At 71.2% G+C, this 52408-nt stretch carries 43 protein-coding genes and 1 pseudogene; 31 read left to right on the top strand and 13 right to left on the bottom strand.

What is annotated here, in order from left to right:
• A partial coding sequence (locus ABT084_RS27965; RefSeq protein WP_351049451.1) for a non-ribosomal peptide synthetase occupies positions 1-3460 on the top strand: 3460 nt, incomplete at its 5' end.
• A gap of 141 nt (positions 3461-3601) precedes the next feature.
• Here the strand turns inward: ABT084_RS27965 and ABT084_RS27960 are convergent.
• The 3 genes from ABT084_RS27960 to ABT084_RS27950 form a co-directional block, all read right to left on the bottom strand.
• A complete protein-coding gene (locus ABT084_RS27960; RefSeq protein WP_351049449.1) occupies positions 3602-4615 on the bottom strand; it encodes a threonine ammonia-lyase in 1014 nt (337 codons plus the stop codon).
• 140 nt (positions 4616-4755) lie between these two features.
• Complete coding sequence (locus ABT084_RS27955; RefSeq protein WP_351049447.1) at positions 4756-5415, bottom strand: response regulator; 660 nt, start codon at positions 5413-5415, stop codon at positions 4756-4758.
• Complete coding sequence (locus ABT084_RS27950) at positions 5412-6611, bottom strand: sensor histidine kinase (protein ID WP_351049444.1); 1200 nt, start codon at positions 6609-6611, stop codon at positions 5412-5414. The genes ABT084_RS27955 and ABT084_RS27950 overlap by 4 nt, the downstream gene beginning before the upstream one ends.
• A 132-nt stretch (positions 6612-6743) precedes the next feature.
• Between ABT084_RS27950 and ABT084_RS27945 the strand changes: the two genes are divergently transcribed.
• From ABT084_RS27945 to dpgD, 12 genes are all read left to right on the top strand, one after another.
• Positions 6744-7652: an ATP-binding cassette domain-containing protein gene (locus ABT084_RS27945; RefSeq protein WP_351049441.1), complete on the top strand. Its 909-nt coding sequence runs from the start codon at positions 6744-6746 to the stop codon at positions 7650-7652.
• Positions 7649-8503 carry an ABC transporter permease gene (locus ABT084_RS27940; protein WP_351049438.1) on the top strand — a complete coding sequence of 285 codons (855 nt, stop codon included), beginning with the start codon at positions 7649-7651 and terminating at the stop codon, positions 8501-8503. The genes ABT084_RS27945 and ABT084_RS27940 overlap by 4 nt, the downstream gene beginning before the upstream one ends.
• Before the next feature lie 407 nt (positions 8504-8910).
• Positions 8911-9399: a YbaK/EbsC family protein gene (locus ABT084_RS27935; RefSeq protein WP_351049436.1), complete on the top strand. Its 489-nt coding sequence runs from the start codon at positions 8911-8913 to the stop codon at positions 9397-9399.
• 324 nt (positions 9400-9723) lie between these two features.
• Positions 9724-11307, top strand: a complete 1584-nt coding sequence (locus tag ABT084_RS27930) for an MBL fold metallo-hydrolase (RefSeq protein WP_351049434.1) — start codon at positions 9724-9726, stop codon at positions 11305-11307.
• A 140-nt stretch (positions 11308-11447) separates the two neighbouring features.
• Positions 11448-12473, top strand: a complete 1026-nt coding sequence (gene hppD, locus ABT084_RS27925; protein WP_351049431.1) for a 4-hydroxyphenylpyruvate dioxygenase — start codon at positions 11448-11450, stop codon at positions 12471-12473.
• A 77-nt stretch (positions 12474-12550) separates the two neighbouring features.
• Positions 12551-14950: an aminotransferase class I/II-fold pyridoxal phosphate-dependent enzyme gene (locus tag ABT084_RS27920; protein ID WP_351049429.1), complete on the top strand. Its 2400-nt coding sequence runs from the start codon at positions 12551-12553 to the stop codon at positions 14948-14950.
• The gene (locus tag ABT084_RS27915) at positions 14947-15159 is read left to right on the top strand and encodes an MbtH family protein (protein ID WP_351049426.1); all 213 of its coding nucleotides are present in this window, start codon (positions 14947-14949) and stop codon (positions 15157-15159) included. Before ABT084_RS27920 ends, ABT084_RS27915 begins: the two co-directional genes overlap by 4 nt.
• Before the next feature lie 116 nt (positions 15160-15275).
• Positions 15276-16115, top strand: a complete 840-nt coding sequence (gene ddaH / locus ABT084_RS27910) for a dimethylargininase (RefSeq protein ID WP_351049424.1) — start codon at positions 15276-15278, stop codon at positions 16113-16115.
• A 110-nt stretch (positions 16116-16225) separates the two neighbouring features.
• Positions 16226-17380 carry a 3,5-dihydroxyphenylacetyl-CoA synthase DpgA gene (dpgA, locus tag ABT084_RS27905; RefSeq protein WP_351049421.1) on the top strand — a complete coding sequence of 385 codons (1155 nt, stop codon included), beginning with the start codon at positions 16226-16228 and terminating at the stop codon, positions 17378-17380.
• A gap of 11 nt (positions 17381-17391) precedes the next feature.
• Positions 17392-18099, top strand: coding sequence for an enoyl-CoA-hydratase DpgB (gene dpgB / locus ABT084_RS27900; RefSeq protein WP_351049418.1), 708 nt, complete (start codon positions 17392-17394; stop codon positions 18097-18099).
• 98 nt (positions 18100-18197) lie between these two features.
• Positions 18198-19430, top strand: a complete 1233-nt coding sequence (gene dpgC / locus ABT084_RS27895) for a (3,5-dihydroxyphenyl)acetyl-CoA 1,2-dioxygenase DpgC (RefSeq protein ID WP_351049458.1) — start codon at positions 18198-18200, stop codon at positions 19428-19430.
• Entirely contained in the window at positions 19427-20236 is an 810-nt protein-coding gene (dpgD, locus tag ABT084_RS27890; protein WP_351049416.1) for an enoyl-CoA-hydratase DpgD, read from the top strand. The genes dpgC and dpgD overlap by 4 nt, the downstream gene beginning before the upstream one ends.
• A 185-nt stretch (positions 20237-20421) precedes the next feature.
• Here dpgD and ABT084_RS27885 read toward each other — a convergent pair whose 3' ends face one another.
• The gene (locus tag ABT084_RS27885; protein ID WP_351049414.1) at positions 20422-22305 is read right to left on the bottom strand and encodes an ABC transporter ATP-binding protein; all 1884 of its coding nucleotides are present in this window, start codon (positions 22303-22305) and stop codon (positions 20422-20424) included.
• A 75-nt stretch (positions 22306-22380) separates the two neighbouring features.
• A complete protein-coding gene (locus tag ABT084_RS27880; protein WP_351049411.1) occupies positions 22381-23181 on the bottom strand; it encodes an alpha/beta fold hydrolase in 801 nt (266 codons plus the stop codon).
• A gap of 294 nt (positions 23182-23475) precedes the next feature.
• On the opposite strand from ABT084_RS27880, the gene ABT084_RS27875 reads away from it, so the two are divergent.
• The 7 genes from ABT084_RS27875 to ABT084_RS27845 all read left to right on the top strand — a co-directional run bounded on the left by ABT084_RS27875 (position 23476) and on the right by ABT084_RS27845 (position 28702).
• Complete coding sequence (locus ABT084_RS27875) at positions 23476-23685, top strand: MbtH family protein (RefSeq protein WP_351049409.1); 210 nt, start codon at positions 23476-23478, stop codon at positions 23683-23685.
• Between the two features lie 488 nt (positions 23686-24173).
• On the top strand, positions 24174-24713 hold the full coding sequence (locus ABT084_RS27870) for a class I SAM-dependent methyltransferase (RefSeq protein ID WP_351049406.1): 540 nt from the start codon (positions 24174-24176) through the stop codon (positions 24711-24713).
• Positions 24714-25407: 694 nt separating this feature from the next.
• Complete coding sequence (locus tag ABT084_RS27865; protein ID WP_351049456.1) at positions 25408-26289, top strand: ParB and winged helix-turn-helix domain-containing protein; 882 nt, start codon at positions 25408-25410, stop codon at positions 26287-26289.
• Between the two features lie 573 nt (positions 26290-26862).
• Positions 26863-27282: an aspartate 1-decarboxylase gene (panD, locus tag ABT084_RS27860; protein ID WP_351049403.1), complete on the top strand. Its 420-nt coding sequence runs from the start codon at positions 26863-26865 to the stop codon at positions 27280-27282.
• Positions 27283-27340: 58 nt separating this feature from the next.
• Positions 27341-27688, top strand: a complete 348-nt coding sequence (locus ABT084_RS27855) for a GNAT family N-acetyltransferase (RefSeq protein ID WP_351049402.1) — start codon at positions 27341-27343, stop codon at positions 27686-27688.
• Complete coding sequence (locus ABT084_RS27850; protein WP_351049400.1) at positions 27685-28365, top strand: arylsulfatase; 681 nt, start codon at positions 27685-27687, stop codon at positions 28363-28365. Before ABT084_RS27855 ends, ABT084_RS27850 begins: the two co-directional genes overlap by 4 nt.
• Before the next feature lie 28 nt (positions 28366-28393).
• Positions 28394-28702 carry a hypothetical protein gene (locus ABT084_RS27845; RefSeq protein WP_351049397.1) on the top strand — a complete coding sequence of 103 codons (309 nt, stop codon included), beginning with the start codon at positions 28394-28396 and terminating at the stop codon, positions 28700-28702.
• Between the two features lie 113 nt (positions 28703-28815).
• Here the strand turns inward: ABT084_RS27845 and gnd are convergent, their stop codons facing one another.
• Entirely contained in the window at positions 28816-30261 is a 1446-nt protein-coding gene (gnd, locus tag ABT084_RS27840; protein WP_351049395.1) for an NADP-dependent phosphogluconate dehydrogenase, read from the bottom strand.
• A 214-nt stretch (positions 30262-30475) separates the two neighbouring features.
• On the opposite strand from gnd, the gene ABT084_RS27835 reads away from it, so the two are divergent.
• On the top strand, positions 30476-31765 hold the full coding sequence (locus tag ABT084_RS27835) for a transglycosylase family protein (RefSeq protein ID WP_351049393.1): 1290 nt from the start codon (positions 30476-30478) through the stop codon (positions 31763-31765).
• A gap of 78 nt (positions 31766-31843) precedes the next feature.
• On the opposite strand, the pseudogene ABT084_RS27830 reads toward ABT084_RS27835, so the two are convergent.
• Positions 31844-32629: pseudogene (locus tag ABT084_RS27830) on the bottom strand (DMT family transporter); the annotation flags it as partial.
• Positions 32630-32932: 303 nt separating this feature from the next.
• Here ABT084_RS27830 and ABT084_RS27825 point away from each other — a divergent pair.
• The 3 genes from ABT084_RS27825 (at position 32933) to ABT084_RS27815 (ending at position 36105) form a co-directional block, all read left to right on the top strand.
• Positions 32933-34396: an SDR family NAD(P)-dependent oxidoreductase gene (locus tag ABT084_RS27825; protein ID WP_351049391.1), complete on the top strand. Its 1464-nt coding sequence runs from the start codon at positions 32933-32935 to the stop codon at positions 34394-34396.
• A 364-nt stretch (positions 34397-34760) separates the two neighbouring features.
• Positions 34761-34937, top strand: coding sequence for a hypothetical protein (locus ABT084_RS27820; protein ID WP_351049388.1), 177 nt, complete (start codon positions 34761-34763; stop codon positions 34935-34937).
• Positions 34938-35121: 184 nt separating this feature from the next.
• Positions 35122-36105 carry an NAD-dependent epimerase/dehydratase family protein gene (locus ABT084_RS27815; RefSeq protein WP_351049386.1) on the top strand — a complete coding sequence of 328 codons (984 nt, stop codon included), beginning with the start codon at positions 35122-35124 and terminating at the stop codon, positions 36103-36105.
• Here the strand turns inward: ABT084_RS27815 and ABT084_RS27810 are convergent.
• The 3 genes from ABT084_RS27810 to ABT084_RS27800 are packed head-to-tail and all read right to left on the bottom strand — an operon-like array spanning position 36094 to position 38980.
• Positions 36094-37572 (bottom strand): lipase maturation factor family protein, encoded by a 1479-nt coding sequence (locus tag ABT084_RS27810; protein ID WP_351049383.1) that lies wholly within the window; start codon positions 37570-37572, stop codon positions 36094-36096. The genes ABT084_RS27815 and ABT084_RS27810 overlap by 12 nt on opposite strands.
• A 26-nt stretch (positions 37573-37598) precedes the next feature.
• On the bottom strand, positions 37599-38162 hold the full coding sequence (locus ABT084_RS27805; RefSeq protein WP_351049380.1) for a DUF1990 domain-containing protein: 564 nt from the start codon (positions 38160-38162) through the stop codon (positions 37599-37601).
• Complete coding sequence (locus ABT084_RS27800; protein WP_351049378.1) at positions 38159-38980, bottom strand: YndJ family protein; 822 nt, start codon at positions 38978-38980, stop codon at positions 38159-38161. The genes ABT084_RS27805 and ABT084_RS27800 overlap by 4 nt, the downstream gene beginning before the upstream one ends.
• A 212-nt stretch (positions 38981-39192) precedes the next feature.
• Between ABT084_RS27800 and ABT084_RS27795 the strand changes: the two genes are divergently transcribed.
• The 5 genes from ABT084_RS27795 to ABT084_RS27775 all read left to right on the top strand — a co-directional run bounded on the left by ABT084_RS27795 (position 39193) and on the right by ABT084_RS27775 (position 45415).
• Positions 39193-40542, top strand: a complete 1350-nt coding sequence (locus tag ABT084_RS27795; RefSeq protein WP_351049375.1) for a DUF6777 domain-containing protein — start codon at positions 39193-39195, stop codon at positions 40540-40542.
• A gap of 94 nt (positions 40543-40636) precedes the next feature.
• The gene (locus tag ABT084_RS27790) at positions 40637-42610 is read left to right on the top strand and encodes a SpoIIE family protein phosphatase (protein ID WP_351049454.1); all 1974 of its coding nucleotides are present in this window, start codon (positions 40637-40639) and stop codon (positions 42608-42610) included.
• A gap of 206 nt (positions 42611-42816) precedes the next feature.
• A complete protein-coding gene (locus tag ABT084_RS27785) occupies positions 42817-44067 on the top strand; it encodes a tetratricopeptide repeat protein (RefSeq protein ID WP_351049372.1) in 1251 nt (416 codons plus the stop codon).
• A gap of 20 nt (positions 44068-44087) precedes the next feature.
• Positions 44088-44951: an Fpg/Nei family DNA glycosylase gene (locus ABT084_RS27780; RefSeq protein WP_351049369.1), complete on the top strand. Its 864-nt coding sequence runs from the start codon at positions 44088-44090 to the stop codon at positions 44949-44951.
• 41 nt (positions 44952-44992) lie between these two features.
• Positions 44993-45415 carry a hypothetical protein gene (locus ABT084_RS27775; protein ID WP_351049366.1) on the top strand — a complete coding sequence of 141 codons (423 nt, stop codon included), beginning with the start codon at positions 44993-44995 and terminating at the stop codon, positions 45413-45415.
• Between the two features lie 68 nt (positions 45416-45483).
• On the opposite strand, the gene ABT084_RS27770 is transcribed toward ABT084_RS27775, so the two are convergent.
• Positions 45484-45984 (bottom strand): hypothetical protein, encoded by a 501-nt coding sequence (locus ABT084_RS27770; protein WP_351049363.1) that lies wholly within the window; start codon positions 45982-45984, stop codon positions 45484-45486.
• 185 nt (positions 45985-46169) lie between these two features.
• A complete protein-coding gene (locus ABT084_RS27765; RefSeq protein WP_351049360.1) occupies positions 46170-46709 on the bottom strand; it encodes a sigma-70 family RNA polymerase sigma factor in 540 nt (179 codons plus the stop codon).
• A gap of 292 nt (positions 46710-47001) precedes the next feature.
• Here ABT084_RS27765 and ABT084_RS27760 point away from each other — a divergent pair, with 292 nt between their 5' ends.
• Entirely contained in the window at positions 47002-48237 is a 1236-nt protein-coding gene (locus tag ABT084_RS27760; protein ID WP_351049357.1) for a CapA family protein, read from the top strand.
• Between the two features lie 89 nt (positions 48238-48326).
• Here ABT084_RS27760 and ABT084_RS27755 read toward each other — a convergent pair whose 3' ends face one another.
• Complete coding sequence (locus ABT084_RS27755; RefSeq protein WP_351049354.1) at positions 48327-48788, bottom strand: universal stress protein; 462 nt, start codon at positions 48786-48788, stop codon at positions 48327-48329.
• Positions 48789-48848: 60 nt separating this feature from the next.
• Here ABT084_RS27755 and lysX point away from each other — a divergent pair, with 60 nt between their 5' ends.
• Complete coding sequence (gene lysX / locus ABT084_RS27750) at positions 48849-52148, top strand: bifunctional lysylphosphatidylglycerol synthetase/lysine--tRNA ligase LysX (RefSeq protein ID WP_351049351.1); 3300 nt, start codon at positions 48849-48851, stop codon at positions 52146-52148.
• Positions 52149-52408 lie beyond the last annotated feature (260 nt).

Raw genomic sequence — 52408 nt, 5'->3', positions numbered from 1 at the left:
CAGCGAGGATCCCGACAGCCTGGCCGCCCGACAGGTCGCCTACTGGCGCGAGACGCTGGCCGGTCTCCCGGAGGAGCTGGAACTGCCCTTCGACCGGACCCGCCCGGCCATAGCCAGCCACCGGGGTCACCGGGTGCCGCTGGTGATCCCCACTGACGTGCACGCGCGGCTCCGAGAGGTCGCCCGTGCCGAGGGCGTGACCATGTTCATGGTCCTCCAGGCCGGGCTGGCCGTACTTCTGTCCCGGCTCGGTGCGGGCACCGATATCCCCATCGGCGCCGCGAACGCGGGCCGTACGGATGAGGCGCTGGACGACCTCGTCGGCTATTTCGTCAACACCTTCGTGCTGCGCACCGACCTGTCCGGCGACCCCACCTTCCAGGACGTGCTCGCGCGGGTCCGGGAGGCCGGTCTGGGTGCGTTCGCCCACCCCGACGTTCCCTTCGAGAAGCTGGTCGAGGAGCTCTCCCCGGCCCGCTCGATGGCCCGCCACCCGCTCTTCCAGGTGATGCTGCTGCTCGAGAACACCGCCCAGGCGGTGCTCGACATGCCGGGTCTCAGCGTCGGCCGGGGCCCGGGAACAGCGCCGACCGGCGACCCGGAGGGCACCTCGATCGTGAAGTTCGACCTGGATGTGAACATGGTCGAGCTCCTCGACGGCGACGGCGCGCCCGCCGGGATGCACGGCGCGGTGACCGCCGCGGCGGACCTTTTCGACCCGGCCTCGGTCACCCGGATGGCCGAGCGCCTCGTACGGGTACTCGCCACGGTCTCCGCGGAGCCGGGAGTCCGGGTCAGCGCGGTGGACGTCCTGGACGAGGACGAGCGCCGGCGGATGCTCACCGAGTGGAACGACACCCCCCTCGAGGTGCCGCACACGACGGTGGTCGAGCTGTTCGAGGCCCAGGTCGCCCGTACGCCTGACGAGGTCGCGCTCGTCTTCGGCGACGTGCAGCTGACGTACGCCGAGTTGGACGCGAGGGCGAACCGCCTGGCGCGGTACCTGATCGGGCGGGGCGTCGGGCCGGAGTCGATCGTCGCGGTCGTCTTCGAGCGCACCGTCGACCTCGTCGTGGGGCTGCTCGGCGTGATCAAGGCCGGGGCCGGATACCTGCCGATCGACCCCAACTACCCGGCGGACCGGATCGCCTATGTGATCGCGGACTCGGGCGCGGTCTGTCTGCTGTCCTGCGAGGGCATGCGCGACCGGCTGAGCGAGTTCGAGGTGGGGAACGAGGAGCAGACTTCCGTACCGGTGGTACTCCTCGACGACCCGGTGGTGGCCGATGAGCTGGCCGGTTTCCCGGGCGGCGTCGTGGCCCAGAGCGAGCGGACGCGGGCCCTGCTGCCCGAGCACCCGATGTGGGTGATCTACACATCCGGTTCCACCGGCCGGCCCAAGGGCGTCCTCGTGGAGCACCGGGCGATCGTCAACTTCCTGGAGTCGATGCAGGACCGGTTCCCCCTGAGCGCGGACGACCGGCTGCTCGCCGTCAGCACGCACGGCTGCGACATGGCCGGCTTCGAGTTCTACCTGCCGCTGGTCAACGGTGCGCGACTGCTGCTCGCCGCGCAGGAGCAGGTGCTCGACCCGTGGGCGCTGCGGGAGCTGATCCGCTCCGCCGGGGTGACCATGGTGCACGCCACCCCGAGCCTGTGGCGTGGGCTGGCAGCCGACACCGGCGACGAGGTGGACTGGACGAAGGTGCGGGCCCTGATCGGTGCGGAGGCCCTCCCCAGCGACCTGGCCCGCATCCTGCTCGCCAAGACGCCGACCCTGACGAACCTCTACGGCCCGACCGAGACCACGGTCTGGTCGACCGCAAAGGAGCTCAGCGGGGACTCGGCCGACGCGTCGTCGATCGGCGTCCCGATCGGCAACACCCAGGTGTACGTGCTGGACGAGCGGCTGGCCCCGGTGCCGACGGGCGTCGCCGGCGAGCTGTACATCGCAGGTCAGGGCATGGCACGCGGGTACCTCGGACGGCCCGCTCTGACGGCGGGCCGGTTCGTCGCCTCACCGTTCGCCCCGGGCGAGCGGGTCTACCGCACCGGGGACGTGGTGCGCTGGACCGCGGACGGCGACCTGCAGTACGTGGGCCGCTCCGACGACCAGGTGAAGGTGCGCGGGTTCCGCGTCGAGCTGGGCGAGATCGAGGCGGTCGTGTCCGCGCACGCCTCGGTGGCCCAGGCCGTGGTGCTGGTACGGGAGGACACCCCCGGTGACAAGCGGCTGATCGCCTACGTGGTGCCGGAGAGGGACGCAGCGACCGAGCAGCTCGACGGGCTCGGCCAGACGGTGCGGGCGCTGGTGCAGGACCGCCTGCCGGCGTACATGGTGCCCTCGGCGGTCGTCGTGATCGAGAAACTGCCCCTGATGCCGAACAGCAAGCTGGACCGCAAGGCGCTGCCCGCTCCCGACAGCACGGCGGGGGAGGAGCCGCGCAGCCGAGCGGTCACCTCCTTCGAGGAAGGACTGTGCGAGGCGTTCGCCGAGGTACTCGGCGTGGAGACGGTCGGCGTGGACGACGACTTCTTCGCGCTGGGCGGGCACTCCCTGCTCGCCGTCCGGCTCGTGGACCGGCTGCGGGAGCGGGGCGTGTCCGTTGCGGTCCGCGACCTGTTCGCTGCCCCGACGGTGACCGAGCTGATGAAACGCATGAGCCTGTCGTCGGTCCGCGACGCACTCGACGTGCTGCTGCCGATCCGGGCCGAGGGCGCCAGGCCGCCGTTCTTCGCGATCCACCCGGCGGGCGGCCTGAGCTGGTGCTACATGCCGCTGGCCCGGTTCGCGCCGGCCGACTTCCCGCTGTACGGGATCCAGGACCGCGGTCTGGACGGCACGACCGAACTCGTCGGCTCCGTCCGGGAGATGGCGGCGGACTACGTCCAGCAGATCCGCTCCGTGCAGCCGCACGGTCCCTACCACCTGCTCGGCTGGTCCTTCGGCGGCGTTGCGGCGCACGAGATGGCCGTCCAGCTCCAGGACGCCGGTGAGGAGGTCGCGGCGCTGGTGATCCTCGACCAGTACCCGTGGGAGCCGGACCCGGAGCCTTCGGCCGAGGCGGACGGCGAGTCCGCCTCCCGGGACGAGGCCGCCGAGCCCGAGCCGGACGAGGAGACCCGCCTGGAGCGACTCACTGAATTCGTACGGCAGCAGGCGGGTGACACGCTCGGGGCGACGACCGACGAGGAGTTCCGGACCATCGCGCGGATCGTCCTCAACCACCGGGTGATCCAGCGGGAGCACGAGCACGGACGGTTCGAGGGGAACGCACTGCTGATCGTGGCGCAGGACGGCAAGTCGGAGGACTTCGCCGCGGCGGCGTCCTGGAAGCCGTACGTGACGGGCGAAATCGTGGAAAGCGGCATGAAGTGCGCTCACCACGAGCTGGCCAAGCCCGAGAGCCTGGCCGGAGTGTGGGAAGCGGTCTCGGAGTGGCTCGGCCTGGAAGGCTGATCCGCCGACCGCGGGGGCGGTCCGACGGCTTCGTGCCGTTGGGCCGCCCCTGCCGCGTTCATGCCGGATGCGGCAGGGCAACAGGCACGCGAAAAGGGTGGCCACCCCTCGGGGCGACCACCCTGTGCGTGCGCGGAAGGCTCAGACCTGATCCAGAAGGGCCGATACGAGGCTCGGTTCGACATTGCCGCCGCTCAGCAGTACCCCGACATCAGTGCCACGGCCGGCTGGGTACTGCAGCGCGGCGGCCAGAGCGGTGGCCGCCGCGGGTTCGATCACCAGCCGGGCGTGCAGGAGGGCGACGCGCAGCGCATCGGCTATGGCGGACTCCTCGACCGCGATCACGGTGGATACTCTCCGATGCGCCAGGTGGAAGGGCAGACTGCCAATCCGGTCGGGCCGCAGTCCGTCGGCGATGGTTTCGAGCGCGGACACTGTCACCGGCTGCCCCGCGCGAAGCGCGGCGCCGAACGCCGGTACCGACGCAGGCTCCGCCCCAACCACCGTCAGGCCCTGCCCGGCGGCCGCCAGGCAGGCGCCCGCGATCGCGCTTCCGCCACCGATCGGCACCACCACGGAATCCAGGGTCACGCCTTCCGCAGCCACCTGCTTGATCAGCTCCGCAGTGGCAGTGCCCTGACCGGCAACCACATCGGGGTCCTGGTAGGGGTCTACTACGTCCAGGCCGTGCAGCTCGCGCAGCTCCTCGACCACCGCCTCACGTTCGGCGAGGACCGTACCTGCGAGCACCACCACGGCTCCGCTGTCGCGAATGCGCCGGATCTTGAGCGGTGCCGCGTCGGAGGGCAGGACCAGCACGGCCGGGAGCCGGTGCTCGCGGGCGGCCAGTGCCACGGCGATGGCGTGGTTCCCCGTGCTCTGAGCGATGACTCCGCGGCTGCCCTTTGAGGCCAGTCGCCCGACCGCGAGGAGCGCGCCGCGTATCTTGAACGATCCCCCGCGCTGGAGGTTCTCGGTCTTGAGCCACAAACGGGCGCCCGATAGAGCGTCCAAATGGTCGGAGCGAACTACAGGGGTCCGCCATATCCGACCCGCCAGGCGGTCCGCGGCACGATCGACGTCAATGCTGGTGGGTTGCGGAATCTCGGTGCCCGGCGAAATGGCCAATTTTTCCCGCGTCCATGCGTGACCCACTGAGGGCTCCTTATGAGGGCGAATCGGCGAATGCCGCAGACATGCCCGTCATCCTGGCACGGCGGTTCTCCCAGCGGAATGTTCGCACCGACGCCCGAGCTGGAAGTGATAATTCCTTCCAGGGCAAAGGAGTTGGCCGCTCAGCTCGGGAGCTCCACCAGGCCGCTCTCGTAGGCGATGATGACCAGCTGGACCCGGTCGCGGGCCTCCAGTTTCGACAGCAGCCGGGTCACGTACGTCTTGGCCGTCGCAATGCTGATGAACAGACGGGCGGCGATCTCGCTGTTGGACAAGCCGGTGCCGACGAGGCTGAGCACCTCGCGTTCCCGGTCGGTGATGGCGGTCAGTTCGCGCCGCTTCCTGGGCGCCGCCGTGGTGCCCACGGAGAAGCGCTTGATCAGGCGGCGAGTGATGCTCGGAGCAATCAGCGCGTCCCCCGCGGCGACGACCCGGATCGCCGAGAGGATGTCGTCCACCGCCATGTCCTTGACGAGGAATCCCGATGCGCCGGCACGTAGTGCCCCGTAGACGTCGTCGTCGTCGTCGAACGTGGTCAGCACGATGACTTGCGCCCTGCTGGGCCCCGCGATGACCTGCCGTGTGGCCTCGATGCCGTCCATACCGGGCATGCGGATGTCCATCATCACGACGTCGGGGTCGGCGCTCACGGCGAGTTCGACCGCCTCGATACCGGTGCCGGCCTCCGCGACTACCTCGATGTCGGGGGAGTCGGTGATGACCATCTGCAGGGCGGCCCGGATGAGCGGCTGGTCGTCGGCGAGCAGAACACGGATGGTCATGAGATTCCTGACGGTACGGGGAGGCGGGCGGCGACCCGGAAGCCGCCTTCTGGGCGTGGTTCTGCACGGAAGTCCCCATGCAGCAGGCCGACTCGCTCGCGCATGCCGATGAGTCCGTAACCGGAGCCCGAGCTGTTGCTGCGGCCGGGCCCGCTGTCCAGGACCTCGATCGAGAGCTCGTTGTCCTGACAGTCGATGGACACCTGGCAGGAGCCCGCCGCGGCGTGACGCACCACGTTGGTGACCGCCTCCTGGATGATCCGGTAGGCGGACATGTCGATTTCGGGGGGCAGTTGCCGCCGCTGGCCGCGCCAGCGGACATCGACCCGTACCCCGGCTTTCGTCGTCCGTTCGGCCAGCCGGTCGATGTCCGCGAGGCCGGGCGCGGGATCGAGCGGCACAGTCTCCGCCTGCTGCCCCGGCTGCGCCTGGCGCAGGGCGCCGAGCATCCGGCGCAGGCCCGACAGGGTCTCCCGGCCGGCGGCCTCGATCGCCTGCAATGCGGCACGGGCCGTGGTCGGCTGGGTATCGATGACCCGGCTCGCCGCACCGGCTTGTAGGGCGATGATGCCGATGCTGTGCGCGACCATGTCGTGCAGCTCGCGGGCGATGCGCAGTCGTTCCTCGGTGACCGCCTGGGCGGTCAGCTGGGTGCGCAGTGCCTGGGCATGCTGGCGGTCCTCGCGTACCGAGCGCCCGATCAGCCAGGCGACGACGGAGGCCAGCACCATGACGAGTACGGCAGAGGCGCCGAGGCTCGCCCCGAGCAGCAGCCGGGTGAGCAAGTAGCAGGACATCATGCCGAGGGCCCATCCGGCGGCGGTGCGACCCGTGCGGCGCGGCTGGGTCGCGGTGATACAGCCGAGCGCGACGTCGAAGGCCACGAACTGGGCCAGCGGGATGTCCAGCACGCTCACCGTCGTCGAGGCGGCGACCGAACCACCCAGCAGGAGCGCCAGGGCCGACAGGGGCCGGTGGCGCATCAGTGCGCAGGCGAGCAGCGCCATGGCGGTGGCCGCGGCGATGACGAGCGTGTAGCGCAGGGGGCCGGAGCCGGGGCTCATCGGGTCTTGCCCCCCACCCGGGAGCCTGACGTGCACGAGGATCGAGTACGCCGTGGCCGCGCACCAGGTCAGAGCCGTCCAGGCTTCCGGTGACAGGCGTTTCAGCAGCGGAAGAGGTGGCGTGGCGGACATGGACACGATGGTATCCGCCGACCTCTGCGGGGACGTCGAACCACGGGTGTACACCCGCGGTCGACAGCGCCGGGGGACAAGGTCAGCCGCCCGTCCGATGCGCTCGGGGGCGGATTGCGGAACCATCGAAGCATGATCGAAGTGAACGGACTAACGAAGCGTTACGGCGGTACCACCGCCGTCAACGGGCTGACCTTCACCGTGCGGCCCGGCCACGTCACCGGCTTCCTCGGCCCCAACGGCGCGGGCAAGAGCACCACGCTGCGGATGATCCTGGGACTGAACGAGCCGACCAGCGGCAGCGTCACCATCAACGGCCGGTCGTTCCGCGATCTCCCGCGCGGGATGCGCCACGTCGGCGCCCTCCTTGACGCGGGGGACGTCCACGGCGGGCGGAGCGCGCGATCCCATCTGACCGCGCTGGCCGTGAGCAACCGCATTCCACGCGGCCGGGTGGACGAGGTTCTGGGAGAGGTCGGACTGACCGCCGCCGCGGGCCGCCGGATCGGCGGTTACTCGCTCGGTATGCGCCAGCGCCTCGGTATCGCCACCGCCTTGCTCGGCGACCCGCCGGTCCTGCTCTTCGACGAGCCGCTCAACGGCTTGGACCCGGAGGGCGTGATGTGGGTCCGCGGCCTGTTCCGCAGGCTTGCCGCCGAAGGCCGAACCGTGTTCGTCTCCAGCCACCTGATGAGCGAGATGGAGGCCACGGCCGACCACCTCATCGTCATCGGCCGGGGCGCGCTGATCGCCGACGAGACCCTCATGGAGTTCGCCGCCCGCGGTACCCGGCTGAGCGTGGTGGTGGATACCCCCGACCCGGCCGCGCTCACCGCTGTGTTGAGTGCCCAGGGCGCGACCGTGCAGGCGGATGGCACGCTGCTCACGGTGACCGGCCTCACGGCCGCCCAGGTCGGCGAGCTGGCCTTCAACCACCGCGTGCTGCTGCATGAACTGACCACCCGGAACGCCACGCTGGAAGACGCCTTCATGGAACTGACAGCTGACAGCGTCGAATACCTCGCAGGAGAGCACCGATGAGCACCACAACGTTGGACGCGCCGGTCAACGTCTCGATCGACGAGCCCCGGGCCCGGTTCCGCGACCTCGTCTCCGCCGAGTGGATCAAGCTGTGGTCGCTGCGTTCGACGGTATGGGCCTTCGTGGCCGCCGCGGTGGTCATCGTCCTGTTCAACGTGAACGCGGCGTACGCCGACTACAGCAACTGGCCGGGCTACAGCGAGGAGACGAGGGCCGAGTTCATCCCCAGCTGGGCTCTGCGCGACGCCTTCACCAATTTCGCCGGCAACGGGGTGGTCCTGGCCATCAGTGCCATCGGCGCGCTCACCGTGACCAGCGAGTACAGCACGGGGTTGATCCGTACGACCTTTGCGGCCGTACCCGTCCGCCGCTCTGTCATGGTGGCGAAAGTACTCGTGGTCACGGTGGTGACCACGGGATACGGCGCGCTGTCCGCAGGAGCGTCCTTCTTCCTGACCCAGGCGATCCTGGCGGGGCGGCATGCCGGAATGTCGATCACCGACCCCGGTGCGCTGCGGGCCATGGCCGGTGCCGCGCTCCTCGCACCGGTGTCGGCACTGGTCGGGATGGGCCTGGGCGCGATCATCAGGCACAGCGCGACCACCATCGTCACCACCGTCGCCATCCTGCTGATGCTGCCGATCAGCCTCAGTGGCGACCACTACTGGACGGCCCTCATCGGTCACGCCACGCCCCATTACGCGTGGACGCACCTGATGGAGGGTGACAACATCACGTGGGCCCACTACGCCTACCCGACGACCGTCGCCGGAGCATGGATCGTCTACGCCGTATGGGCGCTGATCGGTGCCGTGCTCACCGTGCTGGTCCCCTCCCGCCGCGACGTGTGAGGGCACGGCCCCGGTGGGCCAAGCAGACACGACAGGGTGTCATCGACTTCCAGAGGTCACCACCAGTACCCCCTTGCGGCCGGCGCCGAGCGCCGGCCGCAAGGGGGTACTGGCGTTGACGGGTTCCGGCACCAACAGCGCAGGCGTCGGGAGCACCGGGGGACGGGGTGTTGAGCGGGCTGTTCACGTGACGGCGAGCTGACCGCGCGGTCACTATGGGGGCACCTCAAGATCTCCGCGTACCCCATGAGTCGTACGCGTACGGGCGCGAGCAGGCGGACCGATCCCGCGCCGTGCCTCCTGGGGCCGCCCCGGCTCCAGGTATCCCTCCTCCTGATTGCGAGGCGCCATGGCCTGCCGACCGCTCCACTCCCGGTCCGCCGTCCCCCCTCTCCCGGAATCAGCGGATGCCTGACGGCCGCGACGTCCTGGGGAAGCTGATCCACCTGCTGGAGGCGGGCTCCGCGTCCTACCGGATGATTCCGCACGAACCCGAGGGCCGTACCGCCGCGGCGAGCCTCCTGCGCAGGCACCCGCTGGAACAGGCCGCCAAATGCATGGTGGTCCGGGTCGCCCTCGGCAAGCGTGCCCGGCGCTACGTGCTCGCGGTGGTCCCCGGTAACCGTCAGGTGGACCTGGACGCGCTGGCCGACCGCTACGGCGGTCGCGAGGCCGCGTTCGCGGCCCGAGAGGTCGCCGAACGGCTGGCCGGCAGCGTCAGCGGCTCCATCACCCCGTTCGCGTTCTCGCCCGAGCTGGAACTGCTCGTCGACGAGGGGTTGCTGGCCAACGACGAGATCTATTTCAACGCGGGACGGCTCGACCTGTCCCTTGCCCTCTCCGTCTCGGACTACCTGACTCTCGCCAGGCCGGCCGTCGCGCCGATAGCCGCCTGATGGTGTGGGCGGGCGGAGCCACCGCTCGGCCCACCAGTGTTCAACTGTCGCGTCAAAGCAGTTGAACAAGAGCAGTACGGCTCGGTCACCGGCTGCCGCCCTGTTCACGGCCGCGAGGCACGGGGAGTATTGATCAAACACATGTCTCCGGGCCATCCTCCTCCGGGAGGCTGGCGTTCTCGTCGGCGCCTCGAACTTCAGGGCCCTGCCATTCGCTGTGGTTCTTTGTTTCTCCACCATCCGCTGCCCTGAAAAGGGTTACGGGCACCCGTGCGTGCCCCGGATCGGTCCATTGTGTCGATTTCTCCTGGAGGGAGGGCGCAGATGTCTGAAGAGCAGCTTTTTCTGCGGTCCAAAGTTATTATCGAGCCGCTGGTGGACAGGTTTTTCGCCTGGCCGTACACCATTGCGCCGGTACAGGCGGCGATGAATCTGGCATTCCTCCAGGTTCCCCTGCTCGAGTCGTACCTGCAGTCACCGCAGGTCCACATCGCCGCCAGCAACAACCCCGAACTTCGTGGCGGCTATTTCATCAACATCCCCGAGGAGCGCGCCGACGAGGTGCGTGACCTGCTGGCCGCCATCAAGCGGGACCGGGCCGACATGCTGCGCTTCGCGGAGGCGATCGCCGCCGGCCAGGAGCTGCTGCGCGCCAACGCCACCGGCTTCGACCTGACCCCGCTGTACCCGAAGCTCCCGCCGGAGCTGGGCGGTCTGGTCGAGCTGGCCTACGACACCGACAACCAGGCGCAGATGCGCTTCATGGAGCCCGTTGTCTACAAGAGCAAGGTCTATCAGGAGGCGCGCCAGTCGGTGCAGCTCTCCTTCGAGACCGGCATCGAGCGTCCGTTCATCCTGAGCACGCCGCGCCTTCCCTCGGCGGACGTGCTGGAACTGAACATCCCGTTCCGTCACGAGGGGCTGGCCGAGCTGTTCAAGTCCCGGGTCAAGCCCACCACGCTCGCCCACCTGCGCGAGGCGCTGGAACTGAACGACGCCCAGGCCGCTCAGGTTCGCACCATGCTGAGTGATCGTCCGAGCCTGGCCGAGGACCGTCACATCGAGGGCGGCGGCCGCATCCGCTACTTCGGCCACGCCTGCCTCGTACTCCAGACGCCCGAGGCCGCGATCGTCACCGACCCGTTCATCAGCGCGGACAGCACAGCCGGTGACCGCTACACCCTGGACGACCTGCCGGACTACATCGACCTGGTCCTCATCACCCACGGCCACCAGGACCACATCGTCCTGGAGACGCTGCTCCAGCTGCGCGGCCGCCTCGGGGCGATCGTGGTCCCCCGCTCCTCGCGCGGAAACCTGGCCGACCCCTCGATGGCACTGATGCTGCGCCACCAGGGCTTCAACGTGATCGAGGTCGATGACTTCGACGAAGTGGAGTTCCCCGGCGGCAAGATCACCGCCACCCCCTTCCTCGGCGAGCACTGCGACCTCGACATCCGCGCCAAGTCGACCTACTGGGCCGAGCTGGCCGGCAAGAAGGTCTTCATCGGCGCAGACTCCTCGGGCATCGAGCCCGCGCTCTACCGCTACGTCAAGCAGCACCTGGGCACCGCCGACATCGCCTTCCTCGGTATGGAGTGTGACGGCGCGCCCCTGACCTGGCTCTACCAGGCCCTGCTCACCATCCCGGTCACCAAAAAGATGAGCAACTCGCGCAAGTTGTCCGGCTCCAACGCCGAGCAGGCCGCCGCGATCATGACCGAGCTGGGCGCCACGGAAGCGTACGTCTATGCGATGGGCGAGGAGGACTGGCTCGGCCACGTCATGGCCACCACGTACCACGAGGACACCTACCAGATCAAGCAGATCGAGGAGTTCATGAAGTGGTGTGCCGACCGCGGCATCAAGGCCGGCCACCTCTTCAAGCAGCAGGAGTGGCGCTGGTAGGCGCCGCTTAGCGGTACGGGCGCGTCGCCCAGGGGCGGTGCACGGAAGTCGCGAAGAACGGGCGGCACCCGTGTCCCCCTGGGCGGCGGGCCCGGCCGACAGGCACCGACCGTCTCTTGGCCATCCTCAGGAGGTACTCCATGGCTGTTCAGGACATAGCGTTCGTCGAGTTGTACACCCGGGACAAATTGGCTATGGCCGAGTATTTCGAGTCAGCCATGGGCTTCACCCGGGTCGCGGACTCGGTTGAGGTCGACCGTAGCTCCGTTCTGCTGCGGCAGGGCACCACCCAGGTGGTCGTCACGTCAGGACCAGGAACCTGGAGGTTTCTGGAAGACCACGGGGAGGGCATCGCCGATATCGCGCTGACCTGTGATGATGTCGCGGTCAGTCGAGACTCGGCGATCGCGGCCGGCGCCAAACCCGTCGTCTCCCTGCGACAGAGCCCGGCCGTGACCGCCTTCGGTGACGTCATGCACACACTGTTGCCGCACACCGGAGAGCACCCGGGAACGGTGCTGCCCGCAGGCCGCCGGTGGGCCCCCTCGCCCGGCACGTCAGCCGGGGCCGAGCGCCGGATCCAGGCCCTGGACCACATCGCGGTCTGCCTCGAAGGGGGCACCCTCGCCGCGCACGCAGACTTCTACGAGGAGGCCTTCGGTTTCTCGCGCCTGTCGGCCGAATACGTGGCCGTCGGTGGTCAGGCCATGGACTCCATAGTCGTCCGCAGCGCATCAGACCGTGTCACCTTCACCCTGGTCGCGCCGGACCCGGGCAAGGAACCGGGCCAGCTCGACGGCTTCCTCGCCCGTAACGCCGGTCCTGGCGTGCAACACATCGCGTTCCTCGTCGAGGAGATCATCCCCGCGGTCCACGAGTTCCGTGGCCGCGGTGTGGAATTCCTGAGCACCCCGGACGGCTACTACGACCTGCTGGACCAGCGGTTCGCCGACCTGCGGATGGAGATCGAACAGCTGCGGGAGGCCCAGGTGCTGGCCGATCGCGACGAGTGGGGTCATCTGCTCCAGCTCTTCAGCCGGTCGCCGTTCGAGCGCAATACCCTGTTCTTCGAACTCATCCAGCGCAACGGCTCCCGTGGGTTCGGCAGCGCCAACATCCGTGCCCTGTACGAAGCGGTGGAGCGCGACCGGCTGGCCGCCCGATGACCGGAGACGAACCCCTCACTGCCGCGACGGACACCTTCCACACCCTTGCGGACTGCGCCGACCTGGCTCGCCGTCGCATGGCCCCCGCAGTCTGGGACTTCTTGGCGGGCGGCGCAGGCGATGAACGGACGCTCGCGGCCAACCTGGAGGCCTTCGACCGGATAAAACTGAGGCCACGCGTCTTGGCCGGCTTCGGTCTGCCCGATATCGAGACCAAGATCCTTGGCCGGACCTGGGGTGCGCCGGTCGCCATCGCACCGATGGCCTATCACACACTGGCCGACCCGCTGGGTGAGGTCGCCACCGCCCGGGCTGCCGGCGGGGCCGCAGTCCCGCTGATCGTCAGCACCTTCGCGGGCCGCACCTTCGAGGACATCGCCGCGGCGGCCTCGGGCCCCCTCTGGCTCCAGGTGTACTGTTTCCGCGACCGCGCCACCACGCGCGCGCTGATCGAACGCGCCGAAGAGGCCGGATTCGAGGCGCTCGTCCTGACGGTGGACGCTCCACGGCTGGGTCGGCGGACGCGGGACCTGCGCAACAACTTCAGGCTGCCGCCGGGCATCGAGCCGGCCAACCTCGTCGGCGGAGGATTCTCCTCGCCCAGCGCCCACGCGCTGGCCGAGTTCGATGCCTGCCTGGACTGGTCCGTGATCGAATGGCTGGGGTCCGTCAGTTCGCTTCCCGTGCTGGTCAAGGGCATCCTCACAGCCGACGACGCACGAGCGGCCATGGCGGCCGGTGTCGACGGCATCGTGGTGTCCAACCACGGCGGCAGACAGCTGGACGGTGCTCCGTCGACCCTCGAAGTGCTGCCCGAGATCGCGGCGGCCGTCGCAGGCACCTGCCCGGTCCTCGTCGACGGAGGGATCCGGCGCGGCTCGGACGTACTGGCCGCTCTTGCGCTCGGCGCGGACGCGGCGCTCCTCGGCCGACCCGTACTGGACGGCCTGGCACTGGGCCAGGAGCAGGGCGTGGCACGCGTGCTGGACATCATCACCGACGGACTGACCGAGGCGATGATGCTCACGGGTACGCGTTCGGTCGCCGATGCCGGACCAGAACTGGTGCAGTCTCAGACGGTCACCCTGCAGCCGCATGCGGAGCCGGCCGTACGGACCGCTCCCCGGAGCCCGGCCCCGCACCCCAGCGGGCCGCTGCGCAGGGAGGAACTGCACGCCAGCCTGCGCGATCCGGTGCTGGACACGATGAACTTCCTCAACGAGATCACCCACCGATTCCCCGAGGCGATCTCGTTCGCGCCCGGCCGCCCGTACGACGGCTTCTTCGACACCGGCCAGATCTTCGACCATCTGCGCCGCTACCTCGACCACCTGGAGGCAGGCGGGGCCTCGCCCGCCCGGATCCGCTCCACGCTCTTCCAGTACGGCCCGACCAGCGGCCACATCAGAGAGCTGATCGCGGACTCGCTGCGCAAGGACGAGGGCGTCGACGTGCCCCCGGAGTCGATCGTGGTCACCGTCGGCTGCCAGGAGGCGATGTTCCTGGCTGTGCGGGCGCTCATCTCCGGCCCCGACGACGTGCTGCTGGTCTCCAGCCCCTGCTACGTGGGGATCACCGGCGCGGCCCGCCTGCTGGACGTCGAGCTGACCTCGGTCGCGGAGCGCGAGCAGGGATTCCGCTGCGTCGACCTGGAGGCGGCGATCACCGCCGAACGGGCACGCGGAAGGCGCCCCCGCGCCTTCTACGTGATCCCCGACCATTCGAACCCCTCGGGCACCACGATGCCCCTGGAGACCCGGCACGAGCTGCTCGAACTCGCGGCCCGCCACGACATCCTCCTGCTGGAGGACAGCCCCTACCGGATGGTCAGTCCGGGCCGACAGCTGCCCACCCTCAAATCACTCGACCGCGAACACCGGGTCGTACAGCTGGGCTCCTTCTCCAAGACGCTCTTCCCCGGCGCCCGGGTGGGTTACGCGGTCGCCGACCAGCCGGTGACCGACAGCTCCGGAACCGTCGGTCTGCTGGCGGATGAGCTCACCAAGATCAAGAGCATGATCACGGTGAACACATCGGCGGTGAGCCAGGCCGTCGTCGCGGGCATGCTGCTCGCCGCGGACGGGCGCACATCGCAGCTCAACACCGAGACGGCCGCGTACTACGGACACGCGATGCAGGTGACGCTCCAGCAGCTCGACGAGAACTTCCCGGTCGGCGAGAGAGAGGAACTCGGGATCCGCTGGAACGAGCCCAGCGGGGGATTCTTCCTGTCGGTCACCGTGCCGTTCGACGCCGACAACACCGCACTGGTGAGGTCGGCGGAGGAATTCGGTGTCGTCTGGACACCGATGTCCTACTTCTACCCCCAGGGCGGCGGAGAGCAGGGCATGCGGCTGTCCGTCAGCTCCCTCACCGATTCCGAGATTTCCGACGGAATCAAGAGGCTGGCCGCCTTCATCAGAGTGCAGGCGGGCCAGGCCGGACCAACTGTCACCTCAGAAAGGACGATTCGATGACGAACCCATTCGACGACCCCGACGCCAACTACGTGGTCCTGGTCAATGACGAGGGTCAGCACTCCCTCTGGCCCGTCTTCGTCGACGTGCCCGAAGGCTGGCAGAAGGTCCACGGCGAGGCCGCCCGCCAGGACTGTCTCGACTACATCGAGAAGGTCTGGACCGACATGCGCCCCAAGAGCCTCATCGAGGCCATGGCGCAGAACTGACCGGAGCCGCACGGCACTGGCAGAACCACACGGCGGCCGTTTTCGCGACCACGCGGAAACGGCCGTTCGTATCGAGCCACCCGCTGGTCCCCCGATCAGCGTGAGGAGAACCACCCATGACCGACCGAGTCTCCGCACAGTCCGGCCGGCGCCGAACCGCGATCCCGCGCCGATTCCTGATGTGCCGACCCGAGTTCTACGACGTCCGCTATTCCATCAACCCCTGGATGCACCCGGAGAAGCCGGTTGACGACGCACTCGCCCTCAGCCAGTGGGAGACCCTGCGCGACCTCTACCGTGACCTCGGCCACACCGTCCAGGAGATCGACCCGATCCCGGGGCTGCCCGACATGGTCTTCGCGGCCAACGGCGCGACCGTGCTGGACGGGAAGGTGTTCGCCGCCCGGTTCCGGCACGTGGAGCGCACCGCCGAGGGCCCCGCGTATCTGGACTGGTTCCGCCAGCACGGTTACGAGGAGACCCACTGGCCGGAATACATCAACGAAGGTGAAGGCGACTACCTCTCCGTGGGCCGGCGCCTGCTGGCCGGCACCGGCTTCCGGACCGACCCGCGTTCGCACGCCGAGGCCCAGGAGTTCTTCGGAGTGCCCGTGACCAGCCTGCGCCTGGTCAACCCGTCCTACTACCACCTGGACACCGCGCTGTCGGTGCTCTCCGAGGACGAGGTCATGTACTACCCGGCCGCCTTCTCCGAAGGCAGTCAGGCCGTGCTGCGCGAGCTGTTCCCGGACGCCGTCCTGGCCACCCACGAGGACGCGGCCGTATTCGGCCTCAACGCCCTTTCCGACGGCCGCCACGTGCTGCTTCCGGAAGCAGCCACCCACCTGGCGAAGGAGCTCGCGGCGCGCGGCTTCGAGCCGATCGGTGTGGACCTGACCGAACTGCTCAAGGCGGGGGGCAGTGTGAAGTGCTGCACGCTCGAACTGCGGGACTGACCCGTGCGTCCCCCCGGCACCCTCTGCCGACTACCTGGAAGGTTGATTGACGTGTCCGTTGCAGTGTGCCCTGTCCGCAGCAAGACCCGTATGTGGGGATGGACCTTCCGATGACCACCAGCATGAGTCCGCCGCGCCCCACCGATCTCCTCGTCCCCGCGGTTCCCGAGTGGAAGGCATCCGCGGGTGCCGCCCGGATCGTGGGCATCGGCACGGCCAACTCCGGGCACTCCTACTCCCAGCGGGAACTGCTCGACATATTCAAGATCACGGACCCCAAGGTCCGCTCGGTCTTCCTCAACAGCGCGATCGAACGCCGCTACCTGACCATCCCACCGCGGGACGAGGAAGGCACCTGCCTCCCCGAAGCGCAGGGCGAGCTCCTGGCCAAGCACAAGAGGCTGGCCCTCGACATGGGAGCACGCGCCGTGCGCGCCTGCCTGGAGAACTCCGGCCTCGCGCTGTCGGACATCGACTACTTGTGCTGCACGACCACCACCGGCTTCCTCACTCCCGGTCTGAGCGCGCACCTGATCCATGAGATGGGAATCCTGCCCAAAACCAGCCGGGTCGATGTCGTCGGCATGGGCTGCAACGCGGGCCTGAACGCCCTGAACGCCACCGCCAGCTGGGCCGTGGCCAACCCCGGCAAGGTCGCCGTCATGCTGTGCGCGGAGGCTTGCTCCGCCGCCTACGTCATCGACGGGTCCATGCGCACCGCAGTGGTCAACAGCCTCTTCGGTGACGGCGCCGCCGCCATCGCCGTCGTCGCCGAAAGCCCGGACGCCGCGCATACCCCGTCCGACCCGCCGGCCGCCTCGGCAGGCCCGAAGATCCTGGGCTTCGCCAGTCATCTGATCACCGACGCCATCGGGGCCATGCGCTACGACTGGGACGAGGAGCAGGGCAAGTTCAGCTTCTATCTCGATCCGCACGTCCCGTACGTGGTCGGGGCCAACGCGGAGCAGGTCGTCGACCGGCTGCTCGCCGGCGCCGGACTGCGTCGCAGCGCCATCAGCCAGTGGCTGGTGCACTCCGGCGGCAAGAAGGTCATCGACGCGGTCCGGGTCAATCTCGGCCTCACCCGCCACGACGTCCGGCATACCACCGGAGTACTGCGGGACTACGGCAATCTGTCCAGCGGCTCGTTCCTGTTCTCCTACGAACGGCTGATGCAGGAGGGCGTCACCAGGGCAGGTGATTACGGCGTCCTGATGACCATGGGCCCTGGATCGACCATCGAGACCGTGTTGGTGCAATGGTGACGGGAAGTCAGATGAACAGCGAAAACGAAGCTGAGAGCACGACCGTACGGATCGACGGCGATGACCTCGTCCTGCGGATCGACGGGCGTAAGGGCCTGTCGGCCGAGTCCGTCGCCCTGGTGAGCGCGGTCTGTGACAGGGCCGAGGACCACGCCGGCCGCAGCCGCGTCATCGTCCACGTGTCCGGCATACCCGATGGGGTGCCCCCGGCCGACCTGACCGTGGCGCTGGTCAGCAAGTGGGAGCGGGCCCTGCGGCGCCTGGAGCGGCTGCCCGCACCCACCATCGCCGTCGCCGACGGCGACTGCGGGGGACTCGCCCTGGAGGCGCTGCTCGCCACCGACTACCGCATCGCGACCGATACGGTGCGTCTGGTCGTACCCGTGGGCGACGGGGCCACCTGGCCGGGAATGGCGCTGTACCGGCTGGCCCAGCACGGCGTCGGCGCCGCCGCGATCCGCCGGGCGGTTCTCTTCGGCACCCCGGTCGACGCAGCCGATGCGCTCGCCCTCCACCTGGTCGACGAACTCGTCCAGGACCTGCCTGCCGCCGAGGCCGCGGCGGGGGAGCGGGCCGGCGCCGTCACCGGCACCGAACTGGCCATCCGGCGACAGCTGATGCTGGACGCCACGACCACCACCTTCGAGGAGGCGCTCGGAGTCCACCTCGCCGCTTGCGACCGCGCGCTGCGCCGGGCGGCCGTCGGAGCCGCTTCGTGACGGCCGCAGGCCCGCAGGACACCCTGCGGGCCGTCCGGGCCGACCTGGGCAGTGCCCGCAAGGCGCTCACCGCGGCTGCCACGCACGCCGGAGAGGCGCTGGGACTTCTGCCCGCGCCGGAGCGCCGTACCGAGGAACAGCGGGCGACGGCCGCTGCGGCCACCGACGCCGTCAGGTCGCTGCGCGCCGTCTTCTTGGACACGCACGTCGACGCGGTCTACGACGAGCTCACCGAGGCACGCACCCGCCACCTGCGGGTGGCCGAGCTGGCCTCGGCGGCCGCGGAAGCGTTCCCCGGGCTGGTGCCCACCACCTCCCAGCTGGAGACGGAAGGGATCAGGGCGCAGGCCGGGAAGGAGGGGCACGAGATCGACCAGGGCATCTTCTTCGGGAAGGTACTGGGCTCGCCACTGGCCGGCCCTCACCTGCTCGACGCGATGCTGCGTCCGACCCCGCGGGCCCTGGCGATCCTGCCGGAATTCACCCGCACGGGCCGGGCGGATCTGGGCTCCGTACGGATGGAGCGCACCGATGGCGTGGCGCGGCTGACCATGTGCCGAGACGACTGTCTCAATGCCGAGGACAACCAGCAGATCGAGGACATCGAAACCGCGGTCGACCTCGCCCTGCTCGATCCGGCCGTGGAGGTGGCCCTGCTGCGCGGCGGCGAGATGACCCATCCCCGCTACCGCGGCAAGCGCGTCTTCAGTGCCGGCATCAACCTCAAGTCCCTGCACGGCGGCGGCATCTCGCTGGTCGACTTCCTGCTGCGGCGGGAACTCGGCTACATCCACAAGATCCTGCGGGGACTCGTGGTCGAGGACGGGGCCGCCTGGCGGCCACGGACCGTCGAGAAGCCCTGGGTCGCGGTGGTGGACACCTTCGCCATCGGCGGTGGTGCCCAGCTCCTCCTCGTCTTCGACCACGTGATCGCCGCCTCGGACGCCTTCTTCAGTCTCCCGGCGGCCAAGGAGGGCATCATCCCGGGCGCCGGCAACTTCAGGCTGAGCCGGGCGGCCGGTACCCGGCTGTCACGCCAGGTCATCCTGGAGGGGCGCCGGATCTGGGCGACCGAGCCCCAGGCCCGCCTGCTGATCGACGAAGTACACGAGGCCGATGCGTTGGACGAGGCCGTCGAGCGGAGCGTCGAGCGCCTGCGTGGCCCGGCGGTGGTCGCCAACCGGCGGATGCTCCACCTCGCCGAGGAGTCCGCGGACGAATTCCGCTGCTACATGGCGGAGTTCGCGCTGGTGCAGGCGCTACGCCTGTACAGCTCCGATGTGATCCACAAGGTCGGCCGGTTCACCGCGGAGAAGGAGGCGCAGAGGTGACGGTGCACGCGGACGAGCAGCGCGTGCTGTACCGGAAGAAGGACCACGTCGCCCACGTGACGCTCAACAGGCCCGCGGTGCTCAACGCCATGGACCTGCGGATGCACGAGGAACTCGCCGCGGTCTGGGACGATGTGGAGGCCGACGACGAGGTCCGGGTCGCGGTCCTGACCGGCGCGGGAGAACGCTCCTTCACCGTCGGGCAGGACCTCAAGGAGCGGGCCCGGCTCGATGAGCAGGGGGTGCCGCGGTCCACCTTCGGCAGCCGGGGCCAGCCCGGCTGGCCCCGGCTGACCGAGCGGTTCACCCTGTCCAAGCCCGTCATCGCCCGGGTCAACGGGTACGCCCTCGGCGGAGGCTTCGAACTCGCCCTCGCATGTGACCTCATCATCGCCTCCGACCAGGCCGTCTTCGCCCTGCCGGAGGCCCGGCTCGGCCTGGTACCGGGCGCCGGCGGCGCCTTCCGGCTGGCCCGGCAGGTCCCGCTGAAGGTGGCGCTCGGCCATCTGCTGACGGGCCGGCGGATGAGCGCGGCCGATGCACTGCGGTGGGGGATGGTCAACGAGGTCGTTCCGCACGACAGGCTCGACGCGTGCGTGGCCGAGTGGACCGAGGAGTTGCTGCGCAGCGCGCCGCTAGCGGTGCGGGCCATCAAGGAGGCAGTGATGCGCTCGGTCGACATGCCGCTTGAGGCGGCCTTCAGCACCCCGTTCGGCTGGGAGCAACGGCGCCGTGGCAGCGAGGACGCCATCGAGGGGCCGCGGGCCTTCGCGCAGGGACGCGAGCCCGTCTGGCAGGGCCGCTGACCTGCGGCCCCGCTCCGACGGATCCGCGGCGCCGCTCACCAGGAGCGGCGCCGCGGATCCGTTTCGTACGTCTGTCGGTCCGTGCAGCTGGTCTTCGCCAGGGAAGTGTCGCGGCCGGACCGAACGCCGGGAGGACGACGGGAAGCCGGCCTCGCGGCGTTCGCGCGGGTGGTGACCCGTCCTGCTCAGCGCAGTTCGGTGACCAGTTCGGCTTCGTCCGCGGGGCGCTGGTCGGCGAACTGCGTGTGGTAGAGGTCGGAGTACAGACCCCCCAGGGCCAGCAGTTCCTCGTGGGTCCCGCTCTCGCGGATCCGGCCGGCCTCCACCACCAGGATCTGATCGGCCTCGCGGATGGTGGACAGTCGGTGGGCGATCACCAGCGAGGTCCGCCCGGCCAGCGCGGACTTCAGGGCCTCTTGAATGGCCGCCTCGGACTCCGAGTCCAGGTGTGCGGTGGCCTCGTCGAGGACCACGACCGGTGGGGCCTTGAGCAGCAGCCGGGCCAGGGCGATCCGTTGCTTCTCCCCGCCGGAGAGCCGGTAGCCGCGGTCGCCGACCATGGTGTCAAGACCGTCCGGAAGGCTGCTGATGGAGTCCCAGATCATCGCCGCCTGGCAGGCCTCGATCAGCTCCTGTTCGCTCGCCCCGGGACGCGCGTACTCCAGGTTCGCGCGGAGCGTGTCATGGAACAGGTGCGCGTCCTGGGTGACGACGCCGACGGTGTCCCGCAGCGACTGCAGGGTCAGATCCCGCAGGTCGTGACCACCGATTCGTACGGTGCCCTCATTGGCGTCGTAGAGCCGGGGCACCAGCTGGGTGATGGTGGTCTTGCCGGCGCCGGACGGGCCGACCAGGGCGGTCAGTTTACCGGCGGGGGCGGTGAAGCTCAGAGCCTCCAGCGTCCACGTCTCGTCCGCGCGCTCGGGCAGCCGGTGCGCGATGCTCTCCAGCGAGGCGAGCGATACCTCGTCGGCCTTCGGATAGCGGAAGGAGACCCGCTCGAACTCGACGGCCGGTGCCTCGGCCCCGTCCCCCGCCGTGGGCAGCTCCAGGGCCCCGGGCCGCTCCTTGATGAGCGGCTCCAGGTCGAGCACCTCGAAGACCCGGTCGAAGCTGACCAGCGCGGTCATCGCGTTCACCTGGAGCGTCGACAGCTGGTTGATCGGCCCGTAGAGCTGCATCAGCAGGGTGACCAGGGCCACCAGGGTGCCGATCTGCAGGGTGCCCTCGATGGTCAGGGTGCCGCCGAGACCGTAGACGAGGGCGGTGGTGACCGCGGTGAGCAAGGAGGTGATGAGGAAGAGGATCCGACTGTAGACGACCTGCATGACGACGACGTCGCGGACCCGGCCGGCCTTGCTCGCGAACAGGCTGGACTCGTGCGAGGCACGGCCGTAGAGCTTCACGAGCATCGCGCCCGAGACGTTGAACCGCTCGTTCATCATGGAGCTCATCTCGGCGTCCAGGTTCATCGTCTGCCGGGTGAGCCGCTGCAGACGGCCGGCGATCAGACGCACTGGCAGCAGGAAGAGCGGAATCATCAGCAGCGCGCCGAGGGTCACCTGCCAGGAGAGGTAGAACATCGCCGCGAGAATCAGGATCAGCGTGAAGACGGTGGACACCGCTGTGGTGAGCAGGGTGGTCAGGGCTTGGCGGGCCCCCACCACGTCAGCGTTGAGCCTGCTGACCAGGGAACCCGTCTGGGCACGGGTGAAGAAGGCCAGTGGTTGGTTCTGTATGTGCGCGAACACCTTCGTGCGCAGGTCGAAGACCAAGCCCTCGCCGATCCGGCCGGAGCACCAGGCCTGGACATAGAGACCGCCCCCGTTGAGCACGGCTATCCCGGCCACGACCCCGCACAGGCCCACGACGACACCGGTGCGTCCGGGCATGATGCCGTCGTCAATGATCATCTTCAGGATCAGCGGACTGGCCGCCGTGGCCACCGCGTCGGCGATCGTGGTCAGCAACAGCAGGGCCAGATGCCAGGGGTAGCGCAGGGCGTACGGCAGGATCCGCCGCACCGTACCCGGCTTGACCCGCTGGTTGGTGATCCCGTTCTTCTCCATCCGCAGCCTGGAGGGACTCAGCGGGGGGCCGCCTTTTGGCGCCATGGAAACCTGCCTCGCTCTCGTGGTGGTCCGTCAGTTCTTTTCGAGGAACTCGATGATCGCGGTGTTGACCGCGTCCGGACGCTCCAGGTTTCCCAGGTGGCCGCAGCGGGGGATCTCCACGAAATCGCAGTCCGGGATGGCGTGGGCGACCTCGGCGACCAGGTGAGGCGGACAGACCAGGTCATCGGTGAAACCGATGGCGTGGCACGGCACCGTTATCCGGCCCAGCGCCTCGCGGCGGTCCCCGGTCCGGTCCACCCAGCTCTGCCCGTCCGCGTCCGCGCCGCCACCGGTCAGCTCGAAGATCTCCAGCCATGTCGCGATGGCGTCATCGTCGTTCAGGGTCGCGGGCGACAGCATTTCGAGCACCTGGCGGACGGCCGCGTACTTGGCGGGCAGCGCGACGCCACTGTCCCGAAGTGCCCGGTCCGCGGTCCACAACGCCCGTCGGGCCGTGTCCGACCGCGCCCGGGTGGCGATCAATACCGCGGAGCGCACCAGGTGGGGCGCCTCGAGGGCCAGCTCCTGCGCGACCATGGCGCCCATGGAGGTCCCTACGACGTGACACGGGCCGATGCCCAGCGCCTCGATCAGACCTCGGGTGTCCGCCACCATGTCATCGAGCGAGTACTTGCCGGGGGGCGCGTCCGAGGGCGCGATGCCGCGGTTGTCGAACACGATCGTCTCGTACCCGGCCTGATGCAGCGCGGGCGTCTGGTGCAGGGTCCAGACATGGCCCGCTGCGCCCGATCCCATGATGAGCAGTACCGGCTGGCCGCGGCCGGCGCGTTGGTAGGACAGTTGGATTCCGTTGGTCTTCACGAAGGGCATGGCGCACCCTCGCTGACGGTCGTCGTGGACAAGGGTGTCTCCGGATGCTGGAAGGAGGGGGGTGTTCCGGCCGAGATACGGCACTACCCGAGCCTCACCTTCGCACCGTCCCGGCACGCTGATCAAGGAGTCGACGGAGCGCGGAACAGGCCGTCCAACTGACGCATCGGCACAGTTGAACGCGGAGAAGTCAGTACTCCAGGCCGGTGGTTGACTTGTCCGCAGAGGCCTGGGCCATAGTGGGTCCGGTTGGGCCGAGCGGTCCACATCATGCCCCCGAGAAAGGACGACGTGGTGACGAATCCGTTCGACGACCCCGACGCCAACTACCTGGTCCTGGTCAACGACGAGGGCCAGCACTCCCTCTGGCCGGTCTTCGTCGACGTGCCCGAGGGCTGGCAGTCGGTGTTCGGCGAGGCCGCGCGCCAGGACTGCCTCGACTACATCGAGAAGTCGTGGACCGACATGCGCCCCAAGAGCCTGATAGCGGCGATGGAGAAGTAGGCGCTTCCGCAGCGCGCGCAGCCGACCGCCTCAAGGGCGTGTCGGCTGCGCGCGGTTTCGCCTCGAGACAGGGGAGTTGCCCACTCCCGCCGCCGGTATCAGGTGCATCGCCAGCGGTTGCCCCGTCACGACACCACGTGGCACGTGCTGCGCTCCTCGTTCGCGAGCACCCCTCAGGATGACAAAGGGGTACGCCCACAGGACATCCGATGTCACCCGTGGGTTGATGCGCCGCCGCAGTCATGGCCCCTAGGCTCGTGCGCGCATCAGCCTGCCGCGGGGCGTCTTCGATCACCGCGGCTGTCATACCGGAGCAGCGCATTTTCGGAAGGTGGTCGATGGGTCACAGCTCGCCGCACCCGGGCAGGCAGAACTGTCCCGACGAAGACAACGGCCGACGGGCCGGCATTCGCCTCAGATCTGCGGCAGCCGCTCTGCGTTGGGCTTCCGGTCTGGGGGGGCTTTGGGCGGTACAGGAATTGGCTGGCTTGTCCGGGCTGGTGGGATCGGGTGACGTGTGTCTGGATGTCCGCGCCAAGCACGGTCGGTACACCCGGGCCCTGGCCGTGCTCGCAGGGCCGACCGGACAGGTCCACAGCGTCGAGCGTCGGCTCCGACCGATCGGCCGCCTGACCCTTGGGACGACCTTGCTCGGTTGCGGCAACGTCACCCTGCACGCCATGGTTTCCGGAGACGGGCGGCAGCGGCCCGGCACCATCGACAACCTGTGCCGACAGGTGGGGCTGACAAAAGTCAACTTCATAAAGCTCGGCTCGGAGGACCTCGAGGCCGCGCTCGTCGGGGCTTTCCATACCCTGCTGCGCGATCGCCCCTCGATCCTGCTGGAAAGAGACGACGCTCATTTCGTGAGGTGTGACGCTGCCCGAGGCAGCCTGATCCGTAGTCTCACCGTCAGTCTCGGTTACAGCATGTACCGTTGGCAGAAGAACGGCTGGGAGCCTGTCACCCACATGACCGAAGGCCCTCGATTCCATTTGTTCACCGTCAGGTCCTTGCCGCGGAGTTAAATCGGCACGCCGCCCTGAGAGCGAACGCAAAGACGCCCGGAATTTTGACGGCCCGCTGGTGACCCTGCATGTGCGCGGCAGCGGAACTATGGCGCGAATCTGCCGAGTTGAGCCGGAACTACGCGTACGTGATGAACCACCCGATCGGCTTGAGTCGGCGGGACGTTCAAACGGTGTAGCGCAGCAGTTGAACACGGGCGGCAGCGGCGATGGTCTGTGTCTGCGGGGCGTCACCCCTCAAGATCGACTCGGTTTCGGCCAGACTTGAACGCGTCGCTCGACAGCTCCGAGTCCAACGGTCAGTATGAGACGCGCTGTTGCTGCTGTTGCAGGTGTGATGCTCGGGGTTGGAGGTGAGAGCGGGGGTCGATGAGAGGGGGGCCTTTGGCATGCCCTGTATCGGCCTGGCCGCACACATCCGTCGACGTCATGTGATCACATCAACCCGCGAGTCCTTTTGGTCTTGTGATTCTCGGGAAATATAGATTCTTACATCCAACGGGGGATGAGTTTGAATCGGCAAGATGTCAGTCCACTTGGTTTGGTGCGGGATGGGCATGCTGTTAACTCGATCGGAGTAACTGCGCCCAGCGAACCTTCCATCCGGGAAGTCGTGGCGTTCCCGATAGCATCGCTGCTCCCGGGCGAATCGCCGCGTTCTGAAGGGCAGGATGCGGATCACGTTGCTCGGTTGGTGGAATTTGAGGGGTTGCTTCCCCCTATTCTGGTCGATCGGCGCACGCTTCGGGTAATTGACGGAATGCACCGTCTGGTGGCCGCCTTCCTCAAGGGCCACGAAACGATTCATGTCGAGTTTTTCGACGGGACTGCCGAAGAAGCCTTCCTTCGGGCTGTAGAAGCAAATGTGACCCATGGTCTGCCGCTTTCGCGATCGGACCGGGTGGCTGCCGCCGGGCGGATCATTGCGTCACATTCGCAGATGTCGGACCGGGCGATCGCGAGGGCTTCGGGGCTGGGTGCCCGGGCGGTTGCGGCGATCCGTCGGCGTTCGGGCGACGGCACACCGGAGCTGAACGCCAGGGTCGGGCTGGACGGGAAAGTCAGACCGTTGAACAGCGTCGAGGGGCGCAGGAGAGCCGCGGAGCTCATCGCTGAGAACCCTGACGCCTCGTTGCGCGAGATCGCACGGTTGGCCGGAATCTCCCCAGCCACCGTGAGTGACGTCCGAAAGCGGCTCCAGGTCGGCGAACTGCCTGTGCCCGAGAAGCCCGGCGAGGTGTCTACCGGAGATCAGGTCAGCTGCACCGTAGTGCCGGTGCAGCGCCGCTCTGCACCGGCAGCCCGGCTGCCCGAGACGGATCCCGCCTCCTTGGTCGACCGGTTGCTGCTGGATCCATCCCTTCGCTACAAGGAGGAAGGGAGGCAGTTGCTGAGGCTGCTGCAGCGGAATGCGATCGGGGACGACGGGTGGGCCAAGCTGGCCGATGTGGTGCCTTCGCACTGCGGCGATCTGGTCGTCACTCTGGCGCGCCAGTATGCGGAGACCTGGCTCGGCTTCGCCCGAGAACTGGACGAGCGGGCCCGTGTCATGAGCCAGGGTGCAGCGAGCGGATGATTTCGAGCGAGGGGGCTGTCGACAGCCCCCTCGACGCCGATTCGCTCATGAAGTGCCCGGGGTCCCCGCGCCGGCGGGCGAGCCGGACCCCTCGAATGCGTCTACCGCCAGATGTGGCGGAGCGGTTCGCGGCCGGTAAATCGAGTGGAAAGAGACTCGGAAACATCCTGGACGGCGGCGGCCCGAGGTCATGGACCGCCGGTCGGCGATGGGCAACGAGCTTGCCACCCCGAGCGGCGCAAGAGCAGCTGGCCGGTGACCGGTTGCTCCTGTGCCGCTCTGCCGTCGGCGGTTCTTCCCGTCCGGCGTGCAGCGAGATCCTGTCCGACGCGCGTCGGTACAGCGCCATCAGGCTCGTCGTCATTGACATGGCGGACGATGCGCATGGGCCCGATGCGGCGCCTGGGCGGGAGCGTCACAACAGCCTCGGTGCCCACGGAAGCGCAGGCCAGGAGCCTTCTCGTGAGGGGTAATCGATCCTTGGGACCTCCGGTCCGACGGCTGCCGGTGTAAAGTGCAGAACGCCCTTGACCTGCAGAAAGCAGGCAGGGAGCCGTCTTCTAGGAGCTCACATTGCTGCGCACCATGTTCAAGTCCAAGATCCACCGGGCCACCGTCACCCAGGCCGATCTGCACTACGTCGGGTCCGTGACCGTCGACGCCGATCTCATGGAGGCGGCGGACCTGCTGCCCGGGGAGCTGGTGCACATCGTCGACATCGACAACGGCGCGCGGCTGGAGACGTACGTCATCGAGGGCGAGCGCGGTTCCGGGGTGATCGGGATCAACGGGGCCGCCGCCCATCTGGTGCACCCCGGTGACCTGGTCATCCTCATCAGCTACGGGCAGTTCGAGGATGCCGAGGCGCGGGCGTTCGTGCCGCGGGTGGTGCACGTCGACGCGGACAACCGGATCGTCGAGCTGGGCGTGGATCCGTCCGCTCCGGTGCCGGGGACGGACCAGCGGCGCGGCCCGCACGCCGTCGCGATCTGAAACCCGTGGCCGCGGGACACGCACTGGCGGGACACACACTGAACGAGGGGCGAGGGGCATGACGATCGAGATCAGGGACGACCGGGCCGCCGGGCGGCTGGGAGCCTTCGACGGCGCGGAGCGGGTCGGTGTGATCGCCTACTTCGTGCTCCGCTCCGGGCCGGGCGCGGGTGCCCTCGTCGCCGTCCACACCGTGGTCGAGCCGGGCCACGAGGGCCGGGGGATCGCCGGGGACCTCGTCCGCGCCTTCTACGGCATCGCGGCCGCCGAGCAGGTCGCCGTGGTGCCGCTCTGCCCGTACGCGGCGAGCTGGGCCGCCCGCCACCCCGAGCAGGCGCCGCAGCCGGACGCCGAGGTCGTGGAGGCCGCGAAGCGGCAGCTCGCCTCCGACCCGGCGCGGTGGTGAGCGCGGCGGACGGTCCGGGCGCCCTGACCCTGCTGCACACCTCCCCGGTGCACGTCCCGGTCTTCGACGGGCTGCGCGACCGGCACCACCCGGGGGCGGCGCTGCGGCACCTCGTCGTGCCCGGGCTGCTGGAGCGCGCCCGGGCGGAGGGTCCGGCGGCGGTCACGGGGGAGATCGAGGCCCTGCTCAGCGCGGCGGAGGGCGGGGACGGCCCGGTGCTCTGCACCTGCTCGACGATCGGCGCGGTCGCCGAAGCCCTCGGGCCGGCCCTGGGCCGTCCGGTGCTGCGGGTCGACCGGCCCATGGCCGCGGCCGCCGTCCGTACGGGCCCCCGCATCGCGGTCCTGGCCACCGTGGAGAGCACCCTCGCCCCGACGCTGGCCCTGATCCGGGAAGAGGGCGCGGCCCTCGACCGGGAGCGCGCGGGGTACGCGGCGGCCCTGTGCCCGCGGCCGCATGTGGTGCCGGGCGCCTGGGAGCGGTTCGAGGCGGGCGACGACGCGGGCTGCCTCGCCCTCGTGGCCGCGGCGGCGGAAGCGGTCACCGACGCGGACGTGATCGTGCTGGCCCAGGTCTCGATGGCCGGCGCGCTCGAACGGGCGGTGACGGCCATCCCGCTGCTGGCCAGCCCCGCGGTCGGCCTCGCGGCGGCGGTGGGCGCGCTCCGGCGGGCATAGCGCCCGGGATCGCGGGAAGGTGGGGCTTATGGTGCGAAACGCAGAGAACCAGAGCCCCGGGCGCCTGCCGGAGCCCACCGTCCCGGCCGGGACCGAGCCCGTACCGGAGCCGGGGGTGCCGGATCCGTTCCCGAACCCCTGGCCCGACCCGAGCCTCCCCGACCCCGCGAAGCCCGACCCCACGCCCCCGCCGCCCGCTCCCGCGCCGCCCGTCCCCGGGCCGCCGCCGCCCGGGCCCCGGCCCGCGCCGCCCGTACCGGGCCCGGTGCCCGAGCCGGACCCGATCCAGCCGCCCCCGGGGCCCGCGCCGCTTCCGCAGCCCGGACCCATCGGCTGAGCAACCGGCCCGGACCCCTCGGGTGAGTACCGCCCGGGACCCCTCGGGCGAGTACCCGGCCCGAATCCCTCGGGCCGGGTGAGTGCCCGGCGCCGCCGGGGGCGGCGGCTCCGTCAGCCGTCCGTGCGGACCTCGGAGCGGTCGCCGCTCCAGAGGGTGTGGAACGAGCCCTCCCGGTCCGTGCGCCGGTAGGTGTGCGCCCCGAAGTAGTCCCGCTGGCCCTGGGTCAGCGCCGCCGGGAGCCGGTCCGCGCGCAGCGCGTCGTAGTACGCCAGCGAGGCCGCGAAGGCCGGTACCGGAATGCCCTGGCGGACGGCGGTCGCCAGGACCGCGCGCCAGTCGTCCTGGGCCGCGCCGATCTCCTCGGCGAACCGCTCGTCCGCCAGCAGGCTGGGCAGGTCCGGCCGGGCGTCGTAGGCGGCCCGGATGCGGTCCAGGAAGGCGGCCCGGATGATGCAGCCGCCACGCCACAGCGAGGCCACGGCGCCGGGGTCCACGCCCCAGCCGTACTCCGCGCTGCCGGCCTGGATCTGGTGGAAGCCCTGGGTGTACGAGACGATCTTGGACGCGTACAGCGCCTGCTCCACCCGGGCGGCGAACGCGTCGGCCTCCTCGGCCGGCAGCGCCGAGGCGGACGGGCCGCCCAGCGCCCGCGCGGCCGCGCGCAGGTCCGCGTGGCCGGAGACGGCCCGCGCGAAGACGGCCTCGGCGATGCCCGACACGGGAACGCCGAGGTCCAGCGCGATCTGCACGGTCCAGCGGCCGGTGCCCTTCTGCTCCGCCGCGTCTGCCACGACATCGACGTACGGGCGCCCGGTCGCCGCGTCCGTGTGCGCCAGCACCTCGGCCGTGATCTCGATCAGGTAGGAGTCCAGCCGGCCGCGGTTCCAGTCACGGAAGGTCCGCGCGATCCGGGCGGGGGAGTACCCCGCGACCTCGCGCAGCAGGTGGTAGGCCTCCGCGATCAGCTGCATGTCGGCGTACTCGATGCCGTTGTGCACCATCTTCACGAAGTGGCCCGCGCCGTCCGGACCCACGTGCGAGGTGCACGGCGTACCGTCGGCGGCCTTGGCGGAGATCTTCTCCAGCATCGGGCCCAGGGCTGCCCACGACTCGGGCGAGCCGCCGGGCATGATGCTCGGGCCGAGCAGCGCGCCCTCCTCGCCGCCGGAGATGCCCACGCCCACGAAGTGGATGCCCTGCTCGCGCAGCTCGCGCTCGCGCCGCCGGGTGTCCTCGAAGTGCGCGTTGCCGCCGTCGATGATCACATCGCCCTCTTCCAGCAGTGGCGCGAACTCACGGATCACGGCGTCGGTCGGCTCACCGGCCTTCACCATGATGACGAGGCGCCGGGGGCGTTCGAGCGCGTCCACGAACTCCTTCGCCGACTCGGCGGCGATGAAGGTGCCCTCGTGTCCGAACTCCTCGACCAGGGCGCGCGTCTTGGAGGCGGTGCGGTTGTGGACGGCGGTGGTGTAGCCGTTGCGGGCGAAGTTCCGGGCGAGGTTGCTGCCCATCACCGCGAGCCCGGTGACGCCGATCTGGGCCGTGCTGGTCATCGTGCGCTCCTGGTATGCCTCGGTGTGCCGGGGTGTTCTCCCGTGCCCCCTCGGGCAGGGAGGAGGCCGACGCTACCCCGGCGCGGCCGCCGATGGATCTCCTCCACGCGGAGAACGCCTCAACCCCCTTGACCACGCGCCGTGTTGCGCCCCTTGTCCTGGTCGTGTCGCGCCGTTAGGTTGTGCGGTTCCTGATGTCTTCAAGGGGGCTCCCATGGGCGTACGGGGCCGGCACCGCCGGTACCAGCCAAGCACCATCAACCGGGCTTCGCTGGTGGTGACCGCGGGAGGCGCCGGAATCGCGCTGCCCTTCATCGGCGCCGGTGCCGCCCACGCCGCCACCGTCGACACGTGGAACAAGGTCGCCACCTGCGAGTCCACGAACAACTGGCACATCAACACCGGCAACGGCTACTACGGCGGGCTCCAGTTCAGCCAGAGCACCTGGCGCGCCTTCGGCGGCACGGCGTACGCCGCCCGCGCCGACCTGGCCACCAAGGACCAGCAGATCGCGGTGGCCGAGAAGGTGCTGGGCGCGCAGGGACCGCAGGCCTGGCCCGTCTGTTCCAAGGAGGCCGGCCTCAGCCGGGGCGGCGCCGCCCCCGCGGTGACCCCGAAGGCGCGGACCGTCCCGGCCCGGCCCGCCACGGCGCAGCAGACCGCCAAGCCGCCGCAGGCTCCCAAGCCGCAGACGGAAACGGTCCCGGCCGCCGCCCCTCGGAGCGCCGCGCCCACCCCGACGGGTACGCCCGTCCTGCCCAATCCGTACGTTGTCGCGCCGGGCGACTCGCTCTCGGCGATCGCGCGGGGCCAGCACGTCGAAGGCGGCTGGCAGGCGCTCTACGAGACCAACCGGGCCACCGTCGGAGCCGATCCCGACCTGATCTTCCCGGGCCAGCGGCTGACCCTGCGGATCACGGCCGCCCCGGTCACGCCGAAGCCCCCGGTCCCGCCGCCCGCGGCCACCCCCGCGCCCGTGCCCACTCCCGCACCCAGGACCACGCCCAAGCCGACGCCCTCACCCGAGAAACCGCCGCGCACCGCCGACCCGGTCAAGCCCGTCGAACCGGCGGCGGCCAAGCCGAAGCCCGCCTCCTCCGGCACGTACACCGCACCGGTCGAGGCGAGCACGGGCACGGCCTACCACGTCGCGGGTTCCTCATGGTCCAGCGGCTACCACACGGGCGTCGACTTCCCGGTGGCGACCGGAACCGCCATCAAGGCCGTCGCTCCCGGCGAGGTCGTGTCGGCGGGCTGGGCCGGCGCCTACGGCTACCAGGTGGTCATCCGGCACACCGACGGCCGGTACTCGCAGTACGCGCACCTGTCGGCCCTCGGGGTCAAAGCCGGTCAGCAGGTGAGCGGGGGAACGCGGATCGGCCGCTCCGGCTCGACCGGCAACACCACCGGACCACACCTGCACTTCGAGATCCGGACGGGGCCCGGCTACGGCACCGACATCGACCCGCTCGCCTACCTGCGCGGGCACGGCGTCGGCATCTGAAAGCGCCGCGGGGACGGCGGTGGATGAGACCCGCGTGTGCGGCGGCACGACCGTGAGCAGGACCAGGCCGGCCGCCGCGACCGCGGCGCTCAGCATCGCGGCCAGCGTGCCGAGGGCGCCGTAGCGGAAGCCCTCGTCGAACAGCGAGATGCCGACGCTCGCCGCGACCACCGGATTGACCACGGTCACCGTGGCCAGCGGCGCCGTGAGCCCGGCGCCGCGGTAGGCGGCCTGGGACAGCAGCAGTCCGGCCGCCGCGAGCGCGGCGATCGCGACCAGTTGCGAGGACTGGCCGAGCAGGGCGCCCTGTTCGACGCCTTCCGCCACCGACTTGGTGAACACCGAACCCATGCCGAAGGCCGTACCGGCCGCCGTCGCCAGCAGCACGCTGCGCAGCACCGTCCGCCGGACCCGGCGGGCCGCGAGGAAGAGGGCCGCCGACAGCCCGGCCGTCAGGGCCAGCAGCAGCGTGCGCTCCCCGCCCGAGAGGGTCTGCTCGGCGCCGCCGTCACCGCCGGTCAGGGCCAGCAGACCGGCCAGACCCGCCGTGGCCAGCACCGCGCCGCGCCAGGCGGCCGAGCCCGCCCGGCGGCCGACGAAGACCGCGGCCATCGGCAGGGCGAAGACGATCGTGAGCGCTCCGAGCGGCTGGACCAGGCTCAACGGGCCGTACGCCAGGGCCACCACGTGCAGCAGCGCACCCAGCCCGTTCAGCGCCACGGCCAGCCACCAGCCACCCCTGGCCAGCGGCGCGTACGGCCGCCCGGGGCTGCTTTCCGCCACCCGCTCCTGCACGATCGCGCCGGCCGCGTAGGCGAGCGCGGAGATCAAGCAGAGGAGGACTGACAGGGCTAGGGCACTCATGTGGGCCACAATGCCCGGTCCGGCTTGAGTATTCCTCGTCCCACAGGTGGTGATCGTCCGTACTCCGCGAGTAGTACACGCGTAGCAAAGATGTAGTCCGTGAGTAGTGTCGGAACGGCAGGTCGCCCCGTCGGCGGAGGCCTGATCCAGCCCCTTCACGCACATAACGTGATGATCCGAGCGCGACCCGTGAGGCGGGCGGCAGCGGGTTTGGTTCCGGGCGCGTCGGATCCGTACAGTTCTCCTTTTGAGGAGTTCGCGGCACGCGGACGCGGACGAGTTGATCGAGGAACGGCAACGGCCATGACGGTGACCGAAGACATCCAGACGTACGGCCCGGGCATCGACCCCGAGCGCCTGGCGGTCTGCCTCGCAGTGCTCGACGAGCTGGACAAGCTGGACGTCGATCACCCCGACGCCGTCACCGTACGCCGTGCGACCGCCGGCATCTACCGCACGGTCAAGCAGCGCCGCCGCCAGGACCGCCGCGCCTTCAAGACGGCCAACGACAAGGCCGTCACCGAGGCGACCGCGACCGGCTCCGCCGAACGCATCGACGACGAGACCCAGGGCAACGCCCTGAGCACCGCCACCCGCGGCCCCATCGCCGGGATACTCCAGCGCCCGCGCTCCTGCTACGTCTGCAAGACGCGCTACGTCGAGGTCGACGCCTTCTACCACCAGCTCTGCCAGGACTGCGCCGCCTTCAACCGCGCGCGCCGCGACGCCCGCACCGACCTCACCGGCCGCCGCGCCCTGCTCACCGGCGGCCGGGCCAAGATCGGCATGTACATCGCGCTGCGGCTGCTGCGCGACGGCGCCCACACCACCATCACCACGCGCTTCCCGAACGACGCGGTCCGCCGCTTCAAGGCGATGCCCGACAGCCACGAGTGGCTGCACCGCCTGAAGATCGTTGGCATCGACCTGCGCGACCCGGCGCAGGTCGTGGCGCTCGCCGACTCGGTGGCGTCCGAGGGCCCCCTCGACATCCTGATCAACAACGCCGCGCAGACCGTACGCCGCTCCCCGGGCGCGTACAGCGAACTGGTCGCCGCCGAGAACGCCCCGCTGCCCGCCGGCGAACTGCCCGCCTCCGAGGTCATCGGCACCTTCGGCAGCGGCACCGTCGACCGGGTCGCCGCCCTGCCCACGGGCAACGGGGAGAAGCTCAGCGCCCAGGACGTCACCGAACTGGCCCTGGTCTCCGGCTCGGCCTCGCTGGAGCGCATCGCCGCCGGTACCGCCATCGACGCGGGCGGCCTGGTCCCGGACCTGCACGACACCAACAGCTGGATCCAGACGGTGTCCGAGGTGGACCCGATCGAGCTCCTCGAAGTCCAGCTCTGCAACTCCACCGCGCCGTTCATCCTGATCAGCAAGCTGCGCCCGGCCATGGCCGCGGCCGCCGCCGAGCGCCGCTACGTGGTCAACGTCTCCGCGATGGAAGGCGTCTTCGGCCGGGGCTACAAGGGCGCGGGTCACCCGCACACCAACATGGCGAAGGCCGCGCTGAACATGCTGACGCGCACCAGCGCCCAGGAGATGTTCCAGAAGGACCGGATCCTGATGACCGCGGTCGACACCGGCTGGATCACCGACGAGCGCCCGCACCCGGACAAGGTCCGGCTCGCGGAGGAGGGCTTCCACGCCCCGCTCGACCTGGTCGACGGCGCGGCCCGGGTCTACGACCCGATCGTCCGCGGCGAGGCCGGCGAGGACCTGTTCGGCGTCTTCCTCAAGGACTACGCGCCCGGCAACTGGTAGCCCGCCCGCTTCCCCGCCTCCCCGTTCCCGCCCGTTCCGCCGCCCCGCGGCGGACGCGATGAGCCCCGGCCCCCTCCCCAGGGGACCGGGGCTCACTCGTTCGGCGCAGCCGTCCCCTTCGTCACACAGGAGGACCCGGGCGTACACGGCCCTGGAATTCCGGGGGAAATCAAGAGCTTCAAAGTGGATTTTACCTTTCCATCGAGCGCGGCCCCGCTCATATGTGTACCCTGAAGCACACGGACGGCCCCACCAGGGCAACGCTCCGTATCGAGAGCCATGGCGCCACCGCGTCCGGATGTCCTTTTTTCCCTGCCCGGCAGCGGTACGCCCGCCGGGTTACGCGACACAAAAGGAGTGCGCGGTGACACCAGAACTGACCAAGCGTGACCAGGGCCTGATGGAGCGGACGGATTACCGCTCCCGCATCCGCTCGGACGAGCTGGGGACCCTGGAGGTGTGGGCCAGGTCCGCGCCGATCCGGCTCGCCGGGTACGAAGAGGACCTGGCGGAACCGCACATCCTGCCCGGCATCGACTGACCGTCCCGGCCCCGCCCCGTGCCGTGCCCCCGCGCCGATCCGGCGGCGGGGGCACCGTGCGGCCCGGCCCGGCCCCGAGCGTCCGCCCGCCCGGCCGAGTTCCCGAAGGGCCTACGCCGACAGCGTCATCGCTGTCGGCGATCACCGGTTCCCGCGGCCCCTCCCGCCGGGCAGGCTGACCGGTATGAAGCTGCTGATGCTGGGCGGGACCGAATTCGTGGGCCGGGCGATCACCGAGGACGCGCTGAAGCGGGGCTGGGAGGTCACCGTCTTCCACCGGGGGCGGCACGAAGCCCCGCCCGGGGTCGACTCCCTCCACGGCGACCGCACCGAACCCGGCGGGCTCGATGCCCTCGCCGAGGGGGAGTGGGACCTCGTCGTCGACACCTGGGGCGGCGCCCCCGTCGCCGTCCGCGACACCGCGCGCCTGCTGCACGGGCGGGTCGGGCACTACACGTACATATCCAGCCGTTCCGTCTACGCCTACCCCTCACCCCCCGGCCTGGGCGAGGACGCCCCGGTGGTCGAGGGCTCGCCCGACGCCGAGGCCGTGGACTACGCCCAGGACAAGCGCGGCGGCGAGCTGGCCGCCCTCGCCGCCTTCGGCGAGGAACACGCGCTGCTGGTGCGCGCCGGCCTGATCCTCGGGCCCTACGAGAACGTCGGGCGGCTGCCCTGGTGGCTGGGCCGCGCGGCGCGCGGCGGAGCGATGCTGGCGCCGGGACCGCGCGAGCTCCGACTCCAGTACATCGACGTGCGCGACCTCGCGCGCTGGACCCTCGACGCGGCGCGGGACGGGCGCGGGGGAGCGTACAACCTCGCCTCGCCGCTCGGACACGCCACCATGGGTACCTTCCTCGAATCCGTCGCGGCCGTCACGGGCGGCGGCGCGGAGCTGCGGTGGACCGCTCCGGGGGTGATCGAGGACGCCGGGCTGGAGCCGTGGACCGAGCTGCCCGTCTGGCTGCCGGAGGGCGAGCTGCACGACTACATGTTCGGCGGCGACGTCTCCAAGGCCCTGGCCGCCGGCCTGGTGTGCCGCCCGATCGAGGAGACCGTGGCCGACACCTGGAGCTGGCTCCAGGGGATCGGCGGGGTGGCCCCGCAGCGCCCGGACCGGCCCGCCAAGGGCATCAGCGCGGAGCGGGAGGCGGCCCTACTGGCCTGAGCGGTGCTCCGCCGGGCCCGGACCGTGCTCCGTGTGCGTCCCCGGGCCGGGCCCGGAGAGCCGGGTGGGCGGCAGGTACTCGCGCAGGAGCCGGCGCTGCCACCACTCACCCGTCGCGCGCAGTTCCCGCCGGGTGCTGAACCGGTAGCGGTACAGCCGGGCCCGGACGTAGCGCGGCGGGGCGTCCGGGAACGGGTTGTGCCCGAGGAGGCGCAGCGTGTCCCGGTCGCCCGCCAGCAGCCGCTCCACGAAGGGCCCGAACCAGTCGCGGGCGTAGCCGGGCGAGAGCGCCGCGAACCACATCAGCCAGTCCAGGCGCAGGTGGTACGGCGCGAACTGGCGCGGCATCCGGTCCGGCCGCCCCGGCTTGCCCTTGAAGCCGTACTCCCGCCACGCGCCGTCCCGGTGCGGGGCGGGATCCGCGGTCCCCTCCACCACCACCTCGTCCCGGATCCGCCCCACGGTCCCGAACGCCCCGTAGCTGTTGACCAGATGGAGCGCGTCGAAGGAGCGGTTCATCACCTGGCGCCGCGAGAGCAGGTTGCGGACGGGATTCCTGCTGAGCACCAGCACCAGCGCGGTGAGCGCGCACACCAGGACCACGTACCAGAGCGGGCCCGCGCGCCCCGCGGCGGCGGGCGGCGGTCCGGCGAGCCCCGTGAAGTCGACGGCCGAGAGCGCGAGCGCGATCGTCAGCCAGTTCAGCCACGCGAAGTTTCCCGACAGGACCAGCCACAGCTGGGTGCCCGCGATCACCCCCGCCGCCACGGACGCCACCGGCTGCGGAGTGAACAGCAGGACGGGCACCAGGAGTTGGGTGACGTGATTCGCGGCGCACTCCACCCGGTGCACCGGCCGCGGCAGCCGGTGGAAGAACCAGCTCAGCGGCCCGGGCATCGGCTGCGTCTCGTGGTGGAAGTACAGGCAGGTCAGCCGCCGCCAGCACGGATCGCCGCGCATCTTGATCAGCCCCGCCCCGAACTCCACCCGGAAGACCACCCAGCGCAGCAGCCACAGCACGAGCACCGGCGGACCCACCCGGGCGTTGCCGAGGAACACCGCGAGGAAGCCCACCTCCAGCAGCAGCGATTCCCAGCCGAAGGAGTACCAGGTCTGTCCGACGTTCACGACCGACAGGTACAGCGCCCACAGCACCGCCCACATCGCCATCGCCGCGCCCAGCGGGACGGCGTCCCCCGCGCCCGCCGCGAGCGCCGCCGACAGCGCCGCCCCGAACCAGGCGCAGCCGGCGAAGAGCCGGTCGGAGTAGCGCAGTTGGAACAGGCTGGGCGCCCGCCGGAACGGCACGAACCGGACGTAGCGGGGGACCGGGAGCATCCCGTGGGCGCCGATCAGCGCCCGGAACTGCAGGGCGGCCCCGGCGAAGGCGAGGACATAGACGCCCGCCAGGGCCCGCTGGAAGACCAGCCGGCCGAGCCAGTACCCGGGCGCCGTGAACCAGTCCATCGCCTCCAGTATCGGGCGCCCCCGGATCAGCCGCGCGCCACCAGCGCGCGCAGGCCGCGCCCCAGCAGCCGGGCGTAGCCGCGCTGGAGCACCGGGACCAGCGGACCGGCGAGCCGGGTGTACCAGGCGGCCGGGCGGCTGAACGCGGTGACCGAGAACCAGACCGACCCGTCCGCGGCCAGCTCCACCAGGAATGCCTCCTCACCGCACTCGGGATGCCCGTCGAGGGTCCCGTAGGCGAACCCCACCCGGGCCGGTTCGTACGCCGTCCAGATCACCTCGCACGGCGCGTCGATCCGCAGCGGTCCGAAGCCGATGCCGACCTCGACCCGGCCGCCCGGCCGCACGGCGCCGTGTTCGGCGCGGACCCGCATCCCCGTGGCGCGGTGCAGCCGGAAGGTGGTGACGGCGGCGCCCGCCGTCTCGAAGGCGGCCCGGCCGCGGCCGATCAGGACCCGGTGGTGCAGGTGGTGGTACCCGTCGGGCAGCGGCCGTCGCCGGGTCGCGCCGCGGTCGGGGTAGTTGACCCCCTCCGGCCGGTCGGGCGCGTGCGACTGCCGACGGGCGCCCTCGCTGATGATCCGGGTCATGACGCGTTCTCCTTCAGACGGCGCCAGGCCAGCACCGAGCACAGTGCGAAGCCGAGGGCGTTTCCGAGGCCGTGGGTGGCGGCCATCCAGGTCACGGTGGGGTGCGGGATCCCGCTCGCCTCGCCCAGCGCCCACCACAGCGCCAGCAGCATGGTGACGACCAGCACCCCGGCCGAGGTGGCGAGCAGCGCCCGCGTGCCCCCGTCGCGCGCCCCGGGCCGGATCTCCCGCCAGGTCAGCAGGGCCACCGCCCACATCCCCGAGGTGAGGACGACCGCCCCCACGAGCTCTGCCCAGTCGTCGACGAAGTAGCCGACGAGCACCAGCAGGGTGCCGCCCGGGACGCTGCACGCCGCCCAGCGCGCCCACGGACCGGGCGCGGCGGCCCGGCACACCAGCCCGGCGACCAGGGCCGCGGTGAACCCGGCGAAGTGGAAGTGCGGCACCGTCAGGGTCAGGATGTCCAGGTCGAAGCCGAAGAGCCGGTGTCCGGTCCGTTCGGCGACCAGCGCGGCCCCCGCGACGGAGGGGGTGACGAGCGCGGTGAGCACCGCGATCTCGGGCGGAGCGAGCGAGCGGGTGCGCAGCAGCCGGGCCGGTGTCCGCAGGGCGAGCGCGACGGTGGCCGCCGCGTAGAGCGCGGCGAGCGTGCCCGCGAGCGGGCCGCGGGGGAGCCACAGGCAGACGGCTCCCGGGGTGGCGAGCAGGGGCCACCACCGGGCGGTGGCGCGCAGCCTGACCGGGTCGATCAGGCGCAGCCCGGCGGGAACGACGTAGAGCATGCCCAGGGTGACGATGAGATGCACCAGTGCCGCCACCGCGGGCCGCCTTCCCCCGTACGGTCGAACGCATTGAACGCGTTCAACTCACGGGGGTGAGCCTAGGGGGTCTCTTGAACATGTTCAATACCGAGGCGGGTTCACCCGGTCGCCCGTGACGCTCCGGTGCGGCTCCGTGACGCTCCGCTTGCGACACCCCCGGGCATGCGGCAGACAGGAGGGGAGCAACAGGGGCTACCAGGGAGAACCTCGTGACGGATCAGCACGTACCGCACCCTCCGCCGCGCCGGGCGTCCCCCGCGCCGTCCCGCCATCCGTCCTCCCCTCCGTCCCCCCGGCCGCCGCGCCGGCACGCTCCGGCGGGCGCCGCCCTCATCGCCGCCCTCGGCCTGCTCGCCGCGGCCTGCGGTGGCCCCGCCGACCGCTCGGGCGCCCCCGCGGCCGCCCCCGAGAGCCAGGACGTCCTGCTCCAGCCGGTCGGCTCCGCGGGCCCGGACCCCTTCAGCCCCTCCACCGCGACGGCGGAGTCCGCACCGCTGCAACCGCCCGTCCCCAACGCGACCGGCGAGGGCATCCGCACCGTCGGCGGATCCACCCCCGGCCTGTACGGGGGCACCCAGCGGCTCGGCAGCTGCGACGTCGAACGCCAGGTCGGCCTGCTCACCTCCGACGACGCGAAGGCGGCCGCCTTCGCCGAGGCCTCCGGCATCGAACGGCCGAAGGTCACGGAATTCCTGCGCGGCCTCACCCCCGTCGTGCTGCGCGCCGACACCCGGGTGACGAGCCACGGCTTCAAGGACGGCCGCGCCACCGGCTTCCAGGGCGTCCTCCAGGCCGGCACCGCCGTCCTCGTCGACAACCACGGGATGCCCCGGGTCCGCTGCGCCTGCGGGAACCCGCTCCAGTCCCCGCGCGCCGCCAACGGCGCCCCGGTACCCAAGGGCGATCCGTGGCACGGCTTCGATCCCCACCAGGTCATCGTGATCGAACCGACCGTCCAGGTCCTCGCGGGCCTGGTCATCGCGAACACCGCCGACAACAGCTGGATCGAGCGCAAGACCGGCGACGACGGCGCCCAGGACAAGAGCCCCGAGGTGCCGCCCCCGTACGACCCGGCCGACGGCATCCCGCCCGCCGATCAGCCGAGCCCGGCCGCCCCCGCCTCGCCCGGGCAGCCCTGCCTCGCCCCGGACCCCCACAGCCTCGCGCGCACCACCCCGCCGACGGCGCCCCCGTCCTCCGCCCCGCCGCAGACGGGCCTGCCCGACTGCCCGCCCTCCGGGCCCGCCACGGACCCGTCGGTCCCGGACACCGCGCATCCGCCGGCCCCGTCCAATCCGCCGGCCCCGCCGAATCCCCCCGGCTCGCCGGTCCGGCCCGACCGGGCGAATCCGCCCACCGCCCCGCAGCCCCCGAACCCGCCCTCCACCGACCCGCTGCCCTCCGAGGTCCCGCCGGACCCGCCGCCGCTCCCCGACGGGCCGAGCGTGTCGCCGTACGACCCCTCCGCGCCCGCCGACCCCTTCGGCCCCGTCGACCCCTACGCGGTTCCGGGGCAGAACGGCACCCCGGATCCGGGGTACTCGTTGGAGAGCGTCTGACCCGCTCGTGTGTCATGGTGGACCGGTGCCGAGCACCGTATCGCTGCCCGACGACTGGCCCGCACACCCGGACCGGTCGCTCTCCCTGAACCGCATGGGCAGCTTCGACTGGGACCTGGTCACCGGACTCATGCACATGGACCCGCCCGCCCTCGACGTCTTCGACACCCTCGCCGAGGACTACGACGAGCGGCCGGAGTCCCTTGCGCCCCGGGTCCCGCCGGCCGAGGCCGTCCGGCTGGACGCGCTCGTCTCCAGCGCCCTCAAGAGCGGCCTGGAGAGCTACGGCGCCTACTTCCGCATCCGCTGCCGCGACGGCCGGCTGCGCTGGACCCACACCCAGGGCCGGGTGATGCGCGACCGGGAGGGGCGCCCGTACCGCATCATCGGCATCGTCCGGGACGCGACCGAGGAGCTGAGCCACTCCGCCGAACGCCTCGGCCTGGACGAGGAACGCCGCCGCCAGACCTCCGTGGTCGAGGGCACCACCGCGGCCCTCGCGCACGCGCGCACCGTGCAGGACGTCATCGACGCCCTCAGCGACGCGCACGGCCTGGAGCGCCTCGGCACCATGGGCATGGTCATGGGGCTGGTCGAGGCGGGCCGCATCCACCTGGTCGCCGAGGGGCCCGAGGGCAGCTTCGTCCCCGGCACCCGCTACACGCGCGTCGACGAGCAGTACCCGATGAGCGAGGTGGTCCGCTCGCTCCAGCCGCGGTTCATCGACTCCGAGGCGGAGTTCGCCGAGTCCTACCCCGAGCTCTGGTCGAAGATCTCCTACATGCGGATCTCGGCGGCCGCCTATCTGCCGCTGATCGCCCAGGCCCGCCCGATCGGTGCCATCGGGCTCCTCTACCAGGACAAGGACGGCTTCACCCAGGACGAGCGGAACCTGCTCGTCGCCCTCGGCAGCAGCATCGCCCAGAGCCTCCAGCGCGCGATGCTGCTGGAACAGGAACACGACCTCGCCGAGGGCCTCCAGCAGGCGATGCTGCCGCGCCGGATCCCGGCCGTGCCGGGGGCGGAGATCGCGGTGCGCTACCGCTCCGCCCGGATGGGGCGCGACATCGGCGGCGACTGGTACGACGTCATCCCGCTGCCCGGCGGCCGGGTCGGCGCCGTCATCGGCGACGTACAGGGACACGACACGCACGCGGCGGCCGTGATGGGCCAGCTCCGCATCGTGCTGCGCGCCTACGCCGCCGAAGGACACGCCCCCGCCACCGTGATCGCCCGGGCCTCCGTCTTCCTCCACGAGCTGGACACCGACCGCTTCGCCACCTGCACCTACGTCGAGGCCGACCTGTCCACCGGGGTGCTCCAGCTGGTCCGCGCGGGCCACCTCGACCCGCTGCTGCGCGGCCGCGACGGGGACTGCCGCAGGCTCCCGGTGCAGGGCGGGATGCCGCTCGGCCTCTCGGCGGAGTTCGGCCGGCTGGAGTATCCGGTGACCACGGTGGAACTGGACCACGGGGAAACGCTTCTCCTGTGCACCGACGGCCTGGTCGAACAGCCCGGCGCCGACCTCGACGACGGGATCCGGCACCTCGCCGCGATGGTCCGCTCCGGCCCGGCCGACCTGCAGCTGCTCGCCGACCGGCTGGTCGGGGTCGCCGACGAGCGGGGCGACGACGACGTCGCCCTCCTGCTGCTGCGCCGGCAGGCCGAGGACGCCCCGCAGGCGGGCGGCCGGCTCCAGCAGCACGTGGCCCCCGGCGACCCCGAAGGCCTCGTCTCCGCCCGGCACATGATCGGCGCGGCCGTCCGGGCCTGGGGCGCCGGGGTGCGCGGGGACGAGATCGAACTCGTCGCGGACGAGCTGATCGTGAACGCCCTGATGCACACCGACGGCCCCGCGATCGTCACCCTGCGCGTCCTGACCGGCCCCGACCGCCGCATCCGCGTCGAGGTCGAGGACCGCTCCAGCGCCCTCCCGCGCCGCCGGGAAGCGGGCGACTCCGGGGTGTCGGGCCGCGGCCTGATGCTGGTCGACCGGCTCGCGGACGCCTGGGGCGTGGAATCCCGGGGCGGCGGCAAGTGCGTGTGGTGCGAGTTCGTGATGACGTGACGGCGACCCGGTACGGCGGCCGTGGCGCCCGTACCGGAGCGTGGATCCGGACGGTGACCGCGCGGCGACGATCCGGAAGGGGAACCGGAACCGGCGACGGGCGGGGAACCGCAACCGGCGTCGACGGGGAACCGGAACGGGCCCCGGCGCCGAAGGGGTCCAAAGCCCGTTGCGGCACGCCGCGGCGGTGACGCAGGATCGACGCGATGACTACCGCCACGCACGATGTCCGCCGGTCGCTGAAGGCCGGAGATCTGCCCGGAGCCGTCCGGGCCCTGCGGCCGCACGCCGAGACCGCCTCACCGGCCGAACTCGCCAAGGCCACCCGCGCCCTCGCGGACGCCGCCGGGTTCGCCGACCTCGCCCGGGCCGCGAAGACCGCCGCCAAGAACCCCCGGGACCCGCAGGCGCTCTACGACTTCGGCTACGCCTGCGTCGAACGCGGCGTGTCCTTCCTCGCCGTCGCCCCGCTGCGCCAGGCGCTCGCGATCCAGCCCGACTCCCGCAAGCTCCTCGCCGAGCTGGTCTCGGCCCTCGAGGACGGCCACCGCCACGCGGAGGCCGCCTGCCTGCTCGCCGCGCGCGGCGAGCGCCTGCCCGCCTGGCCCGAGACCTACCTCCTGGTCCACAACACCCTGTGCGCGGGGGACTTCGAAGGTGCCCGCGCCGCCGCGATACGGCTGCCCGCCCCGGAGGACGAGAACTGGCTCGGGGCCCACGGCCGCCAGCGCCGCATGCTGGGCCGCGCCGAGCTCGCGCGCGCGGCCGGTCCGCTCGACGGCCGGGACCTGCGCGGCTGGCACTTCGCGCTCACCGGCGCGCTGCTGGGCACCCTTTCCCCGTACGGCTACGGCGCCGGAATGACCGGCCGCTACGCCTTCCTCGGCGACCGTCCCGAACTGGCCCGGCGCGGCCTGGACCGCCTCGCCCTCGCCCTGGCCGCCGCCGGACAGCGCCCGACGAGCGTCTCGCTGCTCCCCGGCCGCGCCGACCGGATCCTCGGCCTGGCCGCGGCGGGCGTGCTCGGGCTGCCCGCCGTGACCTACGATCCGGCCCGCCAGGACACCGTCGTCGTCGCCTACGACCTGAACGCCTGCGACCCCGCCCTCACCGCCACCCTGCGCGGCCGCGCCACCGGCCAGGTCCTGCACGAGCACCTCACCTGCTGGACCGCTCCGCCCGCGGTGAGCGCCGACTTCAGCGCGGTGCTCTGCCAGTACGCCATCGCCCCCTGGGCGGCCCACGGCGACCGGCCCGCGGACGAGCGCCCCGAGGAGCAGATCGCGGCCGACATCATCGGCGCCGACACCACCCCCGACGAGGGCGACGGGCAGACCCCGGCCGACCGGGACGAGGCGTTCCGGGCCTACGCCGCCGCCGTGGCCCCCGGCTGGCTCGGCGGCGCACGCGACCGCGCGCCCTCGCCCGGGCCGGTCCCCGGCTCGCGGTTCGGCTGAGCGCACGGCACCCTGGGAGGATGCCGGAGCTGCCCGAGGTCGAGGCCCTCAGGGAGTTTCTCGACGAGCATCTGACCGGGCGGGTGGTCGAGCGCGTCCTCCCGCTCAACGTCAGCGTGCTCAAGACCTACGATCCCCCGCTCACCGCCCTCGAAGGGCGCCCCGCGGGAGCCACCGCCCGCCGCGGCAAGTTCCTCGCGCTGCGGATCGGCGAGCTGTACCTGGTCACCCACCTCGCCCGGGCCGGCTGGCTGCGCTGGCACGACACCTTTCCCGCGCAGCCCCCGCGGCCCAGCGGCAAGAGCCCGCTCGCGCTGCGCGTCGTGCTCGAGGGCGGGGGCGGCTTCGACCTCACCGAGGCGGGCACGCAGAAACGGCTCGCGGTGTACGTCGTCCACGACCCGGAGGAGGTCCCGGGCATCGCCCGGCTCGGGCCGGACCCGCTCGACGAGGACTTCGGACGGGCGGAGTTCGCGGCGCTGCTGGCGGGGGAGCGGCGTCAGCTCAAGGGGTTCCTGCGCGACCAGAGCGTCCTCGCGGGGATCGGTAACGCCTACAGCGACGAAATCCTGCACTTCGCCCGGATGTCACCCTTCAAACTCGCCTCCTCCCTCGACGAGACCCAGGTGACCCACCTCTACGAGGCCGTCCGGGCCACCCTGCGCGAGGCGCTGGCCCGCACGCACGGCGTGGCCGCCGGGAGCCTGAAGGCCGAGAAGAAGAGCGGGCTGCGCGTGCACGGCCGGACCGGCGAGCCGTGCCCGGTGTGCGGGGACACCGTCCGCTCGGTGTCCTTCGCGGACTCCTCGCTCCAGTACTGCCCCACCTGCCAGACCCAGGGCAAGCCGCTCGCCGACCGGCGTCTGTCCCGCCTGCTCAAATAGCCCCTCGGCCGCGCGGCGCGCCCCCTACACTGGCCCGCACCATGCCCGAAGACGAGCAGCCCCGGCAGCCCCCCGCCCCGCCCGGATCGCGCCGGGAGGCCGTCACCGGCGTGGCCCGCGGTGCGCGCAGACGGCCGCCCGCGCACACTCCCGCGCGCTCGGAGATCTCCCAGCAGACCTCGCTCGGTGCCACTTACGTACGGGCCTTGATGCGCAGTCAGCTGCGGGCCGCGCTGGCCGCTCTCACGGCGTTGCTGCTGCTCGTCGGGACGCTGCCGCTGGTGTTCTCCCTGCCGCACGCCGACTCGGGTCCGCTGGTGTGGGTCGGGCTGGGGGCGGTGGTGTACCCGGTGATGTGGCTGATCGCGCGCCGGTACGTCGTACGCGCCGAACGCAACGAGGCGGACTTCACCGGGCTGGTCACCGAGCCGGACGGGACGCCCGCGCCGGACTCCGCGCGATGACACCGCGCGGTGACGCCGGTCGGTGACGCCGGGCGATGACTCCACGCGCTGACTGCGCGCCCGTGTGTTCAGAACAGGTGCATCGCCAGATGCCCCAGGGGCAGGCCCAGTTGCCAGGCCGGGGTCCACACCCGGATGTTCTCGTCGAGCCCCGGCGGGATCTGCTCCGGGTCGTGCCGTCCCGGGTCGAGGTTGGTGGCGAACAGCTCGGTCCGCTCCAGCCAGCTCCACGCGTCCCGGGCCAGCTCCAGGTCGGGATCCTCGCCCTGGCCGCGCTCCCGGGCCTCCTCGCCCAGCTGGAGGAAGCGGGTCTGCACCCAGTCCCGCCAGGGATGGCCGTACGCCGTCAGGGAGAGCCACTCGTCGAGCTGCGAGACCACCCGGATCCCGGAGAGCTCACCCGCCGCGTCCGAGAGGTAGATCGTCAGCGCCAGGGTGTCCCGCCCGGCCCGGAATTCCAGGGTGCTGACCGGGATCAGCCGCCCCGTGCGCAGCAGTTCGTCCGCGATGTACTCGGCGTAGAGCCACGCCATGGGCACCGCGAGCCCGCCGTCACTGGTGCCGTTCATACCCTCGGGCTGCACCGTTCCACCCTCTCCCGCGCGTCGAGCTTCCCGTCGTCAGTCTGAGCCTTGCCCCCGAGGCTCGCAGGACGGGCGACGTTTACTCAACTTGAACGGTTTGGGGCTGAATTACATGTGCTCCGCGCCCTGTCCGGTCATTCCTTGAGCGGTTCTCGGCCAGTTCGTCGGCCTCACGCGCCGAGCCCGTACCCGTATCCCTGGAGGCCCTTGCGCAGGGCCCGCAGGGCGTAGAACGTACGGGACTTGACGGTGCCGGCCGGTATGCCCAGCTCCTCGGCGGCCTCGGCGACCGACCGGTCGCGGAAGTAGACCTGCATCAGCACCTCGCGGTGCTCCGGGCCCAGGCTGCCCACCGCCCGGCGGACGTCGATCGCGGTGACCGAGCTGGAGACCCCGTCCTGGTGGGCGGGCGTCTGGTCCAGGCCCTCCGGTTCCACTTCCTGCGGGCGCGAGAGGCGGGCCCGGCGCGCGTCGATCGCGAGCCGCCGCCCGACGGTGAACAGCCAGGGCCGCATGGAGGCGTGGGGGCTCTCCAGCACCTCCGGGTGCTGCCAGGCCCGCACCAGGGTTTCCTGCACCAGGTCCTCGGCGCGCTGGGCGTCGCCGTTGCAGAGGCCGAGGAGGAATCCGAACAGAGCCCGTCCGTGCTCGCGCTGGAGTTCGGCGAGTGCCTCGGGGTCGGTGCGGCAGAGTGTGGGGGAGGGGGACACCGGACGGCTCCTTCCGGGGTGGGTGCGGATCGACATGACCACCCTGACCTGCGGCGGGCCGCCCGGGAACCATCGGGTGGCGCTGCTGCGCCCAAGCACCCCGGCCGTCCGGTGGGCGGCCCGCCTCGGCGGTGAACGGTCGAACGGCGCGGTGAACGGCAGGCCGCCGGCGAGGGCGGAGCGCCGCCGGGAGGGTGAGTGCGGGGGCCCGGGCGGAGGGGCTCCTTGACTTGGCACGTCTCCCCTTAAGGATTCAGGTCATCAGATAGTCCTATGAATGGGAGCCGAGCTGATGACCAAGCGCACGCGGCGGGCCGTAGCGGTCCTGTCGGCCGTCCTGCTGTCGGCCGCGGCCGCGGCGGGCTGCTCGGGCAAGCAGGGAGCCACCCCGGCCCGGCTCGGCGACTCCCGGAGCCCGCGGGCGGCCGGTGCGACGGGCGGCCCCGGCTCGCCGGGCACCGCGGGGACCGCGGGGACCACGGGGGCCGCGGGCAAGGGCTTCACCCTGGTCGCGAGCGGCGACGTACTCCCGCACACCTCGATCATCAACGCCGCCGCCACCGGGGGCGGCGGCTACGACTTCAAGCCGATGTTCTCGGGTGTCAAGGACCTCGTCACCGCCGCCGACCTGGCGATCTGCCACAGCGAGACGGTCTACGGCGAGGATGGCGGGCCCTTCACCGGCTACCCGGACTTCACGTCCCCGCCGCAGGTCGCCGACGGCCTCAAGGACGCCGGGTACGACGGCTGCTCGACCGCCTCGAACCACACCCTGGACGACGGCGGCGACGGGCTGAAGCGGACCCTGGACACCTTCGACAAGGTCGGCCTCAAACACGCCGGTTCGGCCCGGACGGCCGCCGAGGCGGCCACCGTGACGACGTACACGGCGGGCAGCGCCAAGGTCGCCCACCTCGCCTACACCTACGACACCAACGGCCACCCGATGCCCGAAGGGCAGCCCTGGGCGGTCAACCTGATGGAAGAGGAGAAGATCATCGCCGACGCCCGGGCGGCCCGGAAGGCGGGCGCGGACGTGGTGCTGGTCAGCCTGCACTGGGGCACCGAATGGCAGACCGCGCCGGACGAGCGCCAGCTCACCCTCGGCAAGGCGCTCACCGCCTCCATGAGCGGCGGCCGCCCCGACATCGACATGATCCTCGGCACGCACGCGCACATCCCGCAGGCGTACGAGAAGGTCAACGGCACCTGGATCATCTACGGCATGGGCGACCAGATCGCCGGGGAGATGTTCAACGACGAGGGCGACCACGATCTGCGCGGCAACTACGGCTCGATCGGCCGCTTCACCTTCGCGCCCCCGGCGGCCCCCGGGCAGCGCTGGCGCGTCACCAAGGCCGAGTACGTCCCGCAGATGATGGACCTCGGGGCGGGCAAGGTCGTGAACCTCCCGGCGGGCCTGGCCAAGGACCCCGACCACGCGGCGTACAAGAACGCCGAGGACGCGATCAGCGAGGCGGTCCTCAGCCGCGGCGCGGCGAAGGACGGCCTGACGATGGGCAAGTAGCCCGGGCCGGGGCCCGGCGAACGCCCGGGCCCCGGCCGCCACCGGGGGAAGCGGCCCGGGCCCCGTGGCGGGTCCCGCCACGGGCCCCGCTACGGCACCACCGTCACCGGCCAGCGGCCCGCCTTCACCAGCCGCACCGCCACCGACCCGATGATCCGGTGCCCGGCCTGCTCGGAGGCCCCGACGACCACCGCGTCCGCGGTCAGCTCCTCGGCGGCGCTCACCAGGCCCGCGTACGGATCGCCGCGGAAGGTGTGGAACTGCCAGCGCACCTCGAAGATGCCCTTGAGGCGCTCCGCGGACTCCCGGATCTCCGCCACGATCCCCTCCGCGATCTCCGCGGTGGTACCGGCCACCGGAACGCCCATCGCCGCCCCGGCCGGCATCACCGGCTGGACGTACACCAGCGCCAGGAGGGCGTTCTGGCGCCGGGCCAGCCCGGCCGCGTACGCCGCCGCGCGCAGCGACGACTCCGATCCGTCAACTCCGGCGAGGATCACCTTCGGGCCGTCGGTACCCCGCTCGAACCCCGCGCTCACGTGCTCTGTCACGTCACCGAGGTTAGTTCGTTCGGCGCGCGGACCGCCGCGCGCCTCCCTACAGTGCGAACCATGAGTGCCACCGTGGAGGAGACCCGCGGGACCCGGAACCGCTTCCTGAACCGGGTGCCCGACGGATTCGGTGCGTTCTTCGGAACGCTCGGCCTGGTCTGCGCCGTGCTGGCGCTGTCGCCGACGCTGCGGCGGCTGCTGCGGCCCGTGGTGCGCTTCCTCGACCTCTACGTGGTCCCGGTCAGCGAGAACCTCGCGTACGCCGTGTTCCTCTTCCTGCTCGCCGCCGCCCTCGGCACCCGCAAGAAGGTCGCCTGGTGGATCGTCGTCACCTATCTGGCCCTGCTGCTCCTGGTCGACGTACTGATCCTCGCGCAGGGGGACTACTGGGTCTCCATCGTCTCGGGCGTCATCGCCGTCGCCGCGCTGGTGCTGCTGATCGCCGCCCGCAACGAGTTCTACGCCGCCTCCCGGCCCGGCGCCCTGTGGCGGGCCCTGCTCGTCCTCGGGCTCGGGCTGCTCGCCGCGGTCTTCCTCGGCTGGGGGCTCGTCGCGATCTTCCCCGGGACCCTGCCCAAGGGCCAGTGGCTGGACTGGGCCGCCAAGCAGGTCTTCGGCGGACTCTTCTCGGCCCGCCAGTTCGACGGCCACCCGCCCCGGCCCCTCTACTTCTTCCTCGGCCTCTTCGGCGCCCTCGCCCTGCTGAACGCCGCCTCCACCCTCTTCCGCTCGCAGCGCATGACCGCGGCCCTGCACGGCGACGAGGAACCGCGCATCCGGGCGCTGCTCGGCGCCTACGGGCGCAACGACTCGCTGGGCTACTTCGCCACGCGCCGGGACAAGGCCGTCGTCTTCGCCCCCAACGGCAAGGCCGCCGTCACCTACCGCGTCGAGGCCGGCGTCTGCCTGGCCAGCGGCGACCCCGTCGGCGACCCCGGGGCGTGGACCCCCGCCATCGACGCCTGGCTCGCCGTCGCCCGCCGCCACGGCTGGCAGCCCGCCGTGATGGGCGCCTCCGAGGACGGCGCGACCGCCTTCGCCCGCTCGGGCCTCGGCGCCCTCCAGCTCGGCGACGAGGCGATCCTGCACGTCGCCCACTTCGACCTCGACGGCCGCGACATGCGGGTCACCCGGCAGGCCGTCAACCGGGTCCGGCGCGCGGGCGCCAGTACCGTCATCCGCCGCCACTCCGCCCTCACCGACGAGGAGATGCAGCGGATCGTGGACCGCGCCGACACGTGGCGCGACACCGAGACCGAGCGCGGCTTCTCCATGGCGCTCGACCGGCTCGGCGACCCCGCCGACGGGGACTGCCTGCTCGTCGAGGCCTTCGACGCCCAGGGCGAACTCATCGCCCTGCTGTCCTTCGTCCCCTGGGGCAAGGACGGCATCTCCCTCGACCTGATGCGCCGCGACCGCGCGGCCCCCAACGGGGTCATGGAGTTCATGGTCGCGGAACTGTGCGCGGCCGCCCCCAAGCTCGGAGTCCGCCGGATCTCCCTCAACTTCGCCGTCTTCCGCTCCGCCTTCGAGGAGGGCGGCCGGATCGGCGCGGGCCCGATCCTCAAGCTGTGGCGCAAGCTCCTGCTGTTCTTCTCCAAGTGGTGGCAGCTGGAAGCCCTGTACCGGTCCAACGTCAAGTACGGACCCGAGTGGTACCCGCGGTTCCTGTGCTACCAGGACGCGGGCTCGCTCGCCCGGGTCAGCCTGGCGTCCGGCATCGCCGAGGGCTTCGTCTCCGTACCGAGCCTGCGCACCCTGTGGGGCAAGGGGCACGCCAAGGGCGTCACGGCCCCCGCCACCACCGCGGGCCTCCCCTCGATCGCCTCCCTCAACCTCGAGGCCGTGGGGGAGGAGGGCCGGGGCGGCGCCGAGCGACTGCCCGAACAGGTCCGCGTCCGCCACCGCAAGCTGGCCCGGATCCGCGCGGAGGGCACAGACCCCTACCCGGTCGGCATCCGCCAGCGCACTCACACCGCCGCGCGGCTGCGCGCCGAGCACCCCGGCCACCCGCCCGGCGCGCGGACCGGCGAACAGGTCACCCTCGCCGGACGCGTGATGGTCGTGCGCGACCTCGGAGGCGTGGTCTTCGCGGTGCTCCGGGACTGGACCGGGGACGTCCAGCTGATGTTCACGCGGGACGAGGCCGGAACCGACGTACTGGGCACCTTCACCTCCCAGGTGGACTTCGGCGACCACGTCGTCGCCAGCGGCGAGGTCGGCAGCAGCAGGAGCGGCGAACTCTCCGTCGTCGTCGGCTCCTGGCAGCTCACCGGCAAGTGCCTGCGCCCGCTGCCCGACAAGCGCAAGGGCCTGGCCGACCCCGAGGCCCGGGTCCGCCGGCGCTACCTCGACCTGGTGGCCAGCCCCGAGGCGCGCGAGGTCGTCCGGGCGCGCTCGACCGCCGTACAGGCCCTGCGCCAGGGGCTGCTGGAGCGCGGCTACCTCGAGGTCGAGACCCCGATGCTCCAGCAGATCCACGGCGGCGCCAACGCCCGCCCTTTCCGCACCCACATCAACGCCTACGACATGGACCTCTACCTGCGCATCGCCCCCGAGCTCTACCTCAAACGGCTGTGCGTCGGCGGCATGGAACGGGTCTTCGAGATGGGCCGCACCTTCCGCAACGAAGGCGTCTCCTACAAGCACAACCCCGAGTTCACGATGCTGGAGGCCTACCAGGCCTTCGCCGACTACGACGTCATGCTCGACCTCACCCGGGAACTGATCCAGGGGGCCGCGACCGCCGCCTTCGGCTCCCCGATCGCGCACAAGGCGGGCCCCGACGGCAGCCTCGTCGTCCACGACATCTCCGGAGCCTGGCCGGTGAAGACGATGTACGGGGCGATCAGCGAGGCGCTCGGGGAGGAAGTCGACGCGGACACCGGCGAGGTGACGCTGCGCCGGCACTGCGACCGGGCCGGGGTGCCGCACACGCCGGAGAACACGCGCGGCGACGTGGTCCTGGAGATGTACGAGCGGCTGGTGGAGGAGAGGACCCTGCTCCCCACCTTCTACAAGGACTTCCCGACGGACGTCTCACCGCTCACCCGCCAGCACCGCGAGGACCCCCGGCTCGCCGAGCGCTGGGACCTGGTCGCCTTCGGTACGGAGCTGGGCACCGCCTACTCGGAACTGACCGACCCGGTCGAGCAGCGGCGCAGGCTCACCGCCCAGTCGCTGCTGGCGGCGGGCGGCGACCCGGAGGCGATGGAGATCGACAACGACTTCCTGGACGCGCTGGAGTACGCGATGCCGCCCACCGGAGGACTGGGCATCGGGGTCGACCGGCTCGTCATGTTCCTCACCGGTCTGACGATCCGCGAGACCCTTCCGTTCCCGCTGGTGCGCCGGAGCTGAACCGGCGGCCCGGCGACAGGGCCGCGGCGGCACGGCTGATCGGGTGAGCGGGCCCTCGCGGCCCCGCGTCCCCCGGTGACTTCGGCGAGGTCGGTTGATACGTAGTAGTAATGAAAACTGACGAGCCGACAGTAGGGCGACGCCTGCTCCTGCGCACCGCCGTCTTCCTCGGGATCGCCGGCGGCGCCGCCGGCCTGTTCGCCGAAGAGGAGGGCTGACCCCTGACCCCTGACCCCAGACCCGTGCCCCGTGACCTGTAA

This window comes from Streptomyces sp. NPDC002138, from assembly GCF_040296485.1.
Lineage (GTDB): Bacteria > Actinomycetota > Actinomycetes > Streptomycetales > Streptomycetaceae > Streptomyces.
Note: the sequence above shows the minus strand (reverse complement) of the source record. Positions and strands in the feature narration are given on the sequence as shown.

Coding starts and splice junctions, on each gene's coding strand:
- ABT084_RS27955 (WP_351049447.1), bottom strand. CDS start 5,415: ATGACCATCCGTGTTCTGCTCGCCGACGACCAGCCGCTCATCCGGGCC.
- ABT084_RS27950 (WP_351049444.1), bottom strand. CDS start 6,611: ATGTCCGCCACGCCACCTCTTCCGCTGCTGAAACGCCTGTCACCGGAA.
- ABT084_RS27945 (WP_351049441.1), top strand. CDS start 6,744: ATGATCGAAGTGAACGGACTAACGAAGCGTTACGGCGGTACCACCGCC.
- ABT084_RS27940 (WP_351049438.1), top strand. CDS start 7,649: ATGAGCACCACAACGTTGGACGCGCCGGTCAACGTCTCGATCGACGAG.
- ABT084_RS27935 (WP_351049436.1), top strand. CDS start 8,911: ATGCCTGACGGCCGCGACGTCCTGGGGAAGCTGATCCACCTGCTGGAG.
- ABT084_RS27930 (WP_351049434.1), top strand. CDS start 9,724: ATGTCTGAAGAGCAGCTTTTTCTGCGGTCCAAAGTTATTATCGAGCCG.
- hppD (WP_351049431.1), top strand. CDS start 11,448: ATGGCTGTTCAGGACATAGCGTTCGTCGAGTTGTACACCCGGGACAAA.
- ABT084_RS27920 (WP_351049429.1), top strand. CDS start 12,551: ATGGCCCCCGCAGTCTGGGACTTCTTGGCGGGCGGCGCAGGCGATGAA.
- ABT084_RS27915 (WP_351049426.1), top strand. CDS start 14,947: ATGACGAACCCATTCGACGACCCCGACGCCAACTACGTGGTCCTGGTC.
- ddaH (WP_351049424.1), top strand. CDS start 15,276: ATGACCGACCGAGTCTCCGCACAGTCCGGCCGGCGCCGAACCGCGATC.
- dpgA (WP_351049421.1), top strand. CDS start 16,226: ATGACCACCAGCATGAGTCCGCCGCGCCCCACCGATCTCCTCGTCCCC.
- dpgB (WP_351049418.1), top strand. CDS start 17,392: ATGAACAGCGAAAACGAAGCTGAGAGCACGACCGTACGGATCGACGGC.
- ABT084_RS27885 (WP_351049414.1), bottom strand. CDS start 22,305: ATGGAGAAGAACGGGATCACCAACCAGCGGGTCAAGCCGGGTACGGTG.
- ABT084_RS27880 (WP_351049411.1), bottom strand. CDS start 23,181: ATGCCCTTCGTGAAGACCAACGGAATCCAACTGTCCTACCAACGCGCC.
- ABT084_RS27855 (WP_351049402.1), top strand. CDS start 27,341: ATGACGATCGAGATCAGGGACGACCGGGCCGCCGGGCGGCTGGGAGCC.
- ABT084_RS27845 (WP_351049397.1), top strand. CDS start 28,394: ATGGTGCGAAACGCAGAGAACCAGAGCCCCGGGCGCCTGCCGGAGCCC.
- gnd (WP_351049395.1), bottom strand. CDS start 30,261: ATGACCAGCACGGCCCAGATCGGCGTCACCGGGCTCGCGGTGATGGGC.
- ABT084_RS27835 (WP_351049393.1), top strand. CDS start 30,476: ATGGGCGTACGGGGCCGGCACCGCCGGTACCAGCCAAGCACCATCAAC.
- ABT084_RS27825 (WP_351049391.1), top strand. CDS start 32,933: ATGACGGTGACCGAAGACATCCAGACGTACGGCCCGGGCATCGACCCC.
- ABT084_RS27815 (WP_351049386.1), top strand. CDS start 35,122: ATGAAGCTGCTGATGCTGGGCGGGACCGAATTCGTGGGCCGGGCGATC.
- ABT084_RS27810 (WP_351049383.1), bottom strand. CDS start 37,572: ATGGACTGGTTCACGGCGCCCGGGTACTGGCTCGGCCGGCTGGTCTTC.
- ABT084_RS27805 (WP_351049380.1), bottom strand. CDS start 38,162: ATGACCCGGATCATCAGCGAGGGCGCCCGTCGGCAGTCGCACGCGCCC.
- ABT084_RS27790 (WP_351049454.1), top strand. CDS start 40,637: ATGGGCAGCTTCGACTGGGACCTGGTCACCGGACTCATGCACATGGAC.
- ABT084_RS27785 (WP_351049372.1), top strand. CDS start 42,817: ATGACTACCGCCACGCACGATGTCCGCCGGTCGCTGAAGGCCGGAGAT.
- ABT084_RS27780 (WP_351049369.1), top strand. CDS start 44,088: ATGCCGGAGCTGCCCGAGGTCGAGGCCCTCAGGGAGTTTCTCGACGAG.
- ABT084_RS27775 (WP_351049366.1), top strand. CDS start 44,993: ATGCCCGAAGACGAGCAGCCCCGGCAGCCCCCCGCCCCGCCCGGATCG.
- ABT084_RS27770 (WP_351049363.1), bottom strand. CDS start 45,984: ATGAACGGCACCAGTGACGGCGGGCTCGCGGTGCCCATGGCGTGGCTC.
- ABT084_RS27760 (WP_351049357.1), top strand. CDS start 47,002: ATGACCAAGCGCACGCGGCGGGCCGTAGCGGTCCTGTCGGCCGTCCTG.
- lysX (WP_351049351.1), top strand. CDS start 48,849: ATGAGTGCCACCGTGGAGGAGACCCGCGGGACCCGGAACCGCTTCCTG.